The 47,871-nt window shown below is 57.8% G+C and carries 39 protein-coding genes, 4 tRNA genes, 1 pseudogene and 1 riboswitch; of the genes and pseudogenes, 33 read left to right on the plus strand and 11 right to left on the minus strand.

The window, feature by feature from the left end:
- Positions 1-420 (minus strand): ribonucleotide-diphosphate reductase subunit beta (locus ACIPIN_RS24775; RefSeq protein WP_401123321.1); only part of this gene is annotated, 420 nt, incomplete at its 3' end.
- 663 nt (positions 421-1,083) lie between these two features.
- A complete protein-coding gene (locus ACIPIN_RS24780; RefSeq protein WP_401123324.1) occupies positions 1,084-1,347 on the minus strand; it encodes a DUF2790 domain-containing protein in 264 nt (87 codons plus the stop codon).
- 415 nt (positions 1,348-1,762) lie between these two features.
- On the opposite strand from ACIPIN_RS24780, the gene acs reads away from it, so the two are divergent.
- From acs to argR, 6 genes are all read left to right on the plus strand, one after another.
- Positions 1,763-3,718 carry an acetate--CoA ligase gene (acs, locus tag ACIPIN_RS24785; RefSeq protein ID WP_401123326.1) on the plus strand — a complete coding sequence of 652 codons (1,956 nt, stop codon included), beginning with the start codon at positions 1,763-1,765 and terminating at the stop codon, positions 3,716-3,718.
- 732 nt (positions 3,719-4,450) lie between these two features.
- The gene (locus ACIPIN_RS24790; protein WP_019693169.1) at positions 4,451-5,227 is read left to right on the plus strand and encodes an ABC transporter substrate-binding protein; all 777 of its coding nucleotides are present in this window, start codon (positions 4,451-4,453) and stop codon (positions 5,225-5,227) included.
- A 90-nt stretch (positions 5,228-5,317) separates the two neighbouring features.
- Positions 5,318-6,007 (plus strand): ABC transporter permease, encoded by a 690-nt coding sequence (locus ACIPIN_RS24795; RefSeq protein ID WP_123426773.1) that lies wholly within the window; start codon positions 5,318-5,320, stop codon positions 6,005-6,007.
- A complete protein-coding gene (locus ACIPIN_RS24800; RefSeq protein WP_123426774.1) occupies positions 6,004-6,702 on the plus strand; it encodes an ABC transporter permease in 699 nt (232 codons plus the stop codon). Before ACIPIN_RS24795 ends, ACIPIN_RS24800 begins: the two co-directional genes overlap by 4 nt.
- A 38-nt stretch (positions 6,703-6,740) precedes the next feature.
- Positions 6,741-7,505 (plus strand): ABC transporter ATP-binding protein, encoded by a 765-nt coding sequence (locus tag ACIPIN_RS24805; protein ID WP_262111707.1) that lies wholly within the window; start codon positions 6,741-6,743, stop codon positions 7,503-7,505.
- A gap of 112 nt (positions 7,506-7,617) precedes the next feature.
- Positions 7,618-8,598, plus strand: coding sequence for a transcriptional regulator ArgR (argR, locus tag ACIPIN_RS24810; protein ID WP_401123329.1), 981 nt, complete (start codon positions 7,618-7,620; stop codon positions 8,596-8,598).
- 46 nt (positions 8,599-8,644) lie between these two features.
- Here argR and ACIPIN_RS24815 read toward each other — a convergent pair whose 3' ends face one another.
- Positions 8,645-13,675: a dermonecrotic toxin domain-containing protein gene (locus ACIPIN_RS24815; RefSeq protein WP_401123332.1), complete on the minus strand. Its 5,031-nt coding sequence runs from the start codon at positions 13,673-13,675 to the stop codon at positions 8,645-8,647.
- Between the two features lie 297 nt (positions 13,676-13,972).
- Between ACIPIN_RS24815 and ACIPIN_RS24820 the strand changes: the two genes are divergently transcribed.
- From ACIPIN_RS24820 to astE, 7 genes are all read left to right on the plus strand, one after another.
- The gene (locus ACIPIN_RS24820) at positions 13,973-15,193 is read left to right on the plus strand and encodes an aspartate aminotransferase family protein (protein ID WP_401123333.1); all 1,221 of its coding nucleotides are present in this window, start codon (positions 13,973-13,975) and stop codon (positions 15,191-15,193) included.
- 225 nt (positions 15,194-15,418) lie between these two features.
- Positions 15,419-16,438, plus strand: coding sequence for an arginine/ornithine succinyltransferase subunit alpha (aruF, locus tag ACIPIN_RS24825; protein ID WP_401123336.1), 1,020 nt, complete (start codon positions 15,419-15,421; stop codon positions 16,436-16,438).
- A gap of 108 nt (positions 16,439-16,546) precedes the next feature.
- A complete protein-coding gene (gene astA, locus ACIPIN_RS24830; RefSeq protein WP_123426779.1) occupies positions 16,547-17,572 on the plus strand; it encodes an arginine N-succinyltransferase in 1,026 nt (341 codons plus the stop codon).
- Entirely contained in the window at positions 17,569-19,038 is a 1,470-nt protein-coding gene (gene astD / locus ACIPIN_RS24835; protein WP_401123387.1) for a succinylglutamate-semialdehyde dehydrogenase, read from the plus strand. Before astA ends, astD begins: the two co-directional genes overlap by 4 nt.
- 129 nt (positions 19,039-19,167) lie before the next feature.
- The gene (gene astB / locus ACIPIN_RS24840; RefSeq protein WP_401123339.1) at positions 19,168-20,514 is read left to right on the plus strand and encodes an N-succinylarginine dihydrolase; all 1,347 of its coding nucleotides are present in this window, start codon (positions 19,168-19,170) and stop codon (positions 20,512-20,514) included.
- 63 nt (positions 20,515-20,577) lie between these two features.
- The gene (locus ACIPIN_RS24845; RefSeq protein ID WP_262114062.1) at positions 20,578-20,865 is read left to right on the plus strand and encodes a topoisomerase II; all 288 of its coding nucleotides are present in this window, start codon (positions 20,578-20,580) and stop codon (positions 20,863-20,865) included.
- Positions 20,866-20,877: 12 nt separating this feature from the next.
- Positions 20,878-21,888 carry a succinylglutamate desuccinylase gene (gene astE / locus ACIPIN_RS24850; RefSeq protein WP_401123342.1) on the plus strand — a complete coding sequence of 337 codons (1,011 nt, stop codon included), beginning with the start codon at positions 20,878-20,880 and terminating at the stop codon, positions 21,886-21,888.
- A 153-nt stretch (positions 21,889-22,041) separates the two neighbouring features.
- Here astE and ACIPIN_RS24855 read toward each other — a convergent pair whose 3' ends face one another.
- Positions 22,042-22,551: a 6,7-dimethyl-8-ribityllumazine synthase gene (locus tag ACIPIN_RS24855; protein WP_401123345.1), complete on the minus strand. Its 510-nt coding sequence runs from the start codon at positions 22,549-22,551 to the stop codon at positions 22,042-22,044.
- Positions 22,552-22,671: 120 nt separating this feature from the next.
- A riboswitch (FMN riboswitch) is annotated at positions 22,672-22,842 on the minus strand.
- Positions 22,843-23,058: 216 nt separating this feature from the next.
- Between ACIPIN_RS24855 and ltaE the strand changes: the two genes are divergently transcribed.
- The 7 genes from ltaE to ACIPIN_RS24890 all read left to right on the plus strand — a co-directional run bounded on the left by ltaE (position 23,059) and on the right by ACIPIN_RS24890 (position 29,027).
- A complete protein-coding gene (ltaE, locus tag ACIPIN_RS24860; RefSeq protein WP_401123348.1) occupies positions 23,059-24,063 on the plus strand; it encodes a low-specificity L-threonine aldolase in 1,005 nt (334 codons plus the stop codon).
- A 146-nt stretch (positions 24,064-24,209) separates the two neighbouring features.
- A complete protein-coding gene (gene alaS / locus ACIPIN_RS24865) occupies positions 24,210-26,834 on the plus strand; it encodes an alanine--tRNA ligase (protein ID WP_401123350.1) in 2,625 nt (874 codons plus the stop codon).
- Between the two features lie 89 nt (positions 26,835-26,923).
- The gene (locus ACIPIN_RS24870; RefSeq protein WP_262114057.1) at positions 26,924-28,165 is read left to right on the plus strand and encodes an aspartate kinase; all 1,242 of its coding nucleotides are present in this window, start codon (positions 26,924-26,926) and stop codon (positions 28,163-28,165) included.
- 186 nt (positions 28,166-28,351) lie between these two features.
- Positions 28,352-28,540 carry a carbon storage regulator CsrA gene (gene csrA / locus ACIPIN_RS24875; RefSeq protein WP_003178872.1) on the plus strand — a complete coding sequence of 63 codons (189 nt, stop codon included), beginning with the start codon at positions 28,352-28,354 and terminating at the stop codon, positions 28,538-28,540.
- 62 nt (positions 28,541-28,602) lie between these two features.
- Positions 28,603-28,693, plus strand: a tRNA-Ser gene (locus ACIPIN_RS24880).
- A gap of 108 nt (positions 28,694-28,801) precedes the next feature.
- Positions 28,802-28,878, plus strand: a tRNA-Arg gene (locus ACIPIN_RS24885).
- Between the two features lie 72 nt (positions 28,879-28,950).
- A tRNA-Arg gene (locus tag ACIPIN_RS24890) sits at positions 28,951-29,027 on the plus strand.
- Between the two features lie 19 nt (positions 29,028-29,046).
- Here the strand turns inward: ACIPIN_RS24890 and ACIPIN_RS24895 are convergent.
- Positions 29,047-29,559: a DUF4124 domain-containing protein gene (locus ACIPIN_RS24895; protein WP_401123389.1), complete on the minus strand. Its 513-nt coding sequence runs from the start codon at positions 29,557-29,559 to the stop codon at positions 29,047-29,049.
- Positions 29,560-29,879: 320 nt separating this feature from the next.
- Between ACIPIN_RS24895 and mgtE the strand changes: the two genes are divergently transcribed.
- Entirely contained in the window at positions 29,880-31,322 is a 1,443-nt protein-coding gene (mgtE, locus tag ACIPIN_RS24900) for a magnesium transporter (protein ID WP_401123354.1), read from the plus strand.
- 165 nt (positions 31,323-31,487) lie between these two features.
- On the opposite strand, the gene ACIPIN_RS24905 is transcribed toward mgtE, so the two are convergent.
- Positions 31,488-31,814, minus strand: a complete 327-nt coding sequence (locus tag ACIPIN_RS24905; RefSeq protein ID WP_008066583.1) for an Arc family DNA-binding protein — start codon at positions 31,812-31,814, stop codon at positions 31,488-31,490.
- Between the two features lie 368 nt (positions 31,815-32,182).
- On the opposite strand from ACIPIN_RS24905, the gene phnN reads away from it, so the two are divergent.
- The 6 genes from phnN (at position 32,183) to ACIPIN_RS24935 (ending at position 38,653) form a co-directional block, all read left to right on the plus strand.
- A complete protein-coding gene (gene phnN, locus ACIPIN_RS24910) occupies positions 32,183-32,785 on the plus strand; it encodes a phosphonate metabolism protein/1,5-bisphosphokinase (PRPP-forming) PhnN (RefSeq protein ID WP_401123357.1) in 603 nt (200 codons plus the stop codon).
- 193 nt (positions 32,786-32,978) lie between these two features.
- A tRNA-Arg gene (locus tag ACIPIN_RS24915) sits at positions 32,979-33,055 on the plus strand.
- 298 nt (positions 33,056-33,353) lie between these two features.
- Complete coding sequence (locus ACIPIN_RS24920) at positions 33,354-34,958, plus strand: response regulator (protein ID WP_401123360.1); 1,605 nt, start codon at positions 33,354-33,356, stop codon at positions 34,956-34,958.
- Positions 34,955-35,647, plus strand: a complete 693-nt coding sequence (locus ACIPIN_RS24925) for a sensor histidine kinase (RefSeq protein WP_401123362.1) — start codon at positions 34,955-34,957, stop codon at positions 35,645-35,647. Before ACIPIN_RS24920 ends, ACIPIN_RS24925 begins: the two co-directional genes overlap by 4 nt.
- A gap of 311 nt (positions 35,648-35,958) precedes the next feature.
- Positions 35,959-37,200, plus strand: a complete 1,242-nt coding sequence (locus ACIPIN_RS24930; RefSeq protein WP_401123391.1) for a glutamine synthetase family protein — start codon at positions 35,959-35,961, stop codon at positions 37,198-37,200.
- 70 nt (positions 37,201-37,270) lie between these two features.
- Positions 37,271-38,653: an MFS transporter gene (locus ACIPIN_RS24935; RefSeq protein WP_401123364.1), complete on the plus strand. Its 1,383-nt coding sequence runs from the start codon at positions 37,271-37,273 to the stop codon at positions 38,651-38,653.
- 57 nt (positions 38,654-38,710) lie between these two features.
- On the opposite strand, the gene ACIPIN_RS24940 is transcribed toward ACIPIN_RS24935, so the two are convergent.
- The 4 genes from ACIPIN_RS24940 to flgA all read right to left on the minus strand — a co-directional run bounded on the left by ACIPIN_RS24940 (position 38,711) and on the right by flgA (position 41,306).
- Complete coding sequence (locus ACIPIN_RS24940) at positions 38,711-39,457, minus strand: flagellar brake protein (protein WP_401123367.1); 747 nt, start codon at positions 39,455-39,457, stop codon at positions 38,711-38,713.
- A gap of 95 nt (positions 39,458-39,552) precedes the next feature.
- Positions 39,553-40,020 (minus strand): flagella synthesis protein FlgN, encoded by a 468-nt coding sequence (locus ACIPIN_RS24945; protein WP_401123369.1) that lies wholly within the window; start codon positions 40,018-40,020, stop codon positions 39,553-39,555.
- 48 nt (positions 40,021-40,068) lie between these two features.
- A complete protein-coding gene (gene flgM / locus ACIPIN_RS24950; protein ID WP_401123372.1) occupies positions 40,069-40,395 on the minus strand; it encodes a flagellar biosynthesis anti-sigma factor FlgM in 327 nt (108 codons plus the stop codon).
- A gap of 149 nt (positions 40,396-40,544) precedes the next feature.
- Complete coding sequence (gene flgA / locus ACIPIN_RS24955; protein ID WP_401123374.1) at positions 40,545-41,306, minus strand: flagellar basal body P-ring formation chaperone FlgA; 762 nt, start codon at positions 41,304-41,306, stop codon at positions 40,545-40,547.
- Between the two features lie 84 nt (positions 41,307-41,390).
- Between flgA and ACIPIN_RS24960 the strand changes: the two genes are divergently transcribed.
- The 6 genes from ACIPIN_RS24960 (at position 41,391) to flgE (ending at position 46,524) form a co-directional block, all read left to right on the plus strand.
- On the plus strand, positions 41,391-42,323 hold the full coding sequence (locus ACIPIN_RS24960) for a chemotaxis protein CheV (protein WP_401123376.1): 933 nt from the start codon (positions 41,391-41,393) through the stop codon (positions 42,321-42,323).
- A gap of 45 nt (positions 42,324-42,368) precedes the next feature.
- Complete coding sequence (cheR, locus tag ACIPIN_RS24965) at positions 42,369-43,196, plus strand: protein-glutamate O-methyltransferase CheR (RefSeq protein WP_123426801.1); 828 nt, start codon at positions 42,369-42,371, stop codon at positions 43,194-43,196.
- Positions 43,197-43,565: 369 nt separating this feature from the next.
- On the plus strand, positions 43,566-43,973 hold the full coding sequence (gene flgB / locus ACIPIN_RS24970; protein ID WP_123426802.1) for a flagellar basal body rod protein FlgB: 408 nt from the start codon (positions 43,566-43,568) through the stop codon (positions 43,971-43,973).
- A gap of 3 nt (positions 43,974-43,976) precedes the next feature.
- Positions 43,977-44,420 (plus strand): flagellar basal body rod protein FlgC, encoded by a 444-nt coding sequence (flgC, locus tag ACIPIN_RS24975; protein WP_401123379.1) that lies wholly within the window; start codon positions 43,977-43,979, stop codon positions 44,418-44,420.
- 15 nt (positions 44,421-44,435) lie between these two features.
- The gene (flgD, locus tag ACIPIN_RS24980) at positions 44,436-45,164 is read left to right on the plus strand and encodes a flagellar hook assembly protein FlgD (protein ID WP_401123381.1); all 729 of its coding nucleotides are present in this window, start codon (positions 44,436-44,438) and stop codon (positions 45,162-45,164) included.
- Positions 45,165-45,195: 31 nt separating this feature from the next.
- Positions 45,196-46,524, plus strand: coding sequence for a flagellar hook protein FlgE (gene flgE / locus ACIPIN_RS24985; protein ID WP_401123384.1), 1,329 nt, complete (start codon positions 45,196-45,198; stop codon positions 46,522-46,524).
- A 279-nt stretch (positions 46,525-46,803) separates the two neighbouring features.
- Here the strand turns inward: flgE and ACIPIN_RS24990 are convergent.
- A pseudogene (locus ACIPIN_RS24990) lies at positions 46,804-47,871 on the minus strand (ribonucleoside-diphosphate reductase subunit alpha); the annotation flags it as partial.

The raw sequence follows: 47,871 nt of genomic DNA on the forward strand, positions 1-47,871 counted from the left end.
GTCGTCGGTCAGGCCTTCCGGGTTTTTCCAGAGGGCGATGTCGGCGGTCATGTTGACTTCTTGCGGCATCCAGTGGTTTGCGCAGCCGTCCAGGTACTTCTGCCAGGCCCAGTCGTATTTGAACGGGACGAGTTGGTTGAGGTCGGCGCGGCAGTTGATCATGCGCTTTTCGTCGACCGCAACACGGGCGGAAGCGCCTTCGAGTTCGGCCAGGCCTTCGGCGACGTCGAGTTTGTCGAGGGCGGCTTTGGCGCGGATGATCGCAGCCGAGTCGGTGGCGGTTACGGCACGGGCTTCAAGTGCTGCAGCACCACCGGCGCTGTCGAGGCGGTCCATGTTGGCTTCAGTGGCGTGGCCAGCATTGGCGCCTTTGGCGACAACTTCGCCGTCTTCTTTGTCGAATTCGTCCCAGCTCAGCATGACGTGTCGTCTCCTGCGTGAGGGCCAGTCGCCCGTGTGAAAACTCTGATGGTCGGTTTTTCACACGGGCCGGTGGCCGCGTTGTCTCTAAAAGGAATCGTTTGTTGCAGCAGTACGCAGGCAAAAAACAGAAATGTGTACGGGTGTCCTGAAGTCGCTAAGGGCGGAGATAACGTCGTCAGCTCCTGCGGTGGCCTCAGCATCCTGCATCCTCCTGTAAGGGGATGTTGCAGGCCCGATTTACCGGCGCATTATAGGTGTTTTTTCGCGGTTGTGGTGCGGCGAAATGGCTCAGAGAACCCTCGGCAGGGCGCGTAATCAAGGCGGAGCAAGGGTTTACAGGGCTTTGGCCGATCAAGATTTTTTTTGAGGATTTTTGGCGACGTGAAAGCGCTGTAGACGTCGGTGTTTGCTGTCAAAACGCCGCAAGCCCGATGGCACGGGACTTACAGGGAAGATGAGGTGTGTTGGTGGGCGAGATTGTGTTCAGTTTTGGGTGGAAATTGTTGATGGGTTTTTCTGTTCAAAAAACAACCAAAAATGGCTTTTTACACTACATGTAGTGTTTTGGTCCGGGTTTCTGTGGTTCCAGACACAACGACGCCCGACGAAGGTCGGGCGGTGATGTCGGGTTCGCAATGAGCAAGACGTCAGCGTTGATGATCAGCCGTTAGAGCAACCGTTGCCCATCACGCTGTAGCGCAGAATATGCCGTTGACCGTTCGAGTCTTCATATTCCATGCGGGCTGGTACAACTTCGCAAACGCTTGGAACTTCGCTCATGGAAATAACTTTGGCGATGTCCAGGTGAGTGGAGTAAGTGTATTCCTCTACCGGTACGGTGTTGTTGGCAACATCAGTCGGGATCTCGTCTGCCATGGCGGTTGCGCACAGACTGCTGAGGGCCAGAACCAATAAAGCTTTCATTTCAATTTTACCTTTCTGAGGTCGAATGGGGTCACGCAACCTTTTTGGGGTTGCGTGTGGAACTTGATTACTGAGTGTTGGATTAACTGCCTTCGTGGGGGCTGCAACTGGGTTAATCACGTTCGCCTTGTTGGCGAGGCTGATTTTAGGCGTGCGAGTTGCGCGCATATAGGCGTGCTTTTGATAAAGACTATTGGCATATCCTGTAACAATCTCGTAAAAACGACCTCGTACACTGCAGAGTCAACTTTCACAAAACGGCTGAAACCCTCTAAAACCGGCGGGTCTGAGCGGCTTGGTCGGTAGATACGACGTTTTGTAGGGGCTTGTTACTACCATCGTCGAATGGTTCTATAGGCCCGGCCCGGCTACAACGAGGCCATACAAAAACAACTATTCCACCGAGGTAAGAAAGATGAGTGCGGCTTCTCTGTATCCCGTTCGTCCCGAGGTTGCGGCCAATACGCTGACTGACGAGGCGACCTACAAGGCCATGTACCAGCAGTCGGTCGTCAATCCGGACGGCTTCTGGCGCGAGCAAGCCAAGCGCCTCGACTGGATCAAGCCTTTCACCACGGTGAAGCAGACTTCTTTCGACGATCACCATGTCGACATCAAATGGTTCGCCGACGGCACTCTGAACGTTTCCTACAACTGCCTGGACCGCCATCTCGCCGAGCGTGGCGATCAGATCGCGATCATCTGGGAGGGCGATGACCCTGCCGAGAGCCGCAACATTACCTACCGCGAGCTGCACGAAGAAGTCTGCAAGTTCGCCAACGCCTTGCGCGGCCAGGATGTGCACCGCGGCGACGTGGTGACTATCTATATGCCGATGATTCCCGAAGCCGTGGTCGCCATGCTGGCGTGTACCCGGATCGGCGCGATTCACTCGGTGGTGTTTGGCGGCTTCTCGCCGGAAGCCCTGGCCGGTCGGATCATCGACTGCAAATCGAAAGTGGTGATCACCGCTGACGAAGGCCTGCGTGCCGGCAAGAAAATCTCGCTCAAGGCCAACGTCGATGACGCGCTGACCAACCCGGAAACCAGCAGCATCCAGAAGGTCATCGTGTGCAAGCGCACCGGTGGCAACATCAAGTGGAACCCGCACCGCGACATCTGGTACGAAGACCTGATGAAAGTCGCAGGCACCGTGTGTGCGCCGAAAGAGATGGGCGCTGAAGAAGCGCTGTTCATCCTTTACACCTCCGGCTCCACCGGCAAGCCAAAGGGCGTGCAGCACACCACTGGCGGTTATCTGCTCTACTCCGCACTGACCCACGAGCGCGTGTTCGACTACCGTCCGGGCGAAATCTACTGGTGCACCGCTGACGTCGGCTGGGTCACTGGCCACACCTATATTGTCTACGGCCCGCTGGCCAACGGCGCCACGACCTTGCTGTTCGAAGGCGTGCCGAACTATCCGGATATCACTCGGGTGGCGAAGATCGTCGACAAGCACAAGGTCAACATCCTCTACACCGCGCCGACCGCGATTCGCGCCATGATGGCTTCGGGTACGGCGGCTGTTGAAGGCTTTGATGGCAGCAGCCTGCGTCTGTTGGGTTCGGTGGGTGAGCCGATCAACCCGGAAGCGTGGGACTGGTACTACAAGAATGTTGGCCAATCTCGCTGCCCGATCGTCGATACCTGGTGGCAGACCGAAACCGGCGCGACCCTGATGAGCCCGCTGCCGGGCGCTCATGCGTTGAAGCCTGGCTCTGCGGCGCGTCCGTTCTTCGGTGTGGTGCCGGCGTTGGTGGACAACCTGGGTAACATCATCGAGGGCGTTGCCGAGGGTAATCTGGTGATTCTCGATTCGTGGCCAGGTCAGGCGCGCACGCTGTATGGCGACCACGACCGTTTCGTCGACACTTACTTCAAGACGTTCCGTGGCATGTACTTCACCGGTGACGGCGCGCGTCGCGATGCCGACGGCTACTGGTGGATCACCGGTCGCGTGGATGACGTGCTCAACGTTTCCGGCCACCGCATGGGCACCGCCGAAATCGAAAGCGCGATGGTTGCGCACCCGAAAGTCGCTGAAGCAGCGGTGGTCGGTGTGCCGCATGACATCAAGGGGCAGGGCATTTATGTCTACGTCACCCTCAACGGTGGCGAAGAGCCGAGCGAAGCGTTGCGTCTGGAGCTGAAAAACTGGGTGCGTAAAGAGATCGGCCCGATTGCTTCGCCGGATGTCATCCAGTGGGCGCCGGGTCTGCCAAAAACCCGGTCGGGGAAAATCATGCGCCGTATCCTGCGCAAGATTGCCACGGCTGAATACGACGGGTTGGGGGATATCTCTACCCTGGCGGACCCAAGTGTGGTGCAGCATTTGATCGATACGCACAAGACCATGAACGTCGCTTAATAGCGGTTCTTGTGTCATCGAAAGCCCCACCCGGTGTTGAGCCTGGTGGGGCTTTTTATTGGTGATCAGGTCTGGATTCTCTGCTGTTTGGTCGGGCCTCATCGCGAGCAAGCTCGCTCCCACATTTGATCGAGTTGTGGCGCAGGAAGTGTGCACCCCGCAGATCCACTGTGGGAGCGAGCTTGCTCGCGATGGTGGTCTATCAGACGCCACATCAACAACGCTGTGATCACCGGCCAATATTTATCGGCTTCATCTGTAGGAGCCTTCCCTCTGTTACCCGCCACCCTTCAAGTAACTAAATGTGTAACCGATCGCCCAATAACGAGGCATTGGGAAACGCCAAGCCCCGTCTCAGGGCCTGTTCAGACCACCTGAAAAATAAGGCACAACGCTGTGCTTGCCGGATTAGAAGGGTTTACGAATAATAGGCCCGCTATTTGCAATATAGATCGGTTCACTGTCTTTTGCTCTTGCATAAACTTCAAGGGCTGTCAATGTGCTCGATCGGGTTTCTCGGTGCTTCTGTAATTTGTTGTCGCATTGAAGAAATATCGGCTTCGGGCCTGTCGTTAGAATGCCGATCACTCGCTCGTCGTTGCCTGCGTTGAAATCAGTGTTGCGTTCAGCACCGGTTTCCCACGACGCAGCGCCGCTTTCCGTTTCCACCCATTCGCATATTGGGCTCTCGCTCACTCTGCCGTTTTCGCCCTATACCGATGGAGTCCTAAGATGAAGAAACTCGTGCTTCTTGGCGCCCTGGCACTGTCCGTGCTGTCCCTGCCTACGTTCGCCGATGAAAAGCCTCTGAAAATTGGTATCGAGGCGGCTTACCCTCCGTTCGCGTCCAAGGCGCCGGATGGCAGCATCGTTGGTTTCGACTACGACATCGGCAACGCCCTGTGCGAAGAGATGAAGGTCAAGTGCGTCTGGGTCGAGCAAGAGTTCGACGGTCTGATCCCTGCGCTTAAAGTGCGCAAGATCGACGCGATCCTGTCGTCCATGTCGATCACTGACGATCGCAAGAAGTCCGTGGACTTCACCAACAAGTACTACAACACCCCGGCACGTCTGGTCATGAAGGCCGGTACTCAGGTCAGCGACAACCTGACCGAGCTCAAGGGCAAGAAAATCGGCGTGCAACGCGGTTCGATCCACAACCGTTTCGCTGAAGAAGTCCTGAAGCCACTGGGTGCTGAAGTCAAGCCGTACGGCTCGCAGAACGAAATCTACCTGGACGTGGCTGCCGGTCGCCTCGATGGCACCGTGGCTGACGCTACCCTGCTGGATGACGGCTTCCTGAAAACCGACGCTGGCAAAGGCTTTGCCTTCGTTGGCCCGGCGTTCACCGACGTCAAATACTTCGGCGACGGCGTAGGCATCGCAGTACGCAAAGGCGACAAGGCTGAGCTGGACAAGATCAACGCAGCCATCGCCACCATTCGTGAGAATGGCAAGTACAAGCAAATCCAGGACAAGTACTTCGCGTTCGATATTTACGGCAAGTAAGTAGCTCGCACGTCCATCCGAAATGGCGCAAGCAACAGGATCTCTGAGGTTTGCGCCATTTTTTCATCCCAACTTTCGAGGACCTGAATCATGTTGAAAGGCTACGGGGCTGTCATCCTCGATGGCGCATGGCTGACGCTTCAGCTCGCCTTGTCGTCCATGGCCTTGGCCATTGTTCTGGGTCTGATCGGGGTCGCATTGCGCCTGTCGCCGGTACGCTGGCTGGCCTGGCTGGGCGATCTGTATTCCACGGTGATCCGCGGGATTCCCGATCTGGTACTGATCCTGCTGATTTTCTACGGCGGTCAGGACTTGCTCAACCGTGTTGCGCCATTGCTCGGCTATGACGACTACATCGACTTGAACCCGTTGATCGCCGGTATCGGCACCCTGGGTTTCATTTTCGGTGCGTACCTGTCGGAAACCTTCCGTGGGGCCTTCATGGCGATCCCGAAAGGCCAGGCAGAAGCCGGTGCGGCATACGGCATGAGCAGTTTTCAGGTGTTTTTCCGGGTATTGGTGCCGCAGATGATTCGCCTGGCGATTCCGGGCTTTACCAATAACTGGCTGGTATTGACCAAGGCGACTGCGCTGATTTCGGTGGTCGGTCTGCAAGATATGATGTTCAAGGCCAAGCAGGCGGCAGATGCCACCCGCGAGCCTTTCACCTTCTTCCTCGCAGTGGCGGCGATGTACCTGGTGATCACCAGCGTCTCGTTGCTGGCATTGCGTCACCTTGAGAAGCGCTACTCGGTAGGCGTAAGGGCGGCTGATCTATGATCTTCGACTACAACGTCATTTGGGAGGCCTTGCCGCTGTACTTCGGCGGCCTGGTGACCACCCTCAAACTGCTCGCGCTGTCGCTGCTGTTCGGTTTGCTGGCCGCGTTGCCGCTGGGCTTGATGCGCGTCTCCAAGCAGCCGATCGTCAACATGAGTGCCTGGCTCTTCACCTACGTGATCCGCGGCACACCGATGCTGGTGCAGCTGTTTTTGATCTACTACGGTCTGGCGCAATTCGAAGCGGTACGTGAAAGCTTCCTCTGGCCGTGGCTGTCCAGCGCGACGTTCTGTGCCTGCCTGGCATTCGCGATCAACACCAGTGCCTACACTGCTGAAATCATCGCCGGCAGCCTGCGTGCTACACCAAACGGTGAGATCGAAGCGGCCAAGGCCATGGGCATGTCGCGCTTCAAGATGTACAAGCGCATCCTGCTGCCGTCGGCCCTGCGCCGGGCGCTGCCGCAGTACAGCAACGAAGTGATCATGATGCTGCAGACCACCAGTCTGGCGTCCATCGTGACCCTGATCGACATCACCGGTGCCGCGCGTACCGTGAACGCTCAGTACTACTTGCCGTTCGAGGCCTACATCACCGCAGGCGTGTTCTACCTGTGCATGACGTTCATTCTGGTGCGTCTGTTCAAGATGGCCGAGCACCGCTGGCTGGGCTACCTGGCCCCGCGCAAGCACTGAATAACCACTGACTGACTGTTTTTGTGAGAACCGACAGCATGTACAAACTTGAAGTCCAAGACCTGCATAAACGCTACGGCAGTCACGAAGTGCTCAAGGGCGTGTCCCTGAAAGCGGCAGCCGGCGATGTGATCAGCATCATCGGCTCCAGTGGCTCCGGCAAAAGTACTTTCCTGCGTTGCATCAACCTGCTTGAGCAACCGCACGCCGGCAAGATTCTGCTCAACAACGAAGAGCTGAAACTGGTGGCGAACAAGGACGGCGCGCTGAAAGCCGCCGACCCGAAACAACTGCAACGCATGCGTTCGCGGTTGTCGATGGTGTTCCAGCATTTCAATCTGTGGTCGCACATGACCGCGATGGAAAACATCATGGAAGCGCCGGTTCACGTACTCGGCATGTCCAAGGCTGAAGCCCGTGAAAAGGCTGAGCACTACCTGGCCAAGGTTGGCGTGTCCCATCGTAAGGATGCTTACCCAGGCCATATGTCTGGCGGCGAACAACAACGCGTGGCGATTGCTCGTGCGTTGGCGATGGAACCTGAGGTGATGCTGTTCGACGAACCAACGTCGGCACTCGACCCTGAGCTGGTGGGCGACGTGCTGAAAGTGATGCAGGCGCTGGCCCAGGAAGGCCGGACCATGGTCGTGGTGACGCACGAAATGGGCTTTGCCCGTGAAGTGTCGAACCAGTTGGTGTTCCTGCACAAAGGCGTGGTTGAAGAAAGCGGCAACCCGCGTGAAGTGTTGGTCAATCCACAGTCCGAACGTCTGCAACAATTCCTCTCGGGCAGCCTGAAGTAATCGCTCCCGTTACGCACCAAATTAGGTCATGCTGCGCACCGCGCGCCAGATGGTCTAATTTGGTTGCAGCCGCCTTTGGCTTTAACACTGTTTTCGTTTCGGATTGCCCGCCATGACTGCCCATCGAATTGGTTTCCTGATTTGGCCCAGCACTAAAGCCTTGACGCTGGCGCTGGCCGAGGAGGCCTTGCGTGTTGCTCAGCGCGTGCATCCGGATGTTGTTTACGAACTCTCGTTCCTGCAGGCTGAAACGCCTACAGAAGGTGCCTGGCAATTGCCGGGTGAGCCCTGGACCGGCAAGCTGGAAAATTTCCAGAAGCTGTTTCTGCTGGCCGATGAGCCGCCGACCGCACTGGCACCCGCCCTCAGCAGCGCGCTCAAGCAACTGGTGCGTGCCGGTTGTGTGATTGGTGGTCTGTCGGCAGGTGTCTATCCGTTGGCCCAGCTCGGTTTGCTCGATGGCTACCGCGCGGCGGTGCATTGGCGTTGGCAGGATGATTTCACCGAGCGCTTCCCCAAGGTCATCGCCACCAGTCATCTGTTCGATTGGGATCGCGATCGCCTGACCGCGTGTGGCGGGATGTCGGTGCTTGATCTGTTACTGGCGGTGCTGGCCCGTGATCACGGCGCTGAACTGGCCGGTGCGGTGTCCGAAGAACTGGTGGTCGAGCGTATTCGTGAAGGCGGTGAGCGTCAGCGCATTCCCTTGCAGAATCGCCTCGGCTCCAGCCATCCAAAGCTCACTCAAGCCGTGTTGCTGATGGAAGCCAATATCGAGGAGCCGCTGACCACCGACGAAATCGCCCAACACGTGTGCGTGTCCCGTCGACAGTTGGAGCGGATTTTCAAGCAGTACCTCAACCGTGTGCCGAGCCAGTATTACCTGGAGTTGCGCCTGAACAAGGCCCGGCAGATGTTGATGCAAACCAGCAAGTCGATCATCCAGATCGGTTTGTCGTGTGGTTTCTCCTCGGGGCCGCACTTCTCCAGCGCCTACCGCAACTTCTTCGGCGCCACGCCGCGGGAAGATCGCAATCAGCGGCGCAGCAGCAGTCCTTTCGAATTGTCGTCGGCGCCTTCAGAGCGAGGCTGATACCTCCTGTTGGATGCCGGGAGTTTCCTCCCGGCAGCCTCCTCCGTTATTCGTCGACCTCACTGCCTTCCGAGGACGAGTTCTCCATTTCTGCGGTTTCGATGATTTCTTCGATTCCAAAGTCCTCACCGGTGCGCTGAAAGTAGGCGATCAATCGCCGCATGCTGGCTGCGGAGATTGGATTGCCCTGCAAGTTGATCGCGTGAGTGACCTCGACAGAGGCTTCCAGAACATCGCTGGGTATTTCGGTAATGGCGTTATCGCTAAGGTTCGCCACCAGCAATGCCGTGCGGCTGAATAGCCCGGGCGGCAGCTCAGTGATGTCCGTGTCAAACATCAACAGCGTCCGAAGCTTGGGCATCTGGCTGACATCGGCCGGCAAACCCAGCGGGTTGCTGCTCAACACCAGGACCTCGATATTATCCATGCCTGCCAGTGCTGCCTGGGTGTTTGAATCCAGGGTGATCAAGCAGTCAGCAAGCTCCAGGGAGGTCAACTCGCCCAGATTGAACACCTGTTGGGGGATCGTGTTCAGTGCGTAGTCGTTGATGCTCAGACTTTTCAGGTTAGGGAAGCAGCGTAGAAAACCTTCGACCCCGGAAGTCACATTCTCATCGCCCTCCAGGTGCAGTCGCGAAACATGGCTGAAGTCCGCTGTCAGGGTCGGAAGGCTTCCGTGAATGATTTCGTCAGAGTAGAGCTCATAGTGGGCCTGACCGTCTTGATTGACTCCCTCAAGATCCGACTCACGGCGCCAGCATTGCTCTACGATTTCCTTGAAGGCATCGCGGGAAAAGTGCTCTTCTGTCAGTTGCTCATCGGTAAAGGGCAAGTCCGTTAGCGGATGCACGGCTGGCGTGTCCGATGTCCAGGCGGCCAGATCATTGCGCAGCTTGGTGTACTCGGTGGCCAGGCGCGTCACTTCGACTCTGCCTGCCTCCAGGTTTCCGGGCAGCTTATAGATGAAGTCGCTGGCTTCTTCCCTGTCCATCAGAGGGTACAACTCCTGAGTCCGGTCGATTTCCGCCGCCTGCGCCATGACACCAAAGTCCTGGCCACTCGTCCCAAAGAAGGCCTTAATCTGCTCGCGGGTGGCCAGCGAGAGAGGGTTGTTACTGAGGTCCGTGCCACTGATGAGGGTCAGGGGTAGATGGTAATGGCCTGGCTCCAGATCGGTGATCTGGTTGTCATTGAGAATCATCGTATGCAGGTTCGGATGATCACGCAGACCCTGGGGAATGCGGGTGATACCGGTATTGGAGAGATCAAGGTAAGTAAGGTCAGGCATACCCTGCAGGTTGGGAGTCAGCCCCAAGGGGTTGTTGTAAAGATCCAGCGTTACCAGCTTGCTGAGCGATGAAAGCGCGGTTTGGGTGTCGGGCGTCAGTCTGATGCCGCAGTCGCTCAGCAGCAGTTCATTGAGCTCGGGCATCATGGAAATGGCCGAAGGAAGCTCGCCAAGGGTAACGTTTCTGAGTTCGAGGCGAGTGAGCCCGCTGAACTGCTGAAGAAAACCGTTGATCCCATGGGGTACGCCGATATCTTGCAGCGATAGCGTCGAAACGCGGCTGAAGTCTGCCGATACGGTCGGGAGTTCTCCCATGAGCGGCCTGGAGAAACTCAACAGACAGTCGTAGTTCTCAGTCAGTGCCTGGGTCGTGTCGACAGTGATTTGCTGGCGCCAGGTGCGAGTCATTTGCGCCTTGAAGGCGATGCGATTCTGCCTGATCTCCATCATTTGCTGAGGTGGGGCCTGATGAATCTGGTGGGTCCAGGCATCCAGATCCTGGTTCAGTTGCGCGTATTCGCCTTGCAGGCGCGAAAGCTCTGCATCTGCCCCGGTGGGATGTTCGTTCAATTGTCTGATGATGCTCAGCACCTCTTGAGGTGAAAGCGCCGGGAATAACTCGCGAACTCTGCGGTCCAGATTCGCCGCATCGGGTGGTAGGCGCTCATAGCCGTCCGCCCCGCCGAGCAGGCGCATGATTTGCGGGTCATAAACCGGTTTGAGTTGTGGATTTTGCTTGAGCAGAGTGTGCAGCTCATCGCGTTTGAGCGGATGGTTGCGCAACGCCTGTTTGAGCTTTTCTCCTTGGCCCGCATGAATCTTCAGCGCAGCACGTTCACTGTCTGGAAGGGCCTTCAGCATCGCGTCATAGAGATCGGTTGCGCCAGAGAGCGCCTGACCTTTGTCGTCATAGGCTGCGTAGAGTCGATCTTCGCGTTGCACCAGTATTTTGCGAGTCGGCGCGTCTTGTTGGCCGATGCTCGTACGATGGCGACCGTTATAGGTGTAGTCCTGTATGTCGATCCGCACTTCGCCCGACCAGCCCGGCAGGCGTTCAGCTGAGTGGAACATCAGCAGGTCGGTGTCCGGGTTGTCCAGCGACAACAGGTTCATACCTTCGTAGGCCCGGGTGCCCCGTACTTCCTGCATGGCACTGCGGGCAAGCTCCGTGAGGCGTGGCGGCACTGCGCCGTTGTCTATCTGTTGCAGCTCGGCACCGCTGGCCTCGCTCATCAATTCCTGCGCCACACTCAGTGGCAGCCCGAAAGTAGCGTCGAGCAGCTTTTGAATCCTGGCGTTATTCGTGTGCTCAAGCGTTTGGTAACGGCTATCGAACAGCAATGTTCTTTGTCGGGCGGCGGTCTGGGCCAGCGTTTGTCTCAGCTGCGAAGCGCGCGCCGCCGTTGATCGGGTGGGCGCATTAATTTCCTCTTCCAGAAGGGTGTGCTGTTCGGTCTCGGTCAGGTTGCCAAGCAGGGTGGCAAGCAGGTCGCCGTCGGTCAGCCGGTCTTGCTCAATCTCGATTGTCGAGCTTGCGGGGTGCGCGGTTTCCCACACGGTTTGCCCCTGTTTGTCGATCAGGCGAATGCCTTTGTTTTCTGGCCAGAGGAAGTGTTTGACGAGCAACTGAAGTTGCGTTTCCGAGTCGGCTTTTACGTAGTGTTCGCGATAGGGGCTGCTCAGGCGGTCAATGAAGGTTTGCAGGTTTCTGTCGATGTTGAAGCGTTTGAGGGTGTCGGCCAGCAGTGGCGGCACGGATTCATGCTCGACATGCATCTTGCGCAGGATGTTCTCGTGGTAACCGCTGGCCTTGAGTGCCCGGTCCTGATCGGCGGCCGAGAGGTTGTCGGCCAAATGACCCAGACGTCTGAGCAGGGTTTTTCTATCCCAGGCCAGTGGTTGATCGATTTCCGTTTGCCATGCGCCACTGCCGTTGTGTTTCAGTATCGGTCGGTAGGCGTCGGGGCGTGAGGGATGCGCGATGCGGTGGGCGCCGATTTGCGAGTCTTGAGCGATGGCAAAAGGTTTGCCGTCGATTGTTACGAGCGTTTTTGCGCTGTGCTCATACAGTCCCGACGCATCGGGAACGGAACTGGCTGGCAAGGCTGTCGGGTATTCGTAAGTTGTCAGGTCGGGTTTCCAGTAAAGGGTTTTGCCGTTGGCAGCCTTGACTGGTTTGAACGTGTCGATGAATTTCAGTGCCTCCTTGGGGAGCATGCGGCGAAATTCCCCCGCGCCCACAGTGGCCCCTGCGGCAAACGTCCCCAGCTCGACAAGCGATTGAGTCACCGCCATGAGGTGCTGGAAGGCTCCGTCAGTCAGTCCTTCTGCCCAGTCGATAACCCCTTCGAAGGCCTCATCGACCAATTGATAAGCCATGTAAGCCAGCATCAGTTCACCGAGGAACGGCACGAAGGGCAGGGCAATGAACGCGGCCATCTGAACGATGGTCGAGGCAACGCTGGAAAACGAATCCCACAAGGCCCAGCGAGCCTTTTGGTCCACGCTCGCCGTGGCAACGGCAACCATCCGCGCGTCGTTGAGAATCTTGTTCAGTTTTTCGTGGTAGAGGTGGAGCCATGGAGTGCGAGTGATTGTTGTCACTGCAAATTGCAGGTCGGGTCGATCGACTGGCGTTTCGCGCCATGAAGGCAGTGGATCGCCTCGGGTGTGTTGATGCCAGGTTACTTTTGCCAGGCGATCGGCCAGATTGGCAAAGAAGTACCCGCGGTCTTCATGGGCGACGAAGCGGCTGAAAAACGTCTGATAGGCAGGCAAGCGTAACTGACGTGTGAGGGTCTGCATCAGTTCGCCGGTCGAGGCGTATTCCTTGAACGGGTGCTCGGGGTCATCGGGGATGTAGGCTACGACCCTTGCCGCACTTCGCGATTGCTCAAGATTTGCGGCAAACAACAGGATCCCGGTCAGTTTGGCGGACATGATCGTCAAGTCGTGGCAAAGCAGTGGCTGGCCATCGAGTCGAATGTCTCGCGAACCGTCAGCCAGGCGCTGGAGTTGACGACTGAAATCGTCCCGGATGTCGCCCTTCATTCGGGCCAGTTGCAGTGCTGCCTTCAGCGCGGCTTTCTGGCTCGCCTCGATCCTCGGATGTAGCCGTGCGGCGACGACCGGGTTGCTGATCCCCAGATTCTCTTCAAGGTAGGTGCGAAACCGTGCGCCGATGTCCAGCTCTCGGCACAGCGCGGTGAAGTCCGGGATCGGGATTGAGTGTTTGATCTGTGGCAGCGTGTCGAACCGGCCGGTCGACGTCGGCTCGGTGATGAAGGTCGAGGCCGGTTCATAGGCGTCGCTTCGGGTTTCCTGTTCTTCAAAGTTGTGTAGCGCTGCGTCCAGCAGTGAAACCGTCCAGCTTCGCGCCGCCCCGGATTTGACCGGGAACCAGGGGATCGTCGCAGGAATATAAAGGCGCAAAAAAACTCGTCTTACGTCCACCTCCACGCCGAATCGCGCTTTTAACGCGTTCTTGAGCAACGGTTCGGCAAAGGCGTGGGCGTCCTGAATGTTTTTCAGTATCTGCTCGCAGTGATTCTGGGCTGACCAGTAAGCGGTGTTGAGCCGTTTGAGTTCTGCGTGATGCGGGGCGGCTGCGCTTTTGAGCCGGGCGGGCAGTACGGGGCGGGCTCTTTTCAGTGCCTCAAGCCGGGCCGAGGAGGCGTTGCCAAGCCATTGGGGGATCGCCTCCTTGAGCGGTTGGTAGTGCGCAGGCGGATGGGCGAAAACAATCGTCGTAGTCGCAATTGTGCGCGTTGAGTCGTCGGGTAAGAGCATCGGGCTAATCCATCAGCATTCAAGGGTGTTGAATGAAAACAGGGTGTGCCTTTGAAGATGCGGTACATATTTAGGCGTGCAGGCATTCATCTCTCGCCAAGCCTGCCGCAAACCCGCGCCAGCAGTTTAAACTGCGCCTTTGCGACGCTATTTGTCGCATTGCCGTAAACCCGTTCAAATACCGGGTTTGCGCTATAAGAAGTTGTCGCTTGGCGGCAAGGCCGGGCTGAAAACTGTCCTTACAATCCCCCTATCGCTCGCCAGTTTCAGGCGGGTGTTTCTCATCAGGAGACTCCGATGTCCGTTGAGCACGCTGCGGTACAACGCGCCGATTTTGACCAGGTAATGGTTCCCAACTATGCACCTGCCGCTTTCATTCCGGTACGTGGCGCCGGTTCCCGCGTTTGGGACCAGTCTGGCCGCGAGCTGATCGACTTCGCCGGCGGGATTGCGGTTAACGTATTGGGCCATGCGCACCCGGCGCTGGTCGGTGCCTTGACCGAACAAGCGAACAAGCTGTGGCACGTGTCCAACGTGTTCACCAATGAGCCGGCCTTGCGCCTGGCCCATAAGCTGATCGACGCGACCTTCGCCGAGCGCGTGTTCTTCTGCAACTCCGGCGCCGAAGCCAACGAGGCCGCCTTCAAGCTGGCCCGTCGCGTGGCTCACGATCGTTTCGGTTCAGAGAAATACGAAATCATCGCCGCGCTCAACAGCTTCCACGGCCGTACGCTGTTCACCGTAAACGTCGGTGGCCAGTCGAAGTACTCCGATGGTTTCGGTCCGAAGATCACCGGCATCACTCACGTCAAGTTCAACGATCTGGAAGCGCTCAAAGCCGCCATTTCCGACAAGACTTGCGCGGTAGTGCTGGAGCCGATCCAGGGCGAAGGCGGCGTATTGCCGGCTGAACTTTCGTACCTGCAAGGTGCTCGTGAGCTGTGCACCGCACACAACGCACTGCTGATTTTCGACGAAGTACAGACTGGCATGGGTCGCAGCGGTGAGCTGTTCGCTTACCAGCATTACGGCGTGACGCCGGACATCCTGACCAGCGCCAAGAGCCTGGGCGGTGGTTTCCCGATCGCGGCGATGCTGACCAGCGAAGCCCTGGCCAAACACCTGGTCGTCGGCACCCACGGCACCACTTACGGCGGCAACCCGTTGGCGTGCGCCGTCGCTGAAGCGGTGATCGACGTGGTCAACACCCCTGAAGTGTTGAACGGCGTCAAAGCCAAGCACGATCTGTTCAAGACTCGTCTGGAGCAGATCGGCGCCAAGTACGGCTTGTTCACCCAAGTGCGAGGCCTGGGCCTGCTGCTCGGTTGCGTCTTGAGCGAGGCCTGGAAAGGCAAGGCCAAGGACATCTTCAACGCCGCCGAAAAAGAAGGCCTGATGATTCTGCAAGCCGGTCCTGACGTGATTCGTTTCGCGCCAAGCCTGGTAGTTGAAGACGCGGACATCGAGCAGGGTCTGGAGCGCTTCGAGCGCGCCGTGGCCAAACTGACTCAAGCCTGATCGACCCTTCGACGCCTGAGGATTCAGGCGTCGAACCCAATTTTTAGTCCGGGCAAGATCCAGGTGGGAGCGGGCTTGCTCGCGAAGGCGGACTGACATTCAGCATCAATGTTGAATGTCATGGCCTCTTCGCGAGCAAGCCCGCTCCCACACTTGAGTCCAAGTGTCTTGAGGGTCGACCCGGATTTTTTCCTCTGTGTGTTTTTTCGAGAAAGGAGTGACACCATGCTGGTGATGCGCCCCGCGCAAATGGCTGATCTGGGCGAGGTACAGCGTCTGGCTGCGGACAGCCCGATTGGTGTCACCTCCTTGCCGGATGATGTCGAACGCCTGAGCGACAAGATCGCAGCAAGCGAAGCCTCGTTCGCTGCCGAAGTCAGCTTCAACGGTGAAGAAAGCTATTTTTTCGTCCTCGAAGACACCGCCACCGGCAAACTGGCCGGCTGCTCGGCCATCGTTGCGTCGGCCGGTTATTCCGAGCCGTTCTACAGTTTCCGAAATGAAACCTTCGTGCACGCCTCTCGCGAGCTGAAGATTCATAACAAGATCCACGTGCTCTCCCAGTGCCACGACCTGACCGGCAACAGTCTGCTGACCAGCTTCTACGTACTGCCGGAGTTGGTGGGTTCGGCCTGGTCGGAACTCAACTCTCGCGGTCGCTTGCTGTTCGTCGCCAGCCATCCGGAGCGTTTCGCTGATTCGGTGGTGACCGAGATCGTCGGTTACAGCGACGAAAACGGCGACTCGCCGTTCTGGGATGCCATCGGTCGTAACTTCTTCGACTTGAACTACGCCGCCGCCGAGCGTTTGTGCGGGCTCAAGAGCCGGACTTTCCTCGCCGAGCTGATGCCGCATTACCCGATCTACGTGCCGCTGCTGCCGGACTCCGCCCAAGAGGCGATGGGCCAGGTGCACCCACGTGCGCAGATCACCTTCGACATCCTGATGCGCGAAGGCTTCGAGACCGACCACTACATCGATATTTTCGACGGCGGCCCAACGCTGCACGCACGTGTTTCGGGGATTCGTTCGATCGCCCAGAGCCGTGTGGTGCCGGTGAAGATTGGCGAACCCGTCAAAGGTGCCGGTCGTCAGTACCTGGTGGCCAACGCCCAGTTGCAGGATTACCGCGCGATATTGCTCGAGCTGGACTATGCGCCGGGTAAACCGGTGACTCTGGATCTTGAAGCAGCCGAAGCCCTGGGCGTCGGTGAAGGTGCCAGCGTACGCCTGGTGGCGGTTTAACGCCTGCCGCTGTGCCTATAAAGAGTGCCTATTAAAGAGTGCCTGGAAAGAACTCCAGAAAGCAGCGAGTTTCACGGGTGGCGCAAGCGGCCCGTTTGAGGAGATAGCATGATCGTTCGTCCCGTACGCAGCAGCGATTTACCCGCTCTGATCGACCTGGCCCGCAGCACCGGCACCGGCCTGACCACCTTGCCGGCCAACGAAGAGCGTCTGTCTCATCGGGTTGGCTGGGCTGAAAAGACCTTTCGCGGCGAAGCGGGGCGCGGCGACGCGGATTACCTGTTCGTGCTCGAAGACGATAACGGTCGCGTGGTCGGTATCTCCGCCATTGCCGGCGCTGTCGGCCTGCGTGAGCCTTGGTACAACTTCCGGGTCGGTCTGACCGTCAGCGCATCGCAAGAGCTGAACATCTACCGCGAAATCCCGACGCTGTTCCTGGCCAACGACTTGACCGGTAATTCCGAGCTGTGCTCATTGTTCCTGCACGCCGATTACCGTTCCGGCCTCAACGGCCGTATGTTGGCCAAGGCGCGGATGTTGTTCATCGCCGAGTTCCCGCAGTTGTTCGGTAACAAGATTATCGCCGAGATGCGCGGTGTGTCCGATGAAGCCGGGCGCTCGCCGTTCTGGGAAAGCCTGGGTCGGCACTTCTTCAAAATGGAATTCAGCCAGGCTGATTACCTGACTGGCGTGGGCAACAAGGCGTTCATCGCCGAGCTGATGCCGAAGTTTCCGCTGTATACCTGCTTCCTCTCTGAGGACGCGCGCAATGTGATCGGCCAGGTTCACCCTGACACCGAGCCGGCGCTGGCGATGCTCAAGAGCGAAGGTTTCAGCTACCAGGGTTACGTCGACATCTTCGACGCCGGTCCTGCGGTTGAATGCGAAACCGGCAAGATCCGCGCGGTCCGCGACAGCCAGGCGCTGGTGCTGGCCATCGGTACCCCAGGTGACGATGCGACGCCATTTTTGATTCACAACCGCAAACGCGAAGACTGCCGGATCACTGCCGCGCCAGCACGCTTTGCCGCCGGTACGCTGGTGGTCGACCAACTGACCGCCAAACGTCTTCAACTCAATGCCGGCGATCAAGTACGTGCCGTGCCGTTGTCTGCTGCTCGGGAGTCGAAATAATGAATTCGCTTTATATCGCAGGTGAATGGCTGGCTGGCCAGGGTGACACGTTCGAATCGCTGAACCCGGTGACCCAGCAAGTCCTGTGGTCGGGGCAGGGCGCTAGCGCCGCTCAGGTCGAAAGCGCCGTGCAAGCCGCGCGTCAGGCGTTCCCGGCCTGGGCCAAACGTTCCCTGGAAGATCGCATCGGTGTGCTGGAAGCTTTTGCCGCCAGCCTGAAAAAACATGCGGACGAACTGGCCCACTGCATCGGTGAAGAAACCGGTAAGCCACTGTGGGAAGCCGCGACTGAAGTGACCAGCATGGTCAACAAGATCGCCATTTCGGTGCAGAGCTACCGCGAACGTACTGGCGAGAAAAGCGGCCCGCTGGGCGACGCCACCGCCGTGCTGCGCCACAAGCCTCACGGCGTGGTCGCAGTGTTTGGCCCTTATAACTTTCCTGGGCATTTGCCGAACGGTCACATCGTTCCGGCGCTGTTGGCCGGTAACAGCGTGCTGTTCAAGCCAAGCGAGCTGACCCCGAAAGTCGCCGAGCTGACGGTCAAGTGCTGGATCGAAGCCGGCCTGCCGGCTGGCGTACTGAACCTGCTGCAAGGTGCGCGTGAAACCGGGATCGCTCTGGCGGCCAATCCGGGCATCGATGGTCTGTTCTTCACCGGTTCCAGCCGTACCGGCAACCACCTGCATGCGCAGTTCTCCGGTCGTCCGGACAAGATCCTCGCGCTGGAGATGGGCGGCAACAACCCGCTGGTGGTCGATCAGGTCGCAGACCTCGACGCTGCGGTGTATACCATTATTCAGTCGGCGTTCATTTCTGCCGGTCAGCGTTGCACCTGCGCCCGTCGTTTGCTGGTACCGCAAGGCGCCTGGGGCGACACGCTTCTGGCGCGTCTGGCGGCAGTCAGCGCGACTATCGAAGTCGGCGCGTTCGATCAGCAACCAGCACCGTTCATGGGCTCGGTGGTTTCTCTGGCCGCCGCAAAAGCATTGATGGACGCGCAAGAACACTTGCTGGCCAACGGCGCCGTGTCGCTGCTGGAAATGACTCAGCCACGGGCTAACGCCGCGTTGCTGACCCCAGGCATTCTTGACGTAAGCGCGGTCGCCGATCGCCCTGACGAAGAGCTGTTCGGCCCGTTGCTGCAAGTGATCCGCTACGCTGATTTCGAGGCGGCGATCGCTGAAGCCAACGACACCCAATACGGCCTGGCCGCAGGTTTGCTGTCGGATTCCGAAGCGCGTTACCAGCAGTTCTGGCTGGAAAGCCGCGCCGGTATCGTCAACTGGAACAAACAGCTGACCGGCGCCGCGAGCAGCGCGCCATTCGGCGGTGTGGGTGCCTCGGGCAACCATCGCGCCAGCGCCTATTACGCGGCGGATTACTGCGCGTACCCGGTAGCCTCGCTGGAAACCCCGAGCCTGACACTGCCGGCCGCCCTGACCCCAGGCGTACGGATGTCGTAAGACCGCTTTCGCGAGCAAGCTATGCTCCTACAGGTTCGATGTGATCCCTGTAGGAGCAAGGCTTGCCCGCGATGACCGCGAAGCGGTCAAACCGAATTTATAACAACAGATTCTCGTGGAGCCTCGCTGATGAAATCCTATGAAGTCAATTTTGACGGTCTAGTGGGGCCGACCCATAACTACGGCGGTCTGTCCTACGGCAACGTCGCGTCCCAGAGCAACAGTCAGCAGTCTTCCAATCCGAAGGAAGCGGCGCTGCAAGGCCTGGCGAAAATGAAAGCGCTGATGGAAATGGGCTTTCAGCAAGGCGTACTTGCGCCGCAAGAGCGCCCGGATGTGGCTGGACTGCGTAGCCTGGGTTTCAGCGGCACCGACGCTCAAGTGATCGAGCAAGCCGCCAAACAGGCGATGCCGTTGCTGGTTGCCAGTTGCTCGGCGTCGAGCATGTGGGTGGCCAACGCCGCCACGGTCAGCCCAAGCGCTGACACCGCAGACGGTCGCGTGCACTTCACTGCCGCCAACCTCAACTGCAAATACCACCGCAGCATCGAACACCCGACCACCAGCCGCGTGCTGGGGGCGATGTTCGCTGACCAGAAACACTTCGCCCACCACGCAGCATTGCCTGCCGTGGCGCAGTTCGGTGACGAAGGCGCGGCCAACCACACGCGTTTCTGCCGTGAATACGGCGAAGCCGGTGTCGAGTTCTTTGTGTTCGGTCGCAGCGCGTTTGATACTCGCTACCCGGCACCGCAGAAGTACCCGGCGCGTCAGACCCTCGAAGCTTCGCAAGCGGTTGCCCGTTTGCACGGCTTGAGCGATGACGGCGTGGTGTACGCTCAGCAGAATCCTTCGGTGATCGACCAGGGCGTGTTCCATAACGATGTGATCGCAGTCGGTAACGGCGAAGCGCTGTTCTATCACGAGGACGCGTTCCTCGACACCGAACAGATGCTCGCTGAGCTTTCGGCCAAGCTCGCCAAGCGTGGCGGCCAGTTCAAGGCGATCTGCGTACCGCGCTCCCAGGTATCGGTCGAAGACGCCGTGCGTTCCTATCTGTTCAACAGCCAGTTGCTGTCTCGCGCTGACGGTTCGATGCTGCTGATCGTGCCGCAAGAGTGCCAGAACAACCCGCGCGTCTGGCAGTACCTGCAAGAGCTGACCAGCTCCGGCGGCCTGATTCGCGAAGTGAAAGTCTTCGATCTCAAGCAAAGCATGCAGAACGGCGGTGGCCCGGCTTGCCTGCGGTTGCGTGTCGCACTGAATGAAACCGAGCTGGCGGCCGTCAACCCAGGGGTTATCATGACCCCGCCGTTGTATGGCACGCTGACCCAATGGGTCGACAAGCACTACCGTGACCGCATGACCGAAAACGATCTGGCGGACCCACAATTGTTGCTTGAGTGCCGGACGGCACTGGATGAACTGACGCAAATCCTTAAACTGGGCGCGGTTTATCCATTCCAGATCAATTGAAAGCCCGCGTCCTGCTCATGAAGAGTCGGACGCGTTGCTTTATCTCCAGATGAGAACGTAATAATGAGCGATACCCTGCAGCTGATTCTTGAAGACACCGACGGCACTCAACTGGAAACCTCCTGCACCCGCGTTGCGGTCATGTGGCAAGGCAAAGAGTTGTGGATTCAGCAAGACGGCCGTGGCCAATTGCTGATCGGTGTCGATGTCGAAGAAGGTGATGCTGAATACGCCAACCTGCTGCTGCGCCCATTGGCGACTAATCTGGTAAGTCTGCAACTGGAAATGGAACCGGCTGAAGTCGGTGACGAAGACCATGTGCATGGCCCGGATTGCAAACACGATCACTAAGGAATTCGCTCTATGCTCGCCCTCGGCAAACTGCTTGAACTGACCCTCGCCGGCCGTGAACCGGCGGAGAAGACTCAACTGACTGTCGAAGGCGTGCGGATGCGCTGGCTGAGCGAAGGTGCGCTGGAAGTGCGGCCACCGGAGGCTCGCGACAATGGCCTGGACTTGCTGTTGTCGGCCGGCATCCACGGTAACGAAACAGCACCGATCGAGTTGCTCGATCGCCTGTTGCATGACATCGCCCGCGGTGAGTTGAAGCCGCGCGCACGTATTCTGTTTCTGTTCGGCAACCCCGAGGCCATGCGCCGCGGCGAGCGTTTTATCGAGCAGGACGTCAATCGGCTGTTCAATGGCCGTCACGAACTCAGCAGTGGTTCCGAAGCGCTGCGAGCCTGTGAGCTGGAGCGTCTGGCAGCAAGTTTCTTCAATCTGCCCGACCGCGACCGTTTGCACTACGACCTGCACACCGCGATCCGTGGATCGAAAATCGAGCAGTTCGCGCTGTATCCCTGGAAAGAAGGTCGCCAGCATTCCCGTCATGAACTGGCCCGCCTGCGCGCTGCCGGCATGGAGGCGGTGCTGTTGCAGAACAAGCCGTCCATCGTTTTCAGTTCGTACACCTACGACAAGCTCGATGCCGAGTCTTTCACCCTTGAGCTGGGCAAGGCCCGACCGTTCGGGCAGAACGACGGGGTTAATGTCTCGCGTCTCGAAACCCTTTTGAAGCAGATCATCGAAGGCACCGAGCCGGAGTTGGCAGAAGAGAGTCTGGATGGTTTGCAACTGTTCAGCGTGGCGCGGGAAATCATCAAGCACAGCGACAGCTTCCACTTGAACCTGCCGGCGGACATCGAGAATTTCTCGGAGCTGAAAAAGGGGTATCTGCTGGCCGAGGACATCGCCCAGACCCGCTGGATCGTCGAGGAGGAAGGGGCGCGAATCATCTTTCCGAACCCGAAGGTCAAGAACGGCCTGCGCGCCGGCATTTTGATAGTGCCGACTACTGCCGAAAATCTGGTCTGACCTGAATCTCAAGCCAAACCGAGAACCAATGTGGGAGCGAGCCTGCTCGCGATAGCGGTTTAACATTCAACGACGATGTTGACTGTTAGTCCGCCATCGCGAGCAGGCTCGCTCCCACAGGTATTGCATCATCCCAGAGAGCGGGTGTGAGGCTTAGACGGCTACCGCACGAGGCTCGCTGCGACGCAAGGCACGCATCTTGTGCAGCGTATCGGCGCAGGTCTTCGCCGCTTCCTGACCTTTGTGCACGAAGTGCTCGAAGAAGAACTTCTGGTGCTCTTCGCCTGCATGGAAGTGATGCGGGGTCAGCACGACCGAGAACACTGGCACTTCAGTTTCCAGCTGAACCTGCATCAGGCCGCTGATCACTGACTGGGCGACGAACTCGTGACGGTAGATGCCGCCGTCAACCACTAAACCTGCAGCGACGATGCCCGCGTAACGGCCGGACTTGGCCAGCAGCTTGGCGTGCAGGGGAATTTCAAAGGCGCCGCCGACTTCAAAAAAGTCGATATCCGATTCCTGATAGCCCTGAGCGACCATTTCGGTGACGAAGCCCTTACGGCTTTGATCAACGATTTCCTTGTGCCAGCACGCCTGGATAAACGCTACGCGTTCGCCCTGATGGTTTTTGCTTTTGCTATCGATTGCGGTGGGTTGCATCTGTTCTGACTCCTGTTTGTGTGAAAAACAGGGCGTTATGAATCGAATGGGATTTAAGGGTACGTGCAGGTCAGGCGTGCAGTGCATGCGCGCTGCCCACGGACGGCCCTTTGGTGCCAATCCCGTTCTCTCTTCATCCGGACTATGACCGTCGGCCCCGGGATCACACCGGGTCTGCTGACCTTGCCATCACCACTGCCCAAGGCTTAAGTGACACCAAGCGCTCGCGGGCTATGCGCATTGCGCGCAATTACCGCCGGTGGGGAGTTGCACCCCGCCCTGAGAACGTTTTGCTGCCAGATTTTCTGGCGGCGGAGAGTTTTTAACACATATTTGTGGGCTGCGCATCGCTGCTTTCTGATGATATATATCGGTTTTTCCGTTGGCTTGAGCAGTCTTTTCCTGGCTCAGGCCTTGATTAATCGCGGCGTTGGCCGCAGTAATCCTCTTCGAAAAAGATTTCCCTTATCAGCAGCGACGTTAGCGTCCTATTCCGAGGCCTGATTCATGAGCGTTATCGATCTTCGTAGCGACACAGTCACCCAACCGACCGCAGGGATGCTTGACGCGATGGCCACGGCGGTCACCGGGGATGACGTCTACGGCGAAGATCCAACGGTCAATCACCTTGAAGCTGAACTGGCCAGACGTCTGGGGTTCGCCGCGGCGCTGTTCGTGCCGACGGGCACCATGAGCAACTTGCTGGGGTTGATGGCTCACTGCGAGCGCGGTGACGAGTACATCGTCGGCCAACAGGCGCACACCTATAAGTACGAAGGTGGCGGGGCAGCGGTGCTGGGCTCGATCCAGCCGCAGCCGCTGGAAGTTCAGGCCGACGGTTCGCTGGACCTGGCTCAGGTGGCGGCCGCTATCAAACCGGATGACTTCCACTTCGCCCGGACCCGTTTGCTGGCGCTGGAAAACACCATGCAAGGCAAAGTGTTGCCGCTGGAGTACCTGGCGCGAGCTCGAAGCTTTACCCGTGAACAGGGTTTGTCACTGCACCTGGATGGCGCGCGGTTATACAACGCAGCGGTCAAGCTGGGCGTGGATGCGCGGGAAATCACTCAGCACTTCGATTCGGTGTCGGTGTGCCTGTCTAAAGGCCTTGGCGCGCCGATCGGTTCGGTGCTCTGTGGTTCGGCCGAGTTGATTGGCAAGGCCCGTCGTCTGCGCAAGATGGTCGGTGGCGGCATGCGTCAAGCCGGCATTCTCGCGGCGGCAGGCTTGTATGCGCTGGATCACAACGTGCAGCGCCTGGCGGATGACCACGCCAACGCGCAGTTTTTGGCTGAAGGCCTGCGAGCGGCAGGGTATGAAGTCGAGCCGGTGCAGACCAATATGGTTTACGTACAGATGGGCGACAAAGCCGATTCTATCAAGGCGTTTGCCGCTGAGCGCGGGATCAAGCTCAGCGCCGCCTCACGCTTGCGCATGGTCACTCACATGGACGTCAGCCGGGTGCAGATCGAGCAGGTGATCGCGACTTTCGTCGACTTTTCCCGTAAATGATAATGCTGGCCGTCCAATTGACCGTTTCTATCGTATAAACACGCTGTACCGCGCGCGCAGGGCCGATATAATGCGGCCCTTTGCCGTCGCTTCGTCCGTTGACGATTCGCACAGGCCTTTGGCCGCAGCCTCCGTGGAAGAACCTAATGAAAAGCGCAGAAATCCGTGAAGCCTTCCTTCGCTTCTTCGAAGAGCAAGGCCACACCCGTGTAGCCTCCAGCTCTTTGATTCCGGGCAACGACCCAACCCTGCTGTTCACTAACGCGGGGATGAACCAGTTCAAGGACTGCTTTCTGGGCCAGGAAAAGCGCGCCTATACCCGCGCCGTCAGCAGCCAGAAGTGCGTTCGCGCCGGTGGCAAGCACAACGACCTGGAAAACGTCGGTTATACCGCCCGTCACCACACTTTCTTCGAAATGCTGGGTAACTTCAGCTTCGGTGACTACTTCAAGCGTGATGCGATCACTTACGCCTGGACTTTCCTGACCTCCGACAAGTGGCTGAACCTGCCGAAGGAAAAACTCTGGGTTACGGTCTACGCCAGCGATGACGAGGCGTACGACATCTGGACCAGGGAAGTCGGGGTTCCGGCCGAGCGCATGGTTCGTATCGGCGACAACAAAGGCGCGCCATACGCGTCCGACAACTTCTGGACCATGGGCGATACCGGCCCGTGCGGTCCTTGCACCGAGATTTTCTACGATCACGGCGCCGACATCTGGGGTGGCCCACCAGGCTCGCCGGAAGAAGACGGCGACCGTTACATCGAAATCTGGAACAACGTGTTCATGCAGTTCAACCGCACCGCCGATGGCGTGTTGCACCCGTTGCCAGCGCCGTCGGTGGATACCGGCATGGGTCTTGAGCGGATCAGTGCCGTGCTGCAGCACGTTCACTCGAACTATGAAATCGACCTGTTCCAGAGCCTGCTGAGCGCTTCGGCCAAGGCCATCGGTTGCACCAACGACAACCAGGCTTCGCTGAAAGTCGTGGCTGACCACATTCGTTCCTGCGGTTTCCTGGTCGCCGACGGCGTGCTGCCGTCCAACGAAGGTCGCGGCTACGTGCTGCGCCGGATCATTCGCCGCGCTTGCCGTCACGGCAACAAGCTGGGCGCCAAGGGCAGCTTCTTCTATCAGATCGTTGGCGCACTGGTTGCCGAGATGGGCGTAGCCTTCCCTGAGCTGAAATCCCAGCAGGCGCACATCGAGCGTGTGCTGAAAGCCGAAGAAGAGCAGTTCGCCAAAACCCTGGAGCAGGGTCTGAAGATTCTCGAGCAGGATCTGGCTGAACTCAAAGGCGATGTGGTGCCAGGCGACGTGGTGTTCAAGTTGTACGACACCTACGGCTTCCCGATGGACCTGACCGGCGACATCGCTCGCGAGCGCAGCCTGACCATCGACGAAGCGGGCTTCGAGCGCGAAATGGAAGCCCAGCGCGTCCGTGCACGTTCGGCCAGCTCCTTCGGTATGGATTACAACAGCCTGGTCAAGGTTGACGTGGCCACCGAGTTCACCGGTTACACCGCTCACAGCGGTTCGGCCAAAGTCGTTGCTCTGTATAAAGACGGGCAATCGGTCGACGTATTGAGCGAAGGCGAAGAGGGCGTGGTCGTTCTCGATCAGACACCGTTCTATGCGGAATCCGGTGGTCAGATCGGTGATTGCGGCTTCCTCCAGGCTGGCGCTGCGCGTTTCGACGTGCGCGACACCACCAAGACCGGCGGTGCGTTCCTGCACCACGGTGTGCTGGATTCGGGCAGCCTGATCGTTGGCTCGCCCGTTCAGGCCCAAGTGGATGCCGACGTACGTCACGCCACTTCGCTCAACCACTCCGCGACTCACTTGCTGCACGCGGCATTGCGTCAGGTGCTGGGCGGGCACGTTCAGCAGAAAGGCTCGTTGGTCGACAGTCAGCGTCTACGCTTTGACTTCAGTCACTTTGAAGCGATCAAGCCTGAACAGCTCAAAGCGCTGGAAGAAATCGTCAACGCCGAAATTCGCAAGAACTCCGACGTTGAAACCGAAGAAACCGACATCGATACCGCCAAGCAAAAAGGCGCCATGGCGCTGTTCGGCGAGAAGTACGGCGACAGCGTGCGCGTACTGAGCATGGGCGGCGACTTCTCCGTCGAGCTGTGCGGTGGCATCCACGCCAGTCGCACCGGCGACATCGGCCTGCTGAAAATCATCAGCGAAGGCGGCGTGGCTTCTGGCGTACGTCGTATTGAAGCAGTGACAGGCGCTGCGGCACTGGCTTACCTGAACGCTGCGGAAGAGCAACTCAAGGAAGCGGCCAACCTGGTCAAGGGCAGCCGCGACAACCTGATCGACAAGCTGTCGGCTGTGCTTGAGCGCAACCGTCTGCTGGAAAAGCAACTCGAGCAGTTGCAAGCCAAGGCCGCCAGTGCGGCGGGCGACGACCTGTCGGCTTCTGCCCAGGACGTCAAAGGCGTGAAAGTCCTGGCCGTGCGTCTCGATGGTCAGGATGGCAAGGCGCTGCTGGCGCTGGTCGATCAACTGAAGAACAAACTCGGTCGCGCAGTGATCCTGCTCGGCAGTGTCCATGAGGAAAAGGTCGTATTGGTAGCGGGTGTGACCAAGGACCTGACTGGCCAACTCAAAGCCGGTGATTTGATGAAGCAAGCCGCTGCGGCAGTGGGCGGGAAGGGCGGTGGTCGTCCGGACATGGCGCAAGGCGGTGGTACTGACGCTGGCGCACTGGATGCTGCATTGGCCCTGACCGTGCCGTTTGTAGAGCAGGGTATTTAAGGCAGCGTGCCGAGCCCGTCGTCTAGTGGCGGGCTTGCAGCTGTTTGAGTGATTATTGGGCGCCCTTCATGGGCAGAGGCGGCTTTGAAATGGCTTTGATCGTACAGAAATTTGGAGGCACCTCAGTCGGCACTGTCGAGAGAATCGAGCAGGTCGCCGACAAGGTTAAGAAATTCCGCGATGCCGGCGATGACCTGGTGGTTGTGCTGTCTGCAATGAGCGGCGAGACCAACCGTCTGATCGATCTGGCCAAGCAAATCAGTGGCGACGATCAACCGGTTCCCCGTGAGCTGGATGTCATCGTCTCCACCGGTGAGCAGGTGACGATTGCACTGCTGGCCATGGCGCTGATCAAGCGCGGCGTACCGGCGGTGTCGTACACCGGCAACCAGGTACGGATTCTGACGGACAGCGCGCACAATAAAGCGCGTATCTTGCAGATTGACGACCAGAAGATTCGCGGTGACCTGAAGGCCGGTCGCGTGGTTGTCGTTGCCGGTTTCCAGGGCGTCGATGAGCACGGCAACATCACCACCCTCGGTCGTGGCGGTTCCGACACCACCGGCGTGGCGCTGGCAGCGGCCCTGAAGGCTGATGAGTGCCAGATCTACACCGATGTCGACGGCGTCTATACCACCGACCCGCGCGTGGTGTCCGTGGCTCAGCGCCTGGACAAGATCACGTTTGAAGAGATGCTGGAAATGGCCAGCCTCGGTTCCAAGGTGTTGCAGATCCGTGCGGTCGAGTTCGCCGGTAAGTACAACGTTCCGCTGCGCGTACTGCACAGCTTCAAGGAGGGTCCGGGCACCCTCATTACTATTGATGAAGAGGAATCCATGGAACAGCCGATCATTTCCGGCATCGCTTTCAATCGCGATGAAGCCAAGCTGACCATCCGTGGCGTGCCAGACACCCCGGGCGTGGCCTTCAAGATTCTCGGCCCGATCAGTGCCGCGAACATCGAAGTCGACATGATCGTGCAGAACGTTGCGCACGATAACACCACCGACTTCACCTTCACTGTGCACCGCAACGACTACCAGGCGGCCCAGACCGTGCTGGAAAACACCGCTCGCGAGATCGGTGCCCGTGAAGTCGTTGGCGACACCAAGATCGCCAAGGTGTCGATCGTCGGCGTCGGCATGCGTTCTCACGCAGGCGTTGCCAGTCGCATGTTCGAAGCCCTGGCTAAAGAAACCATCAACATCCAGATGATCTCGACTTCGGAAATCAAGGTTTCCGTAGTGATCGAAGAGAAGTACCTGGAATTGGCTGTGCGCGCGCTGCACACGGCTTTCGAACTGGACGCTCCGGCCCGACAGGGCGAGTGATGCGTTGCCCAAAGGGCGCGGTCTGACCGCGCCCTTTGTTTTCTTGAGTGGCGCGACAGAATCCTGTTCTTTTGCTCGTGCTGGTCAATACTTAGGCGTGTAGGGCTGCGATCGTTCCGGTTGTAGGTCGAGCGCCTTTTTTTTGCAGACTGTTGTCCCTGAAATGAAATGCGTGAGGAGAAAGGTATGCTGATTCTGACTCGTCGGTGCGCAGAAAGCCTGATTATTGGTGATGGCGAAATCACCGTGACCGTGCTCGGCGTCAAAGGAAATCAAGTGCGTATTGGCGTTAACGCGCCTAAAGAGGTGGCTGTTCACCGTGAGGAAATCTACCTGCGGATCAAGAAAGAGAAGGACGACGAACCAAGCCATTAATTTTTATCGTTTTTTATGTTTGCAAACGGGGAAAAGGTTGGTTAAGATACGCCCCGTGTTGCGGAGAGCTGGCCGAGTGGCCGAAGGCGCTCCCCTGCTAAGGGAGTACACCTCAAAAGGGTGTCGGGGGTTCGAATCCCCCGTTCTCCGCCATTATTTGTTTAGTACGTTGTAATCTGGCTTCTTCGGTAAGTTGTTGAAATTACTAGAAAAAAGCGCTTTACAAAAAGATTCAACGGCCTATAATGCGCGGCAACAAATGCACTCGTAGCTCAGCTGGATAGAGTACTCGGCTACGAACCGAGCGGTCACAGGTTCGAATCCTGTCGAGTGCACCATTTAAGGGTTGTTTGCAGTCATGCAGGTAACCTTGCTTCAACCAGTTGTGATCTGGTCTAAAAACACAAATTGCACTCGTAGCTCAGCTGGATAGAGTACTCGGCTACGAACCGAGCGGTCACAGGTTCGAATCCTGTCGAGTGCACCAAACACCAAAAAGCCTGCGTCTAACGCGGGCTTTTTGCTGTCTGGGATTTGCCTTTTACACATCCCTTCTCATCGAACACGATTTGCGCGCTACGACCTTTCTTGCTGTCGTAGCGATAATTCGTTGTCGCGTTCCGAATACTGATCTTGTCTGGTTTACCCAGTGCGCTTTCAACTTCCTGCTGGCTCATGCCTGGAATGATCCGCTGATTGATGATCGCTTCGCGACGCTCCTTGGCGCTGAGTAGATTTCCGCATTTGTCATTCATTTGGCCGACAACGGTCGGATCTCTCGGTGTGCTTTTGATACCTGATGTTTCCTGATGGTTGGCGCCGGGAAGCATTGCCTCGAATTTGAAAAGGCTTGGGTTGTAAATGTTCTGCCGCGACAGTGCCTCTCCAGGAGGGCAGCTCAGCGTCGTGTAGGTAATGCGGCCCTTGGCGTCTTCGCATCGATGCACAGTCGTTGCAGTGGCCTGCAGGGACAGGCAGAGCAGGGCGATCAACAGGGTTGCGAGTATTTTCCTGGGCATTGGGCGTCCTCCATGACAGTCACGATCAAGGGTAGTCACTACATTTTTCAGTGGTGGCGTGTTTTCTTTTCAGGATGAGTCGTCGCAGTTTCACGGATGCGGACAGTGTTCAGGTTTGCGTCGCAAGCGCTTGTTCCTGGCCGGATTTTTTAACGTTCAAAGCCGTCAAGCGGTGTATGATTGCGCCCGTCAGCCCCGCCGGGGCTTGTGGAATACCTCCATGGACTTACCCAGTAGTTACTCAGTATCCCGTTTTACCAATCATGAATTGACTGATTGATCCTTCCGGCGTGCCCCGCTGCTGGGAGTGGAGTTCGCCTATGACTGAAGTTGAAGTAAAGAAAACGCAAGAAAGCTTGCAAGACCGCCTTGCTCAAGTCGTTGAGCTGCTGCAGCGCCAGCGGGTGGTCGAAGACCTGACTCATCGCCAGGAAGGTCATCATCACGATCTGGTCGAAAACCTGGTCCACCGGCAAAACCTCGTCGAGTTGCAACGCAAACTCGATGATCTGCACTCCGCCGACGTTGCCTACATACTTGAAGCCTTGCCGCTCGCCGAGCGTCTGACTGTCTGGCAGTTGGTCAAGGCCGAGCGCGACGGCGACATCCTGCTCGAAGTGTCCGACTCGGTTCGTGAAACCCTGATCGCTGATATGGACGATCAGGAGCTCTTGGCTGCGGCCAAGGAGATGGATGCCGACGAACTTGCTGACCTGGCCCCCGAGCTGCCGCGAGACGTCGTCCACGAGCTGATGGAAACCCTCGATGGTCAACAGCGTGAGCGCGTTCGCTCCGCGTTGTCCTATGACGAGGAGCAGGTCGGTGCATTGATGGACTTCGAGATGGTGACGATCCGCGAGGATGTCAGTCTTGAAGTGGTTCTGCGTTACTTGCGTCGCCTCAAAGAGTTGCCAAGTCATACCGACAAGTTGTTCGTGGTTGACTACGACGGCGTGCTCAAAGGTGTGCTGCCGATCAAACGACTGCTGGTCAATGATCCTGACAAGCAAGTCTCGGAAGTCATGGCCAGCGACCCGGTGAGTTTTCACCCGGATGAAGACGCCTACGATGCCGCACAGGCTTTTGAGCGTTATGACTTGATTTCGGCGCCGGTGGTCGACAAGAACGACAAGCTCATTGGTCGTCTGACCATCGACGAGATGGTCGACCTGATTCGTGAAGAGAGCGAAAACGAAGTTCTCAACATGGCGGGCCTGCGTGAAGAGGAAGATATTTTCGCGTCAGTCTGGAAATCCCTGCGCAACCGTTGGGCCTGGCTGGCGATCAACCTGATTACCGCGTTTGTTGCATCGCGGGTAATCGGTTTGTTTGAAGGTTCTATCGAGAAGCTGGTGGCCCTGGCGGCGTTGATGCCGATTGTCGCTGGTATTGGCGGTAACTCCGGCAACCAGACGATCACCATGATTGTGCGTGCCATGGCGCTCGATCAGGTCAGTACCGGTAATACCTCGCGCCTCATGCGCAAGGAGCTGGCGGTAGGTTTGATCAATGGCCTGGTCTGGGGCGGGGTAATCGGCATGGTGGCCTACCTGCTGTATGGCAGTTGGTCACTGGGGGTGGTGATGACTACCGCCATGACCTTGAACCTGTTGCTGGCGGCGTTGATGGGGGTTTTGATTCCGATGACCCTGGCGCGCGTCGGGCGCGACCCTGCAATGGGCGCGAGCGTCATGATCACGGCCATGACCGACAGCGGTGGCTTCTTCATCTTCCTGGGGCTGGCGACAATCTTCCTGCTCTGAGTTTCTATTGCGTGGCCCTGCTCAAACCAGCAGGCCGCGCACCTTCATTTTTCAATCGATTAGCGTAATGTCGATGGCAACTGAATTTGCTGTCGAGAAAACGATTGCCTGAATTTCAGGCAAAAAAAAGCCAGCACATGGCTGGCTTGAGCTTTCGGGATGTAATCAGGAGGCGTCTGCGGTCATTTCAGCGTCATGGGCAATCAGCGAAACCAGTGCGTTTTGCTGGCGGTGAGAGAGTTGACGGAAGCGTTGAAGCAGTTCGCGTTCGTGCAGTGACAGCTCAGGGCTGTCCAGGCGCATGCTCAATTCTTCGCCCAGCGCGCCTTCCTGAATAAGACTCTGCTCCAGGCGCGCGATGATCTCGGAATTCATGCTGCGGTGATGATTGCGAGCCACCTCGGCAATGCGTTCACGCATCCCGTCTGGCAGACGTACGACGAACTTGTCAGCCGTACGGCTGGAATAAATTGCCTGTTTCAATGGGCGCATATATTTAACCGGTTAGTTCAGGGGAGCGGTTCTCGGAATTGGCCGCAGGATGTCAGTAGGACAAGCTTCGTTACCAAATGTTCAACCTGAATTGATAGAGGCCCGCATCATGCCTCAAATTTGCCAGATCATTGGCGTCAATTCTGTGACAAATATTGAACTGGAAGCAGGCGTTATGCCAGCACCAATTATCAGAAATGCGGACTGGTTTGAAAACAGTTACCGGGTCCGTACATCTGACCGCGTCCTGTTTGCCGTCAGGTGGGTGCTTGAGCGCCCCTGAACGTGCATGCTATGCGGATACGATCTTCGTTCCTTACCTGATACAGAATAGTGGCAAATGGCCGATTTACTAGTGCGAGCAAGTAATGCGAGATGATATCGGGACGCGCGGCAGACTTATTTACGTGATGGGGCCGTCCGGCTCCGGCAAGGACAGCCTGATCGATGCCGCCCGCGATTCTCTGCTTCAGCTCAATTGCGTTGTGGCGCGCAGGGTGATTACCCGGTCGGCTGAATCAGTCGGCGAAGACGCTTTGGGTGTTTCTACGGAGCAATTTGCTCAGATGAGGCGCAAGGGCAGTTTTGCACTGTGCTGGTCTGCCAATGGGCTTGATTACGGTATCCCGTCAGAGATCGATCAGTGGTTGAGTGAAGGCCGTCATGTGCTGATCAACGGCTCAAGAGGTCATTTGCCTGAAGCTATGGCGCGTTATCCGACGCTGTTACCCATATTGCTGACGGTCAAAACAGATGCTCTGCGCAAGCGTCTTGAGCGGCGAGGGCGCGAGAGCGCTGAGGAAATCGAAGCCCGGCTTGAGCGCAATGCCCTGTTTTCAACGGATGCTGCTCAGGAATACTCGGAAGGGATTTTTCAGTTGGACAATTCTGGCGAGCTTTCCACTGCCGTCGACAACTTGCTGGCTCTACTGAAGCGAGAGGGTGTCAGCGCAAAACCGGATCGAATTTGATTCTGTGATCCAGATCGGGGGACGCAATGAATCAAGCGTCCAAAGGTTTGGTTGTCTGGAGCAGTGTTCACGCTCATTGAAGTGCGGGTGCTTGCCTACACTTAATAAGCCCTACAGACGACATGACAAAACCGGGTCTGCCCGTTAACATGCACGCCGTCCATCGCGCCGCATGTCCTTGCGGCCGGCATGTGTCTCAGTAGCTCAATTGGATAGAGCATCCCCCTCCTAAGGGGAAGGTTGGCAGTTCGAACCTGCCCTGGGACACCATATAATCCGGGCCTCTCCAGCAATTTCCCTGACAGTTCAGTTTTTCCGTAACAGCAGGGTGGTAGCAGTAGGCCAAAAAAAGCCCCGCCGGGCGATGACCGGGCGGGGCTTTTTTTATTCTTTTTTGGAAGGCGCCCACGTAAACCCACAATTGTTTGCTGACACCTATAAGGGAACGCCACAAACGGCCGATAACCCAATGGGCCGTTGTCCTGCGCGACGCCTCAATGGGCAGCGAAGTTGAGCTGGTCCCTGCATTTGTCTTTGGGTTCATCTTCTTAATTGCCTGGAATCTTCGATGCTGGCGTACCACCAAAAGAGCTTTTTGATCGTCGATGATTTCTCGGATTTCCGTAGTTCGGTCAGGTCGATGTTGCGTGAGCTGGGTGTCAAGGATGTCGACACCGCCGACACGGGCGAGGTGGCGCTGCGCATGTGTGCGCAGAAGCGCTACGACTTCATCCTGCAGGATTATCACCTTGGCGATGGCAAGAAGAACGGTCAGCAGGTGCTCGAAGACCTGATGGTCGAGAAGCTGATCAGCCATGAAAGCGTGTTCCTGATGGTCACTGCCGAAAGCAGTCAGGCGATGGTGCTCAGTGCGCTCGAGCATGAGCCGGATGCTTATCTGACCAAGCCTTTCAACCGTGCCGGTCTGGCCCAGAGGCTGGAGCGGCTGGAACAGCGCAAAACGTTGCTCAAGCCGATTCTGCAAGCGCTGGATCGGGGCAAGCCTGTTGAAGTGCTGAATGCCTGCATTGAACTGTGCAAGCAGGATTCGCGCTATTCGCCACTGTGCCTGCGCTACCGCGCCGATGCGCTGCGCGATATGAATCAGAATGAGGCGCTGGAGCGCTTGTACAACAGCATTCTGGCGGATCGCCCTTTGCCTTGGGCCTATGTAGGTCTGGGGCGATTGTTGTTCAAGCGTGGCCAGGCAGGTCAGGCAAGAGCTGTGTACGAAAAGGCGCTGAAGGCCTTCCCGATGATGCCGGCGCTGTATGATGGTCTGGCTGATGTGCTGGTCGCTGAAGGCGACACCAAAGCTGCACAGAATGTGCTGGAAGAAGCCGTTCGGTTGTCACCCTTGGCGGTGCGTCGCCAATCGTTGCTGGGCAAGTTGGCGATGACCAACGAAGACTTCGAAGGCGCAGCGAAAGCCTATCGTCAGGCGGTTTCCCAGGGGGCGCAGTCACGCTTCAAGGACCCGGAAAGCAATCTGGGTCTGGCCCACGCGCTGATCAGTAAAGGTAGCGAAAAAGGTCTGGATACCCGCACGCGACTGGAGATCAACCAGACCCTGAGCGCCGTAGCCAAGGAAAATATCAACGATCCGGGGCTGCAGATCCGGGCGCGCTTGATGAAAGCCACCAGCCTGCTGCTCAACGATGCCGAAACCGCTGAGAAGCTGACGGAGCAGGCACTGAGCCGTCTTGATGGCATGGAGCAGTTCATGAGCGCCGAAGCGGCGTTGCTGGTCGCCAAGCAGTTGAAGATGCTGGGGCAGACCGATGCAGGTAATTCGATGTTGAAAAACTGTGCAGAGATTTACGGTGACGACCCGGTGGTGATGCAAGGCATCGCCAAGCAGACTGACGATCCGGCGATTCTCAACTCCGGCAACGCGGCGGCAGATCTCAACCGCCAGGGTGTGCGCAGTTACAAGGCGGGCGCGCTGCCCGAGGCGCGGGAGCTTTTCCGCGGCGCACTGTTGTTGCAGCCGAAGAACATCAGTATTGCCCTCAACATGGCGCAATCGCTGTTGCACGGAGCCGATGCCAACCTCGACTCAGCGCTGCTGGAAGAGTGCCGCACGTGCCTGAAAATGGTGGGCATGATGCCCGAGAGCGATGCGCGTTATCCGCGTTATCAGAAGCTGCGAAGCAAGGCGTTTGATGAATGAGTGATGCAGACGAGGGGCTAGACTTTTCCACGGTGATTGCCTCCACCGTGCACGACATGAAGAACTCCCTGGCTTTGCTGATGCAGGCCCATGGACAGTGGCTTGCGCGTTTGCCTGCTGCTCAGCAGCAAACCGCCGAGCAGGGTGTGATCGACTATGAGTTCGCTCACCTCAACGGCATGCTGGTTCAGCTGCTGGGGCTCTACAAACTCGGCGTCAACCAGTTGCCGTTGCGCCCGGACTATCACGAGCTGGACGATTTCATCGAAGCACAGTTGGCGGCTCATCAGGACGTGTTCAAAAGTCGCGGCATTCTGGTGACGTACGAGGTCGATCCCTTGAGTCCTCTCGGGTTCTTCGACCGGGAACTGATTGGAACGGTGCTGGCCAATGCGATCAACAATGCCATTCGTTATGCCCGGCATTCGCTGTTGATCACCGTGGGCGAAGAAACCGGGCAACTGGTGATGTCGATCAATGACGACGGTGAGGGGTTCCCGGCCCAGATGATCGAGCGTCAGGCGGATTACGTGCAGGGCATTAACCCGGCCAGTGGCAGCACCGGCCTTGGCCTGTACTTTGCCGCGCGCATTGCGCAGTTGCACCAGCGCAACGGTGAGCATGGGCGCACCGAGATTCGCAATGGTGGTCCACTGGGCGGTGGATTGTTCAGTCTTTATCTGCCCTGATATCTGCCACGCTGAACGCTGCTTTTTGTAGGAGCTGCCGAAGGCTGCGATCCTTTGATCTTCCGGCGTCATCAATGACGCAAAAATCAAAGGATCGCAGCCTTCGGCAGCTCCTACATTTTTGTAAGGCGGTGCTTGATATTCCGAACGGCTGGTGCCTATTTTGTACACGTCGCCGTTCGCGGCTTGCGCACTACAAGGATAGAGTCATGACGACCGATGGCCAGCGTTCACTCGCGCAGCGATTGACGGGCATTGATGAGATTGAATGTGTCACTCCGGATCTCAATGGCGTGCCACGCGGCAAGGTAATGACCGCCGAGGGTTTCCTCGAGGGGCGGCGTTTGCAGATGGCGCGTGGTGTTCTGCTGCAATGCATCATGGGTGGTTATCCGCCTGCGCGGTTTTACGGCAGTGACGACGGCGATCTGGCGCTCAATGCCGATCCGAAACACATTCACCGTCTGCCCTGGAGCAAGCAGCCTCGCGCGTTGGCCATTTGCGACGCCGATGAATTGAGCGGGGAAAGTTCACGTCTTTCCACGCGCGGCCAGTTGAAAGCGGTGATCGCTCGTTATGCGGCGCTCGGCCTGGCGCCGGTCGTGGCGACCGAGATGGAGTTCTTTGTTTTTGCACCGAACACCGACCCGACCCAGCCATTCCAGCCGCCGGTAGGGCTGGATGGACGTCGCGAGGAAGGTCATTCGGCATTCAGTGTCAGCTCCAATAACGGTTTGCGCCCGTTCTTCAGTGAGGTCTACGAATGCATGGCGGCCCTGGGATTGCCGCGCGATACCTTCATGCACGAAATGGGTATCAGCCAGTTCGAGATCAATCTGCTGCACGGTGATCCGTTGTTGCTGGCCGACCAGACATTCCTGTTCAAGCACCTGCTCAAGGAAGTCGCACTCAAGCATCACCTGACCGTGGTGTGCATGGCCAAGCCACTGGCGCATACGCCTGGCAGCTCGATGCACATTCACCAGAGTATCGTCGAGATTGGCACGGGGCGGAATGTGTTCAGCGATGATGCCGGACAGCCGACCGCAATCTTCCGTCATTTCATTGGTGGCCAGCAGGCTGGCATGGCGGATTTCACTGCGTTGTTTGCGCCAAACGTGAACTCTTATCAGCGTCTGTGCCATCCTTACGCATCACCGAATAACGCCTGCTGGTCTCATGATAACCGGGCAGCAGGTTTGCGGATTCCAGCCAGCTCGCCAGAGGCACGGCGGGTCGAGAACCGTCTGCCAGGCGCCGACGCCAACCCGTATCTGGCGATTGCAGCAAGCCTTGCGGCCGGGCTGCATGGCATTGAAAACGAGCTGGAACCGACGCCGGCGATCCAGGGCGAGTTTGAAGTACCGGAAAGTTTGTCGTTGCCTTGTACCTTGCATGCCGCCCTTGAGCGTCTGAAACGTAGCCAATTGGCGAAGGAACTGTTCGGCAAGGAGTTCATCGAAGGCTACATCGCTTCGAAGACCATGGAGTTGACCAGTTTCCTTGATGAAATCACTCCCTGGGAGCGGCGCGTTTTAGCAGCCCAGGCCTAACCGATCCGTCGCCGTCGGGCTATCGTTGAGGTAGCCCGATACTCACTGCAAGGAGCCGCTCGGAACGCCGATGCGCCAAATCTGGAAATCCTTTCGAGCACTTTATTTCGCCTCCCTGATGATGTTGATCGGCTCGGGCCTGCTCAGTACTTACCTGGGCTTGCGCCTGGCAGCGGACCATGTCGACAGTCTGTGGGTCGGTGCGCTGATGGCGGCCAACTATTTCGGTCTGGTGCTGGGCGGGAAGATCGGCCATCGACTGATCGCCAGGGTCGGTCATATTCGGGCCTACTCGGCCTGTGCCGGGATCGTCGGCGCGGCGGTGCTGGGGCACGGTCTGATCGACTGGCTGCCAGCCTGGCTGGTGCTGCGGATGATCGTAGGCCTGGGGATGATGTGCCAGTACATGGTTATCGAGAGCTGGCTGAACGAGCAGGCCGATACCAAGCAGCGCGGGGTGGTGTTCAGCGGCTACATGATCGCTTCGTACCTGGGGCTGGTGCTGGGTCAGTTGATTTTGGTCATGCACCCGTCCCTGGGGCTGGAGCTGCTGATGCTGGTGGCGCTGTGTTTTGCGCTGTGCCTGGTGCCGGTCGCCCTGACCCGGCGCATTCACCCGGCCCCCTTGCACCCGGCGCCGATGGAGCCGCGTTTTTTCATGAAGCGGGTTCCGCAGTCCCTCAGTACGGTGCTTGGCGCTGGACTGATCCTCGGTGCGTTCTATGGTCTGGCGCCGTTGTACGCGTCCCAGCAAGGGCTTTCCACTGAACAGGTCGGTCTGTTCATGGGGTGCTGCATCTTTGCCGGGTTGGTGGTGCAGTGGCCGTTGGGCTGGTTGTCGGATCGTTATGATCGGGCGCTGCTGATTCGCAGTTTTGCCTTTTGCCTGGCGTTGGCGGCGTTGCCGTTGGCGATCATGCCGCAGGTGCCGCTTGAGGTGCTGTTTATCGCGGGCTTCGTCTGCTCATTGGTGCAGTTCTGTCTGTACCCGTTGGCGGTAGCGTTTTCCAACGACCACGTCGAGGGCGATAGGCGGGTATCGCTGACCGCCATGCTGCTGGTGACTTACGGAGTGGGGGCGAGCATCGGGCCGCTGGTGGCGGGTGTGCTGATGAAGTTGTTTGGCAGTCAGATGCTCTATGCGTTCTTCAGCTTCTTTGCGTTGGTGCTGGTATGGCGCATCCGGCCGAAAGCGGTGACCAATCTGCATCAGGTGGATGATGCACCGCTGCATCACGTGGCGATGCCAGAAAGCATGTCGAGCTCACCACTGGTGGCGGCTCTCGATCCGCGGGTCGATGAGCAGGTCGTGCATGACCAGATGCAAAATGGCGCGAGCCCTGATCCGGAGCGGGACGCAAAGGTCGACGCCGAGGACGCTGGCGACTCTGACGAAAAGCCGGATGATCCTGGGCCGGAGCGCCCGCAAAGTTTTACCGAGGCCAGACCGTAGAGGCAAAAAAAACGGGCAGTCACCGAAAGGGACTGCCCGTTTTTTCACGCGTGTGGATCAGAAATCGTCTTTGTCGAAGCGGCGCGCTTCGCGTTGCAACTGATAGACGAATCGTTCGACCTGACGCTGCACCAGTCCGCTCATGTTATGAAAGCGTACGCCGGCGAAGGTGGTGTCGATTCTCTCTTCGTGATGCAGATAACGCAGTTCGACCGGTGCCGTCATGCTGCCGAAGGGCAGGGCGGCGATGAAGCGTTCATAGACCTGACCCAGCTGAAGCCCGCTGGTGATGTCGCCTGCAAAGCGCAGCTTGCAACCTGTCGCCGAGATGTCCAGCAGTTTGCCGCTGACGGGGGTTTTGAGCTTATCGCCACCGAGTTCGATGTTCACCAGTTGTGCCAGTTTCAAGGCGGCGCGAAACGCGTTGCGACGCTGGTGATAAACCACTTCATCGGGCAGCGTGCCACGGTAGCAGCGGCTGCCATTGGATTCGTCGATGGTCAGTGTGCCGTTGCTTTCCCAGGCAATGCGTACGCCATCATGAAAGCCTTCAACCCGGAAAGCTTCACCGGCAAGCAGGAAACGCTCGCCATCGCGAGGGATCATTTCGTCCAGGGCAATCATGTTGCTTTCGCGATCGATATCGATCAGGTAGCTCTGAAAGCGCTGGCTGCGCTCGTGGAACGTGATGATCAGGGGATCATGGCTCTCTTGCAGCATTCGCAGGTTGCCGGTGATTTCCAACGGGGTGCTGAGCACCTTGGGTGGCTGCGGAGCATCTTCCGCGCTTAAGGCGTTGAACACGGTTTATCAATCTCCAGACAGAATACGGTCACACGCAAGAGCCAGCATTCTGCCAGCATGTTTCGCGCCTTGATAGAGCACGCTGATTTATGAGTTCAAGCCTGACTGAGCGCGCGCGGCTTCGCAAGCATGGAGGTTGATCCACGGGCGTCATAAAGCGCTGGAGGCTCGCCACCGTTGAGGATTTTCAGCTGATTGGCGGTGGTGGCTTGTTGCAGCTGGATCGAGCGGCCATTGAGTTCGTTGGCGGCTTGGCAATCTGCAAGGAGTTGGGTCAGAGCGTCGCTTTGGGTCAGCAACTGATCGCCAATGCTTGATTGGGTGGCGAACTGTTCCAGGCCTGCGCGGCTGGCAGGCAGGTTCAGGCTCGCGAGTATTTCGCTGCGTTTGCGGCCATGCTGTTCCAGCAGAATGATCAGTGCCTGTTTCTGCGCCAGAATGTCTTCGAGCAGCGGCATGTCGCGGCCGTGCAAGGCGAGGGATTCGGTCTTCAGCAGCTCCAGCAACTGTTGAGCTGGAGCAAAGTCATCGGTGATCAGTTGCAGTAAATTAGTGTCGTGCATGGCTGGCCTTGGGTTTTAAGCGTCCAAAAGCCTGGCGCAGGCCTTTGGCTAGCGCTGGGCTTCGAAGTTGAGCAGTTTGCTGGCTACACGGTTGCTGTCGACTTTATAGCTGCCATCGGCAATCGCTGCTTTCAACTCGGCCACGCGGGCGTTGTCGACGGCAGGCTGATCGCGCAGCTTGTCAGTGATCTTCTGCAACTGTTGAGCCTCATTGCTGAGGTGTACCGATTCCCCGCTTTGGGTGGCACTGACCTGTTCGGTCGAGGTACTCAGCGGCGCGGATTTGCCGGCATCGCCGGTTTCCTTGCTGACGCTGGTCCGCGTGCTGCTTGCGAGCGTGGGGGAGCTGTTTAAACGGCTGAAATCGATGACCATGATAAAAAACCTCTGGGAATTTGGACGCTTGCCATGTTTTCGGCCATACCCGGAAAAACTTTAGGCTCAATATTGATGAGCTCGGGCGCGTCGGTATTTGCCCTGCGTGAGGCACAGTTTAGGGAACAGGACGGTTGTGCGCCAGTTATCTACATAGAGACTTCCACCTGGCCCGGGGCCATGACTTGCGCCTTGATGACCCGTTGGGAGTTGAGGTTTTTGACCCGAATCTGCTCGTTCAGACCGCCATTGGACAGCGCTTCGCCCGGCATCCGCACACTGAGTGTGCCGCTGCGGGCGGTAATGACTACCTGATCGCCCTTGCGTACGACTTCTGCCTGCTCCAGATGAACGAGGGTAATGACTTGATCGATGACCATTGGTCGGGCAAGTTTTTGTCCGATGGCTTGATCGACGTTTGTCAGATATCCCTGATTGATCAGGCTGATATCGCGCTCGCGCAGCATCACGTCTGAAGGCTCGATGATCCCGGTCCGATTGAGGGGGCGAGTGGTGGTGACGACCTCGCGAAACAGGCGGACTTGAGCGGGTACGAAGACGGTCCAGGGGGAGGCGCCATCACAACGGACTTTCACCGTAACCCGGCCTATAGGCCTGGCCGGACTTTCCAGTGTCGCTGTCAATTCCTTGTCGCATGCCGGCATGTGCATGCGCGGATCGAGTTTGTTGACCTCGATTTCGTAGCGCCCTTCGGTTTGACTCGTGGCCAGATAGTCTTCTACGGTGAATTCAAGAAAGCCCTGAGTGACGCCGATAAGTAGATCAGGCAAGGTAACCGGGTCAGCAAGGGCAGGGCTGCCAGCGTTCAACAGGCATACGGCTGATATAGCGCCCAAAAATTTGCGGCACATTGATGTCAGGCGTCGGGAAAATGTCGTTTTTGCGTTCATAACAGTTAAAAAGCAAGCGCCGTGCCGTTTAGTGATGAATGTGCGTCGCAACACACTTAGCGTTGGTGGTGTAGGAGTCTGGGCATGGCTGGTGTAATGGATTCGGTAAACCAGCGCACGCAACTGGTAGGGCAGAATCGCCTGGAGCTGTTGCTGTTCCGTCTCGACGGCCAGCAGCTTTACGGGATCAACGTGTTCAAGGTTCGGGAGGTGCTGCAATGCCCCAAACTGACCTTGATGCCCAAATCCAGTCCTGTCGTGTGCGGTGTGGCGAATATTCGGGGGGCAACCATTCCGATTCTGGATCTGGCAATGGCGACCGGCTCAGGCGGGTTGCAGGATCAAAGCAATCCCTTCGTAATCATCACGGAGTACAACACCAAGACCCAGGGTTTTTTGGTGAGGTCGGTCGAGCGGATCGTCAACATGAACTGGGAAGAGATCCATCCACCGCCCAAGGGCACGGGTCGTGATCATTACCTGACCGCTGTGACTCGAGTCGACAATCAGTTAGTCGAAATCATCGACGTGGAAAAGGTCCTGGCGGAAGTGGCGCCGACCTCGGATGTGATTTCGGCTGGCGTGATAGATGTCGAAACCCAGCACAAGGCGATTTCCTTGCGCGTGCTGACGGTCGATGACTCGTCGGTGGCGCGCAAGCAGATCACGCGTTGCTTGCAGACGGTGGGGGTTGAAGTCGTTTCGTTGAACGACGGCCGGCAAGCGCTGGATTACCTGCGCAAACTGGTCGACGAGGGCAAGAAGCCGGAAGAAGAGTTTTTGATGATGATTTCCGACATCGAAATGCCCGAAATGGACGGTTACACCCTTACGAGCGAGATCCGCAACGACCCTCGCATGCAAAAGCTTCATATCATCCTGCATACTTCGTTGTCAGGTGTGTTCAATCAGGCGATGGTGAAGAAAGTCGGTGCCGATGACTTTCTTGCCAAATTCCGTCCTGATGACCTGGCATCCCGGGTAGTCGACCGGATCAAAGCAGCAGACAACAGCTAGTGGCTTTCGCTCCTGGCGGTCAACACGATTTAAGAGGCGGCATCATTGTCTACGGGTAATTTGGATTTTGAACAGTTCCGGGTCTTCCTGGAAAAAGCCTGTGGCATTTTGCTCGGTGAAAACAAGCAGTATCTGGTGTCGAGCCGTCTCAACAAACTGATGGAACAGCAAGGCATCAAGTCCTTGGGTGAGTTGGTTCAGCGCATTCAGACCCAACCGCGCAGTGGTTTGCGCGAGATGGTGGTGGACGCGATGACGACGAACGAAACCCTCTGGTTTCGCGACACCTATCCGTTTGAAGTCCTGAAGAACAAAGTGCTGCCCGAGTCCATCAAGGCAAGTCCAGGACAGCGTCTGCGGATCTGGTCGGCGGCTTGCTCGTCCGGACAGGAACCGTATTCGCTGTCGATGTCGATCGATGAGTTCGAGCGGGTCAATATGGGTCAGTTGAAGATGGGGGTGCAGATCGTTGCGACCGACTTGTCCGGGACCATGCTGACCAACTGCAAGACCGGCGAGTACGACAGCCTGGCGATCGGTCGCGGTCTTTCGCCGGAGCGCTTGCAACGTTACTTCGATCCGAAAGGGCCGGGACGTTGGGCAATCAAGGCACCGATCAAGAGTCGGGTAGAGTTCCGCTCGTTCAACCTGCTGGACAGCTACGCCAGTCTCGGCAAGTTCGACATCGTGTTCTGCCGCAACGTGTTGATCTACTTCTCTGCCGAAGTGAAGAAAGACATCCTGATGCGCATTCACAGCACGCTGAAGCCTGGCGGGTATCTGTTCCTGGGTGCTTCCGAAGCGCTGAACGGTTTGCCGGATCACTATCAGATGGTCCAGTGCAGCCCGGGGATCATCTACCAGGCGAAGTGATTGGTCGGTAGTCGGTGCTGCATAAAAAGCGGGAGTCCTCAGGGGCTCCCGTTTTTTTATGCGTGCCAAATTCCTTCGGAACCACACCTGTTCAATGTGGGAGCGGGCTTGCTCGCGAAGGCGGTATGCCAGTCAAAGTAAATGTCGACTGACACGACGCTTTCGCGAGCAAGCCCGCTCCCACATTGCTCCTCAGTGATCGTTAACAAGCGGCAGAAAAGCGGCATGCGACGGAAATCCGTTGCCGCTTTTCTGGCATTGCCGCTTTGCCGCCGCCCGCAAAGCCCCGGTTTACAGGGGTTTTATAAGGTGGCACGGGGCTTGCTATAACCCTGTTACGAAAAATCAGGTCACCCAAAGGTTTCCGACATGAGCATCAGCTTCGATAAAGCGCTCGGTATCCACGAACAAGCCCTGGGCTTCCGCGCTCAGCGTGCCGAAGTCCTGGCCAACAACATTGCCAACGCCGATACCCCGAACTACAAGGCTCGGGATCTGGACTTCTCGTCGGTGCTGGCCGCCCAGAACGACAAGAACAAGAACGGCACCTTTGCTCTGAACATGACCAATAGCCGTCATATCGAAGCCCAAGGTCTGAGCAGTGGTGACGAGTCGTTGCTGTATCGCACGCCGATGCAACCGTCGATTGACCAAAACACCGTGGACGCCCAGCTGGAACAGTCGAACTACGCGGAAAACGCGGTCAACTTCCAGGCCAGCTTCACGTTGCTCAACAGCAAATTCAAAGGGCTGGTATCAGCCCTGCGCGGGGAGTAATCAATGTCTCTGTCCAGTGTTTTCAACATTGCCGGTAGCGGCATGAGTGCTCAAACCACTCGCTTGAACACCGTCGCCAGTAACATCGCCAACGCCGAGACCGTCTCTTCGAGCATCGATCAGACCTACCGTGCCCGTCACCCGGTGTTCGCCACCATGTTCCAGGGCGGCCAGTCCGGTGGCAGCGGTTCGCTGTTCCAGAACCAGGATGCCGCAGGCCAGGGCGTGCAGGTGCTTGGTGTAGTCGAAGATCAAAGCAACCTCGAAGCACGCTACGAGCCGAACCATCCGGCGGCTGATGCCAAGGGTTATGTCTATTACCCCAACGTCAATGTGGTTGAGGAAATGGCCGACATGATTTCCGCCAGTCGTTCGTTCCAGACCAACGCGGAAATGATGAATACCGCCAAAACCATGATGCAGAAGGTCCTGACCCTCGGTCAGTGATAAGGGGCGACTTCGATGAGTGTTACCGATACCACCAGCAGCCTGAGCATGACCGACATCCTGGCGAACTCTTCGGTCAAGACCAGCAGTTCGACCACCAATACCCTGGCGGCAGCAACCAAGAGCGCGACCGGCAGCAAGGCGTTGGGCAAGGACGCGTTCCTGCAATTGCTGGTGACCCAGCTAAAGAACCAGAACCCGCTTTCACCGCAGGACAACGGCGCATTCGTCGCTCAACTGGCGCAGTTCAGCAGCCTTGAAGGGATCACCTCCCTCAACACGACCGTGAGTTCCCTGGCCAGTAATTTCAACTCTTCCCAGGCCTTGCAGGCTTCTTCTCTGGTGGGGCGTTCGGTGATTGCGCAAACCAGTACTGCCCAGATCAGCGACGCGAGCAAAGGCCTGACCGGTACGGTCAATCTGACATCGTCGATCTCCGATGGCACGGTGAAGATTAGCGACTCAAGCGGAAACGTCGTGAGAACCCTCGATCTGGGCAGCCAGCCCGCGGGCAGTGCCAGCTTCAGTTGGGACGGCAAGGACAGTAGCGGCACTTTGGTCCCGGCGGGCACGTACACCTTCAAGGCCAATGCCCCGGTCAACGGCACGGCGACCGACCTGGCCACCTACCTGCCAGCAACGGTCAACAGCGTGACCATCAGTCAAACCGGCGGCGAGTTGATGCTGAACCTTGCAGGCCTGGGCTCCATCGCCCTGTCCAAAGTTCAAACCATTGGTATATAGAGCCGGCTAACGCGGCACAAAGGAGTGGAATATGTCTTTCAATATCGGCCTTAGCGGTCTCTATGCCGCCAACAAACAACTGGACGTGACCGGCAACAACATCGCCAACGTCGCGACCTCCGGTTTCAAGTCCTCCCGCGCAGAGTTCTCGGATGTCTACTCGGCAACCAAGCTGGGTAACGGCAGTAAAGTCGTCGGCAGCGGCGTACGCCTGGCCAACGTTTCCCAGCAGTTTACCCAAGGTGATATCAGCAACACCGGTAACGTGCTGGACATGGCCATTAACGGCTCTGGCTTCTTTACCCTGAGCAACAACGGCTCGGAGTCCTACACCCGGGCCGGTACGTTCAAGGTCGACAAAAGCGGCTACGTTACCAACACTGACTACACTTCTCGTTTGCAGGGCTACGCGGCGGACGCCAACGGCAAGATCATCAATGGTGTGTTGACCGACCTGAAGATCGACACCTCGAACCTGGCACCAAAGCCAACCTCGACCGTGTCCTCGACGATCAACCTGAACTCGACCGCTGCGGTGATCGACGACACGATTCCCGCCAACAAATTCGACCCGAGCAACCTCGCCACCTACACCAAATCGTTCAGTACGCCGATCTATGATAGCCAGGGTAACTCGCACGTCATGGATCAATACATGGTGAAGACCGGTGGCAACACCTGGAAGACTTACACTCTGGTAGACGGTCGCAACCCGGATGCCACCGGCAGCGACCCGAAAGTCACCGCCCCGATCGCTTCGACCCTGACGTTTGATTCGGCCGGCAAACTGGTTTCTGTGGCAACACCACCGGCGACGCCTGCGGCACCTAACGCAACCAACGCCCTGACGTTGGCCAGCTGGGTGCCGGGTACTGTCACCAACGGTGTGTGGACGGCCAACGGTGCGGCACCAAGCGCGACCGGCATGACCATTTCGATGACTAACACCACACAGTTCAACGCTGATTCGGCCCGCTCGATTCCGGCTCAGGATGGTTACGCCACGGGCGAAATCACCAACCTGACCATCGACGGCACCGGCACCCTCTTCGCCAACTTCAGCAACAACCAGAACAAGGCTATCGGTCAGGTTGCCTTGGCCAGCTTCACCAATGAACAAGGTCTGCAAGCCGTCGGCGGCACCAGTTGGAAAGAAACGTTCGCCTCGGGTATCCCGGGTTATGACGCGCCGACCACGGGTACGCTGGGGTCCATCTCGTCCAACTCCCTGGAAGGGTCCAACGTCAACTTGACCAACGAACTGGTCAGCTTGATTCAGGCGCAAAGCAACTACCAGGCGAACGCCAAGACCATCTCGACCCAAAGCGCGATCATGACGACCATCATTCAGATGACCTGATGCTGGTTGGCAGATAGCGCTTCACAAAGAGCCCCTCGAAAGAGGGGCTTTTTTGTGGTCGGGATTTGTGGCGGGTGCCGATGTCTCAGGTGTCAGTGCCGGTCTCTTCGCGAGCAAGCCCGCTCCCACATTTGAATGCGTTCCCCTGTGGGAGCGGGCTTGCTCGCGAAGACGACAGACCAGGCGGCACTTTCCTGGAGGCAAAAGAAAACCCCCGATCAATCCAGAGGATTCATCGGGGGTTTCAGGTTAGCGCCTTGCAGCGCTTACCGGCTCAGCTTATTGGCAAGCTTCGCAATCCGGCTCGTCGATGGCGCACGCCTTCGGCACTGGAGCAGGACCGGCTGGAGCAGCCAGGATCGAGTCGTCACCGTGGTTGCCGCCGCTGGAAACAGCGTTCAGCTTGCCGGTGTTGATGGTCGACTTCTCGGTGCTGGTCGCGGCCAGGGCACGGAGGTAGTAAGTGGTTTTCAGGCCACGGTACAAAGCCATGCGGTAGGTCACGTCGAGCTTCTTGCCCGATGCGCCGGCGATGTACAGGTTCAGCGACTGAGCCTGGTCGATCCACTTCTGACGACGGCTGGCCGCGTCAACGATCCACTTGGTGTCGACTTCGAATGCAGTCGCGTAGAGCTCTTTGAGTTCTTGCGGGATGCGTTCGATCTGCTGCACGGAACCGTCGTAGTATTTCAGGTCGTTGATCATGACCGAGTCCCACAGACCGCGAGCCTTGAGGTCGCGAACCAGGTACGGGTTAATCACGGTGAATTCGCCCGACAGGTTCGATTTCACATAGAGGTTCTGGTAGGTCGGTTCGATCGACTGCGATACGCCAGTGATGTTGGCGATGGTCGCGGTCGGTGCGATGGCCATGATGTTGGAGTTACGAATACCTTTCTGTACGCGAGCACGCACCGGCGCCCAGTCCAGGGATTCGTTCAGGTCAACGTCGATGTACTTCTGGCCACGCTGTTCGATCAGGATCTGTTGCGAATCCAGCGGCAGGATGCCTTTGGACCACAGCGAACCCTGGAACGTCTCGTAAGCGCCACGCTCGTCAGCCAGGTCGCAGGAAGCCTGGATCGCGTAGTAGCTGACCGCTTCCATCGACTTGTCGGCGAACTCGACAGCAGCGTCGGAACCGTAAGGGATGTGCTGCAGGTACAAAGCGTCCTGGAAGCCCATGATGCCCAGGCCGACCGGACGGTGCTTGAAGTTGGAGTTCTTCGCTTGTGGCACCGAGTAGTAGTTGATGTCGATAACGTTATCGAGCATGCGAACGGCGGTGTTCACGGTGCGTTCCAGCTTGGCTGTATCCAGCTTGCCGTTGACGATGTGGTTCGGCAG

It is taken from the genome of Pseudomonas sp. NPDC087697 (assembly GCF_044743155.1).
Classification (GTDB): domain Bacteria; phylum Pseudomonadota; class Gammaproteobacteria; order Pseudomonadales; family Pseudomonadaceae; genus Aquipseudomonas.

Excerpts from the sequence above, each read along its gene's own strand:
- ACIPIN_RS24780 (WP_401123324.1), bottom strand. The coding sequence starts at position 1,347 with ATGAAAGCTTTATTGGTTCTGGCCCTCAGCAGTCTGTGCGCAACCGCC.
- acs (WP_401123326.1), top strand. The coding sequence starts at position 1,763 with ATGAGTGCGGCTTCTCTGTATCCCGTTCGTCCCGAGGTTGCGGCCAAT.
- ACIPIN_RS24790 (WP_019693169.1), top strand. The coding sequence starts at position 4,451 with ATGAAGAAACTCGTGCTTCTTGGCGCCCTGGCACTGTCCGTGCTGTCC.
- ACIPIN_RS24795 (WP_123426773.1), top strand. The coding sequence starts at position 5,318 with ATGTTGAAAGGCTACGGGGCTGTCATCCTCGATGGCGCATGGCTGACG.
- ACIPIN_RS24800 (WP_123426774.1), top strand. The coding sequence starts at position 6,004 with ATGATCTTCGACTACAACGTCATTTGGGAGGCCTTGCCGCTGTACTTC.
- ACIPIN_RS24805 (WP_262111707.1), top strand. The coding sequence starts at position 6,741 with ATGTACAAACTTGAAGTCCAAGACCTGCATAAACGCTACGGCAGTCAC.
- argR (WP_401123329.1), top strand. The coding sequence starts at position 7,618 with ATGACTGCCCATCGAATTGGTTTCCTGATTTGGCCCAGCACTAAAGCC.
- ACIPIN_RS24815 (WP_401123332.1), bottom strand. The coding sequence starts at position 13,675 with ATGCTCTTACCCGACGACTCAACGCGCACAATTGCGACTACGACGATT.
- ACIPIN_RS24820 (WP_401123333.1), top strand. The coding sequence starts at position 13,973 with ATGTCCGTTGAGCACGCTGCGGTACAACGCGCCGATTTTGACCAGGTA.
- aruF (WP_401123336.1), top strand. The coding sequence starts at position 15,419 with ATGCTGGTGATGCGCCCCGCGCAAATGGCTGATCTGGGCGAGGTACAG.
- astA (WP_123426779.1), top strand. The coding sequence starts at position 16,547 with ATGATCGTTCGTCCCGTACGCAGCAGCGATTTACCCGCTCTGATCGAC.
- astB (WP_401123339.1), top strand. The coding sequence starts at position 19,168 with ATGAAATCCTATGAAGTCAATTTTGACGGTCTAGTGGGGCCGACCCAT.
- ACIPIN_RS24845 (WP_262114062.1), top strand. The coding sequence starts at position 20,578 with ATGAGCGATACCCTGCAGCTGATTCTTGAAGACACCGACGGCACTCAA.
- astE (WP_401123342.1), top strand. The coding sequence starts at position 20,878 with ATGCTCGCCCTCGGCAAACTGCTTGAACTGACCCTCGCCGGCCGTGAA.
- ACIPIN_RS24855 (WP_401123345.1), bottom strand. The coding sequence starts at position 22,551 with ATGCAACCCACCGCAATCGATAGCAAAAGCAAAAACCATCAGGGCGAA.
- ltaE (WP_401123348.1), top strand. The coding sequence starts at position 23,059 with ATGAGCGTTATCGATCTTCGTAGCGACACAGTCACCCAACCGACCGCA.
- alaS (WP_401123350.1), top strand. The coding sequence starts at position 24,210 with ATGAAAAGCGCAGAAATCCGTGAAGCCTTCCTTCGCTTCTTCGAAGAG.
- ACIPIN_RS24870 (WP_262114057.1), top strand. The coding sequence starts at position 26,924 with ATGGCTTTGATCGTACAGAAATTTGGAGGCACCTCAGTCGGCACTGTC.
- csrA (WP_003178872.1), top strand. The coding sequence starts at position 28,352 with ATGCTGATTCTGACTCGTCGGTGCGCAGAAAGCCTGATTATTGGTGAT.
- ACIPIN_RS24895 (WP_401123389.1), bottom strand. The coding sequence starts at position 29,559 with ATGCCCAGGAAAATACTCGCAACCCTGTTGATCGCCCTGCTCTGCCTG.
- mgtE (WP_401123354.1), top strand. The coding sequence starts at position 29,880 with ATGACTGAAGTTGAAGTAAAGAAAACGCAAGAAAGCTTGCAAGACCGC.
- ACIPIN_RS24905 (WP_008066583.1), bottom strand. The coding sequence starts at position 31,814 with ATGCGCCCATTGAAACAGGCAATTTATTCCAGCCGTACGGCTGACAAG.
- phnN (WP_401123357.1), top strand. The coding sequence starts at position 32,183 with ATGCGAGATGATATCGGGACGCGCGGCAGACTTATTTACGTGATGGGG.
- ACIPIN_RS24920 (WP_401123360.1), top strand. The coding sequence starts at position 33,354 with ATGCTGGCGTACCACCAAAAGAGCTTTTTGATCGTCGATGATTTCTCG.
- ACIPIN_RS24925 (WP_401123362.1), top strand. The coding sequence starts at position 34,955 with ATGAGTGATGCAGACGAGGGGCTAGACTTTTCCACGGTGATTGCCTCC.
- ACIPIN_RS24930 (WP_401123391.1), top strand. The coding sequence starts at position 35,959 with ATGACCGCCGAGGGTTTCCTCGAGGGGCGGCGTTTGCAGATGGCGCGT.
- ACIPIN_RS24935 (WP_401123364.1), top strand. The coding sequence starts at position 37,271 with ATGCGCCAAATCTGGAAATCCTTTCGAGCACTTTATTTCGCCTCCCTG.
- ACIPIN_RS24945 (WP_401123369.1), bottom strand. The coding sequence starts at position 40,020 with ATGCACGACACTAATTTACTGCAACTGATCACCGATGACTTTGCTCCA.
- flgM (WP_401123372.1), bottom strand. The coding sequence starts at position 40,395 with ATGGTCATCGATTTCAGCCGTTTAAACAGCTCCCCCACGCTCGCAAGC.
- flgA (WP_401123374.1), bottom strand. The coding sequence starts at position 41,306 with ATGAACGCAAAAACGACATTTTCCCGACGCCTGACATCAATGTGCCGC.
- ACIPIN_RS24960 (WP_401123376.1), top strand. The coding sequence starts at position 41,391 with ATGGCTGGTGTAATGGATTCGGTAAACCAGCGCACGCAACTGGTAGGG.
- flgB (WP_123426802.1), top strand. The coding sequence starts at position 43,566 with ATGAGCATCAGCTTCGATAAAGCGCTCGGTATCCACGAACAAGCCCTG.
- flgC (WP_401123379.1), top strand. The coding sequence starts at position 43,977 with ATGTCTCTGTCCAGTGTTTTCAACATTGCCGGTAGCGGCATGAGTGCT.
- flgD (WP_401123381.1), top strand. The coding sequence starts at position 44,436 with ATGAGTGTTACCGATACCACCAGCAGCCTGAGCATGACCGACATCCTG.
- flgE (WP_401123384.1), top strand. The coding sequence starts at position 45,196 with ATGTCTTTCAATATCGGCCTTAGCGGTCTCTATGCCGCCAACAAACAA.